The sequence below is a fragment of the Kitasatospora saccharophila genome, assembly GCF_039529925.1.
GTDB lineage: Bacteria > Actinomycetota > Actinomycetes > Streptomycetales > Streptomycetaceae > Kitasatospora > Kitasatospora saccharophila.
On record NZ_BAAANS010000064.1, the window covers coordinates 1 to 42,334 of the forward strand.

Annotated in this window: 42 protein-coding genes and 1 pseudogene; 23 read left to right on the top strand and 20 right to left on the bottom strand. The window is 75.1% G+C overall.

Annotated features, from left to right (window positions below; translation table 11 throughout):
- From ABD345_RS32920 to ABD345_RS32950, 7 genes are all read left to right on the top strand, one after another.
- Positions 1–1,289, top strand: a 1,289-nt coding sequence (locus ABD345_RS32920; RefSeq protein WP_344557558.1) for a non-ribosomal peptide synthetase, incomplete at its 5' end; no start/stop codon positions are given.
- 42 nt (positions 1,290–1,331) lie between these two features.
- Positions 1,332–1,544 (top strand): MbtH family protein, encoded by a 213-nt coding sequence (locus ABD345_RS32925; RefSeq protein WP_344557559.1) that lies wholly within the window; start codon positions 1,332–1,334, stop codon positions 1,542–1,544.
- Between the two features lie 79 nt (positions 1,545–1,623).
- Positions 1,624–3,552, top strand: a complete 1,929-nt coding sequence (locus ABD345_RS32930) for an ABC transporter ATP-binding protein (RefSeq protein WP_344557560.1) — start codon at positions 1,624–1,626, stop codon at positions 3,550–3,552.
- Positions 3,545–5,278 (top strand): ABC transporter ATP-binding protein, encoded by a 1,734-nt coding sequence (locus tag ABD345_RS32935; protein ID WP_344557561.1) that lies wholly within the window; start codon positions 3,545–3,547, stop codon positions 5,276–5,278. Before ABD345_RS32930 ends, ABD345_RS32935 begins: the two co-directional genes overlap by 8 nt.
- Positions 5,279–5,371: 93 nt before the next feature.
- Positions 5,372–6,247 (top strand): siderophore-interacting protein, encoded by an 876-nt coding sequence (locus tag ABD345_RS32940; protein WP_344557562.1) that lies wholly within the window; start codon positions 5,372–5,374, stop codon positions 6,245–6,247.
- On the top strand, positions 6,244–7,299 hold the full coding sequence (locus tag ABD345_RS32945; protein WP_344557563.1) for a FecCD family ABC transporter permease: 1,056 nt from the start codon (positions 6,244–6,246) through the stop codon (positions 7,297–7,299). Before ABD345_RS32940 ends, ABD345_RS32945 begins: the two co-directional genes overlap by 4 nt.
- Complete coding sequence (locus ABD345_RS32950) at positions 7,296–8,393, top strand: FecCD family ABC transporter permease (protein WP_344557565.1); 1,098 nt, start codon at positions 7,296–7,298, stop codon at positions 8,391–8,393. The genes ABD345_RS32945 and ABD345_RS32950 overlap by 4 nt, the downstream gene beginning before the upstream one ends.
- Positions 8,394–8,400: 7 nt before the next feature.
- Here the strand turns inward: ABD345_RS32950 and ABD345_RS32955 are convergent, their stop codons facing one another.
- Together ABD345_RS32955 and ABD345_RS32960 are read right to left on the bottom strand one after the other, a co-directional pair.
- The gene (locus ABD345_RS32955; RefSeq protein WP_344557566.1) at positions 8,401–9,228 is read right to left on the bottom strand and encodes an alpha/beta hydrolase fold domain-containing protein; all 828 of its coding nucleotides are present in this window, start codon (positions 9,226–9,228) and stop codon (positions 8,401–8,403) included.
- Between the two features lie 88 nt (positions 9,229–9,316).
- Positions 9,317–9,712 (bottom strand): winged helix-turn-helix transcriptional regulator, encoded by a 396-nt coding sequence (locus tag ABD345_RS32960; RefSeq protein ID WP_344557567.1) that lies wholly within the window; start codon positions 9,710–9,712, stop codon positions 9,317–9,319.
- Positions 9,713–9,832: 120 nt separating this feature from the next.
- Between ABD345_RS32960 and ABD345_RS32965 the strand changes: the two genes are divergently transcribed.
- On the top strand, positions 9,833–10,660 hold the full coding sequence (locus tag ABD345_RS32965; RefSeq protein WP_344557568.1) for an enoyl-CoA hydratase/isomerase family protein: 828 nt from the start codon (positions 9,833–9,835) through the stop codon (positions 10,658–10,660).
- A 148-nt stretch (positions 10,661–10,808) separates the two neighbouring features.
- Here ABD345_RS32965 and ABD345_RS32970 read toward each other — a convergent pair whose 3' ends face one another.
- From ABD345_RS32970 to dhbA, 7 genes are all read right to left on the bottom strand, one after another.
- Positions 10,809–11,687 (bottom strand): glycosyltransferase family 2 protein, encoded by an 879-nt coding sequence (locus tag ABD345_RS32970; protein WP_344557569.1) that lies wholly within the window; start codon positions 11,685–11,687, stop codon positions 10,809–10,811.
- A gap of 66 nt (positions 11,688–11,753) precedes the next feature.
- The gene (locus ABD345_RS32975) at positions 11,754–12,227 is read right to left on the bottom strand and encodes a GNAT family N-acetyltransferase (protein WP_344557570.1); all 474 of its coding nucleotides are present in this window, start codon (positions 12,225–12,227) and stop codon (positions 11,754–11,756) included.
- The gene (locus tag ABD345_RS32980) at positions 12,224–12,880 is read right to left on the bottom strand and encodes an isochorismatase family protein (RefSeq protein WP_344557571.1); all 657 of its coding nucleotides are present in this window, start codon (positions 12,878–12,880) and stop codon (positions 12,224–12,226) included. Before ABD345_RS32980 ends, ABD345_RS32975 begins: the two co-directional genes overlap by 4 nt.
- A gap of 53 nt (positions 12,881–12,933) precedes the next feature.
- Positions 12,934–14,535: a (2,3-dihydroxybenzoyl)adenylate synthase gene (locus ABD345_RS32985; protein WP_344557572.1), complete on the bottom strand. Its 1,602-nt coding sequence runs from the start codon at positions 14,533–14,535 to the stop codon at positions 12,934–12,936.
- Positions 14,532–14,720 carry a hypothetical protein gene (locus ABD345_RS32990; protein WP_344557573.1) on the bottom strand — a complete coding sequence of 63 codons (189 nt, stop codon included), beginning with the start codon at positions 14,718–14,720 and terminating at the stop codon, positions 14,532–14,534. The genes ABD345_RS32985 and ABD345_RS32990 overlap by 4 nt, the downstream gene beginning before the upstream one ends.
- The gene (locus ABD345_RS32995) at positions 14,717–15,967 is read right to left on the bottom strand and encodes an isochorismate synthase (RefSeq protein ID WP_344557574.1); all 1,251 of its coding nucleotides are present in this window, start codon (positions 15,965–15,967) and stop codon (positions 14,717–14,719) included. The genes ABD345_RS32990 and ABD345_RS32995 overlap by 4 nt, the downstream gene beginning before the upstream one ends.
- A 166-nt stretch (positions 15,968–16,133) precedes the next feature.
- Positions 16,134–16,934 (bottom strand): 2,3-dihydro-2,3-dihydroxybenzoate dehydrogenase, encoded by an 801-nt coding sequence (gene dhbA / locus ABD345_RS33000; RefSeq protein WP_344557576.1) that lies wholly within the window; start codon positions 16,932–16,934, stop codon positions 16,134–16,136.
- 294 nt (positions 16,935–17,228) lie between these two features.
- Between dhbA and ABD345_RS33005 the strand changes: the two genes are divergently transcribed.
- The 6 genes from ABD345_RS33005 (at position 17,229) to ABD345_RS33030 (ending at position 24,893) form a co-directional block, all read left to right on the top strand.
- A complete protein-coding gene (locus ABD345_RS33005) occupies positions 17,229–17,531 on the top strand; it encodes a hypothetical protein (RefSeq protein WP_344557577.1) in 303 nt (100 codons plus the stop codon).
- A gap of 97 nt (positions 17,532–17,628) precedes the next feature.
- Positions 17,629–19,272, top strand: a complete 1,644-nt coding sequence (locus ABD345_RS33010; protein WP_344557579.1) for an AMP-binding protein — start codon at positions 17,629–17,631, stop codon at positions 19,270–19,272.
- Positions 19,273–19,504: 232 nt separating this feature from the next.
- Positions 19,505–21,343 (top strand): hypothetical protein, encoded by a 1,839-nt coding sequence (locus tag ABD345_RS33015; RefSeq protein WP_344557581.1) that lies wholly within the window; start codon positions 19,505–19,507, stop codon positions 21,341–21,343.
- A 206-nt stretch (positions 21,344–21,549) separates the two neighbouring features.
- Positions 21,550–22,785, top strand: coding sequence for a hypothetical protein (locus ABD345_RS33020; protein WP_344557583.1), 1,236 nt, complete (start codon positions 21,550–21,552; stop codon positions 22,783–22,785).
- Between the two features lie 144 nt (positions 22,786–22,929).
- Positions 22,930–23,790, top strand: a complete 861-nt coding sequence (locus ABD345_RS33025) for a DMT family transporter (protein WP_344557585.1) — start codon at positions 22,930–22,932, stop codon at positions 23,788–23,790.
- A gap of 104 nt (positions 23,791–23,894) precedes the next feature.
- Entirely contained in the window at positions 23,895–24,893 is a 999-nt protein-coding gene (locus tag ABD345_RS33030; protein ID WP_344557587.1) for an endonuclease/exonuclease/phosphatase family protein, read from the top strand.
- A 90-nt stretch (positions 24,894–24,983) separates the two neighbouring features.
- Here the strand turns inward: ABD345_RS33030 and ABD345_RS33035 are convergent, their stop codons facing one another.
- Together ABD345_RS33035 and ABD345_RS33040 are read right to left on the bottom strand one after the other, a co-directional pair.
- On the bottom strand, positions 24,984–25,757 hold the full coding sequence (locus ABD345_RS33035) for a ribosome hibernation promotion factor (protein WP_344557589.1): 774 nt from the start codon (positions 25,755–25,757) through the stop codon (positions 24,984–24,986).
- An 87-nt stretch (positions 25,758–25,844) separates the two neighbouring features.
- Positions 25,845–26,525 carry a DedA family protein gene (locus tag ABD345_RS33040; protein ID WP_344557591.1) on the bottom strand — a complete coding sequence of 227 codons (681 nt, stop codon included), beginning with the start codon at positions 26,523–26,525 and terminating at the stop codon, positions 25,845–25,847.
- Between the two features lie 102 nt (positions 26,526–26,627).
- Between ABD345_RS33040 and ABD345_RS33045 the strand changes: the two genes are divergently transcribed.
- From ABD345_RS33045 to ABD345_RS33055, 3 genes are all read left to right on the top strand, one after another.
- Positions 26,628–27,959 (top strand): vWA domain-containing protein, encoded by a 1,332-nt coding sequence (locus ABD345_RS33045; RefSeq protein WP_344557593.1) that lies wholly within the window; start codon positions 26,628–26,630, stop codon positions 27,957–27,959.
- A 55-nt stretch (positions 27,960–28,014) separates the two neighbouring features.
- A complete protein-coding gene (locus ABD345_RS33050; RefSeq protein WP_344557595.1) occupies positions 28,015–29,208 on the top strand; it encodes a low temperature requirement protein A in 1,194 nt (397 codons plus the stop codon).
- A 118-nt stretch (positions 29,209–29,326) separates the two neighbouring features.
- Entirely contained in the window at positions 29,327–30,919 is a 1,593-nt protein-coding gene (locus ABD345_RS33055) for a M4 family metallopeptidase (RefSeq protein ID WP_344557597.1), read from the top strand.
- Between the two features lie 18 nt (positions 30,920–30,937).
- On the opposite strand, the gene ABD345_RS33060 is transcribed toward ABD345_RS33055, so the two are convergent.
- Together ABD345_RS33060 and ABD345_RS33065 are read right to left on the bottom strand one after the other, a co-directional pair.
- Complete coding sequence (locus ABD345_RS33060) at positions 30,938–31,948, bottom strand: phosphotransferase family protein (protein ID WP_344557598.1); 1,011 nt, start codon at positions 31,946–31,948, stop codon at positions 30,938–30,940.
- A 77-nt stretch (positions 31,949–32,025) separates the two neighbouring features.
- On the bottom strand, positions 32,026–32,610 hold the full coding sequence (locus tag ABD345_RS33065; RefSeq protein ID WP_344557599.1) for a TMEM165/GDT1 family protein: 585 nt from the start codon (positions 32,608–32,610) through the stop codon (positions 32,026–32,028).
- Positions 32,611–32,948: 338 nt separating this feature from the next.
- Between ABD345_RS33065 and ABD345_RS33070 the strand changes: the two genes are divergently transcribed.
- The 4 genes from ABD345_RS33070 (at position 32,949) to ABD345_RS33085 (ending at position 35,631) form a co-directional block, all read left to right on the top strand.
- A complete protein-coding gene (locus ABD345_RS33070; RefSeq protein ID WP_344557600.1) occupies positions 32,949–33,257 on the top strand; it encodes a hypothetical protein in 309 nt (102 codons plus the stop codon).
- A gap of 299 nt (positions 33,258–33,556) precedes the next feature.
- Complete coding sequence (locus tag ABD345_RS33075; protein ID WP_344557601.1) at positions 33,557–34,747, top strand: cytochrome P450; 1,191 nt, start codon at positions 33,557–33,559, stop codon at positions 34,745–34,747.
- 26 nt (positions 34,748–34,773) lie between these two features.
- The gene (locus ABD345_RS33080; protein ID WP_344557602.1) at positions 34,774–34,980 is read left to right on the top strand and encodes a ferredoxin; all 207 of its coding nucleotides are present in this window, start codon (positions 34,774–34,776) and stop codon (positions 34,978–34,980) included.
- A 39-nt stretch (positions 34,981–35,019) separates the two neighbouring features.
- Complete coding sequence (locus ABD345_RS33085; RefSeq protein WP_344557603.1) at positions 35,020–35,631, top strand: AAA family ATPase; 612 nt, start codon at positions 35,020–35,022, stop codon at positions 35,629–35,631.
- Between the two features lie 7 nt (positions 35,632–35,638).
- Here ABD345_RS33085 and ABD345_RS33090 read toward each other — a convergent pair whose 3' ends face one another.
- From ABD345_RS33090 to ABD345_RS40380, 3 genes are all read right to left on the bottom strand, one after another.
- Entirely contained in the window at positions 35,639–36,271 is a 633-nt protein-coding gene (locus tag ABD345_RS33090; protein ID WP_344557605.1) for an MBL fold metallo-hydrolase, read from the bottom strand.
- Positions 36,271–37,356, bottom strand: coding sequence for an S-(hydroxymethyl)mycothiol dehydrogenase (locus ABD345_RS33095; protein ID WP_344557607.1), 1,086 nt, complete (start codon positions 37,354–37,356; stop codon positions 36,271–36,273). Before ABD345_RS33095 ends, ABD345_RS33090 begins: the two co-directional genes overlap by 1 nt.
- 284 nt (positions 37,357–37,640) lie before the next feature.
- Positions 37,641–39,131, bottom strand: coding sequence for an SMI1/KNR4 family protein (locus ABD345_RS40380; RefSeq protein WP_425556919.1), 1,491 nt, complete (start codon positions 39,129–39,131; stop codon positions 37,641–37,643).
- Positions 39,132–39,342: 211 nt separating this feature from the next.
- Between ABD345_RS40380 and ABD345_RS33105 the strand changes: the two genes are divergently transcribed.
- Positions 39,343–39,750: an SsgA family sporulation/cell division regulator gene (locus tag ABD345_RS33105; RefSeq protein ID WP_344557609.1), complete on the top strand. Its 408-nt coding sequence runs from the start codon at positions 39,343–39,345 to the stop codon at positions 39,748–39,750.
- Positions 39,751–39,766: 16 nt separating this feature from the next.
- Here the strand turns inward: ABD345_RS33105 and ABD345_RS33110 are convergent, their stop codons facing one another.
- On the bottom strand, positions 39,767–40,099 hold the full coding sequence (locus ABD345_RS33110; RefSeq protein WP_344557611.1) for a PCC domain-containing protein: 333 nt from the start codon (positions 40,097–40,099) through the stop codon (positions 39,767–39,769).
- Between the two features lie 403 nt (positions 40,100–40,502).
- Positions 40,503–40,808, bottom strand: coding sequence for a hypothetical protein (locus tag ABD345_RS33115; protein ID WP_344557613.1), 306 nt, complete (start codon positions 40,806–40,808; stop codon positions 40,503–40,505).
- 284 nt (positions 40,809–41,092) lie between these two features.
- Between ABD345_RS33115 and ABD345_RS33120 the strand changes: the two genes are divergently transcribed.
- A complete protein-coding gene (locus ABD345_RS33120) occupies positions 41,093–41,299 on the top strand; it encodes a hypothetical protein (protein ID WP_344557615.1) in 207 nt (68 codons plus the stop codon).
- A 107-nt stretch (positions 41,300–41,406) separates the two neighbouring features.
- On the opposite strand, the gene ABD345_RS33125 is transcribed toward ABD345_RS33120, so the two are convergent.
- Together ABD345_RS33125 and ABD345_RS33130 are read right to left on the bottom strand one after the other, a co-directional pair.
- On the bottom strand, positions 41,407–42,051 hold the full coding sequence (locus tag ABD345_RS33125) for a fasciclin domain-containing protein (protein ID WP_344557617.1): 645 nt from the start codon (positions 42,049–42,051) through the stop codon (positions 41,407–41,409).
- A gap of 51 nt (positions 42,052–42,102) precedes the next feature.
- A pseudogene (locus ABD345_RS33130) lies at positions 42,103–42,334 on the bottom strand (molybdopterin-binding oxidoreductase); the annotation flags it as partial.

The following is a 42,334-nucleotide window of genomic DNA, read 5'->3' on the forward strand; positions in this document are numbered from 1 at the left end:
TGAACCACCGGGAGGCGATCTTCGACCCGGTGGTGGCCTCGGCCGGCGGCCGTCGGCTGCGGATCGCGCACACCGTCTCGTTCTCCTTCGACATGTCCTGGGAGGAGCTGCTCTGGCTGGTCGAGGGCCACGAGGTGCACCTCCTGGACGAAGCCCTGCGGCGCGACGCGGAAGCGCTCTCCGCGTACTGCGCCGCACACGCGGTGGACGTCATCAACGTGACGCCCTCCTACGCCCAAGCCCTGGTCGACCGGGGCCTGTTGGACGAGGGGCGGCACCGTCCGGTGCTGGTGCTGCTGGGCGGTGAGGCGGTCGCCGAGACGCTGTGGACGAAGCTGCGGGACACCCCCGGGGTGTTGGGTTACAACCTGTACGGGCCGACCGAGTACACCATCAACACGCTGGGCGGCGGCACGCTGGACTCGGCGACGGCCACGGTCGGCCGGCCGATCTGGAACACGGTGGCGCACGTGCTGGACGGCCACCTGCGGCCGGTGCCGGTGGGCGTGGCCGGCGAGTTGTACGTGTCGGGCGTCGGGTTGGCGCGCGGCTACCTGAACCGTCCGGGCCTGACGGCCGAGCGCTTCGTCGCGGACCCGTTCGGCGCGCCCGGTGCGCGGATGTACCGCACCGGTGACGTGGTGCGTTGGCGGCCGGACGGCCTGCTGGACTTCCTGGGCCGGGCCGACGACCAGGTCAAGATCCGCGGCTACCGGATCGAACCCGGCGAGATCGAGGACGCGCTGAGCACGGATCAGGACGTCGCCCAGGCTGCCGTGGTGGTCCGCGAGGACACCCCGGGCGTCAAGCGCCTGGTCGCCTACCTGGTGCCAAGTGAGGGTACCCTTATCTCGGCCGCTGCGATCCGTCGCACGCTGGCCGCCCGGCTGCCCGAGTACATGGTGCCCTCGGCCTTCGTGGTCCTGGACGCCCTGCCGCTGACCGTCAACGGCAAGCTCGACCGGCCCGCCCTGCCCGCGCCCCGGGCCGAGCACTTCACCACCGGCGCCGAACGGCGCGCCCCGCGCCACCCGAGCGAGCGGGCGGTGCACGAGGCGTTCGCCGAGGTGCTCGGACTGCCCGAGGTCGGCATCGACGAGAACTTCTTCGACCTGGGCGGCCACTCGCTGCTGGCGATGGAGCTGCTCCAGCGCCTGCGCACCGACTTCGAGGGGGACCTCCGCCTGCCCGACCTGCTCGCCCGGCCCACCGTCTCGGCCCTCGCCGAGTTCCTGGTCGACCGGCTGGTCGACGCCGCCCTCGGCGACACCCCGCCCTGCACCGCCTGACCCCGCCCCCTGCCCGACCCCCCCCAAGAGGAGAACACCCCGATGGCTGCCACCAACCCGTTCGAGGACGACGACGCCCGCTACCTGGTGCTCGTCAACGACGAGAACCAGCACTCGCTGTGGCCCGCCTTCGCCGAGGTCCCGGCCGGCTGGCGCACCGTCCACGGCGAGGACACCCGGGAGGGCGCCACCGCGTACGTCGACGCGCACTGGACCGACCTGCGCCCCGCCAGCCTGATCGCCCGCACCGCCTGACCCCGCCCGCACGAGCAGGGGCGGCCCGCCACCGGGGCCGCCCCCGCGTCCCGCCGCTACCCGACGGATGGCCAACGCCGTGAGCACCCACCAGCCAGCCCCCGCCGCCGAGGCCCCCGCCACCGGAGCCCCCGCCGCTGAGGCACCCGGCCCGGACGAGGCCCCCGCCGAGACCGGTCCCGACCCCGCCGACGCCGGTCCCGACCTCGCCGACGAGGACCTCGCCCCCGCCGCCCTCCCCGCCGAGCGCCGCCGCCGCGCCAAGGCCCTGCTGCGCGCCGCGCTGCGCCCGCACCGGGCCACCGTGGCCGCCGCGATGGCCGCCGCCGCGATCCGGCAGCTCGCCCTGCTCGCCGTCCCCTGGTGCGTGCAGAAGGCGCTGGACGACGGGCTGCAGCGGCACGACGGCGGCGCCCTGCTGGGCTGGGCGGCCGCCACCGCGCTGGCCGCCCTCGTCCAGTTCGCCGGGCTGTACGGCTGGCAGTACTGGGCCGGGTACGCGGACGCCAAGGTCGGGGCCGACCTGCGCGGACGGCTGCTGCGCCACCTGGCCGGGCTGGACCGGGCCGCGCTGGCCGCGCGCGGCCACGGCGACCTGGCGATGCGGGCCACCCGGGACACCGACCTGGTGCGCGAGTGGGTGCACGGCCTGGCGATCTGGGTGGTGCTCGGGACGACCTTCCTGACCGTGCTGCCCGCGATCGGCGCCCTCGACCCCGGCCTGCTGCTGGTCACCCTGGCCACCCTGCCGTTCCTGGTCTGGGTCAACCTGCACTACCCGCGCCGCTTCGCCGCCGCCTCCGCCGACCTCGCCGCCGCGCACGGCCGCCGCGCCGACGCCGTCGCCGACCTGCTGCAGCTCGGCACCGGCCTGCGCGGCACCGGCGGGCACCGCCCGCTGGTCGACCGGCACCACACCGCCAGCGCCGAGGTCACCGCCCGCACCCTGACCGCCGCCCGGATCGAGGCCGGCTGGGCCGCCGTCGCCCCGCTCGTCCCCCGGCTGGCCGTCGCCGCGGGCGTCGGCCTCGGCGGCCTGGCCGTGCTGGACGGGCGCCTCACCGTCGGCGGGCTGGTCGCCTTCACCTCCTGGATGGCCGTCGTCACCCTGGCCACCCGCGTCCTGGTCGACCGGCTGCTGGAACGCGGCCAGGCCGACGTCGCCGCCGCCCGGATCGACGAGGTGCTGTCCCTCGCCCCGACCGTCGCCGACCCGCCCGACCCCGTCGCGCTGCCGGCGACGGGCCCGCTGGAGTTCACCGGCGTACTGGCCCGGCGGGACGGCAAGGCCGTCCTCGGACCCGTCGAACTGACCGTCGAAGCGGGCGAGTTCGTCGCCCTGCACGGCGCCACCGGCGCGGGCAAGAGCACCCTGCTGCGGCTCGGCGTCCGCCTCGACGACCCCGACGCGGGCACCGTCCGCTACGGCGGCACCGAGCTGCGCGCCGCCCGCCTGGACGAGGTCCGCTCCCGGATCGCGTACGTCGCCCAGCGGCCCGTGCTGCTCTCCGGCACCGTCGCCGACAACCTCCGGCTGGGCCGCGACCTCCCGCAGGCCGCCCTGGAGGACGCCTGCCGCACCGCCGGGCTGCACGAGCAACTGGCCGCGATGCCCGACGGCTACGCCACCGAACTCGGCGAGGGCGGCACCGCGCTCTCCGGCGGCCAGGTCCAACGCCTGGCGATCGCCCGCGCCCTGCTCGGCGACCCCGCCGTCCTGCTGCTCGACGACGCCACCTCCGCCCTGGACACCACCACCGAGGCCCTCGTCCTGGACCGCCTGCGCGGCTGGGCCGCCGGCCACCGCACCCTGCTGTTCGCCACCCACCGCGCCGCCGTCCTGGCCGCCGCCGACCGGACGGCCGAACTCCGGTCCCCCGCAGCGCCGTTCGAAGCACCGCCCGCAGGCGAAGCGCCCGCAGGAGAAGTGCCTGCAGGAGAAGCGTCCACGGGAGAAGCGTCCGCACCGTCCGCCCGCCCCGAACACGTGGAGGCCCGCCGTGGCTGAACAGCCGCTCCTGCGCGAGGAGGCCGACGAGCGCGGCGTGCTGCGCCGGGCCCTGCCGCACCTGCGCCCGCACCGGGCCCGGCTCGCGGTCGCGCTCGGCGTGGCGCTGGCCGACTCCGCCGCGTTGGTGGCCGTCGCCCCGCTGGTCGGCCTGGCCACCGACGCGCTGCTGGACGCCGACCGGGGCCGCCTCGTCCTGGCCGTCGTCCTGCTGGCCGGGCTGGCGGCCGCCCAGCTGGTGCTGGCCCGGGTCGGCGAGCTGCTGCTGATCCGCAGCGGCGAGGAGGTGGTGCGCGCCCTGCGCGAGCAGGCCGTGGAGAACCTGGCCACCGCGCCGCTGCGCTTCCTGGAGACCCACCGCGGCGGCGACCTGCTGCGCCGGGCCACCGGCGAGGTGGCCGAGCTGGCCGCGTTCGTCCGGCTGCACCTGCGCAACCTGGTCTCGGCGCTGGCCGTCCTCGGCTTCACCCTCGCCGTGCTGGCCGGGTACTCCTGGCCGCTGCTGCTGGTCCAGCTGGTGGTGTTCCTGCCGCCGACGCTGCTGGTCACCCGCTGGTTCCAGCGCGACGCGGCGGCCGCGTTCGGCGGCAAGGCGAGCGCCGAGGCGACCGTCGCGGCGACCTTCACCGAGACGCTGACCGCCCGGGAGGCGCTGCAGACCTCGCGCGGCCTGCCCGGCTGGACCCGGCGCTTCGACGCGGAGAACCGGCACGCGGTGCGCGCCGCCCGGCGCGCCCTGCGGGTGGAGAACCGGATCGACCTGGTCAGCCTGATCGAGGGCCTGGCGCTGGTCGCGCTGCTCGGCGCCGGCGGCTGGCTGGTCACCCGGGACGCGGTGGGCGTCGCCACCGTCGTGGTGTTCGTGGTCGCGAGCCGCAACCTGTTCGACGCCTGCACCGACCTCTCGCAGCTGGTCGGCGAGGTCGCCACCGCCCGCACCGGCCTGGCCCGGCTGCTCGACCTGCTCGCCGCGACCACCGCCGCGGCGCCCGCCGCGGACGTCGACGACCTGCCCGGACGCGGCGAACTGCGCTGCGCGGCCGTCGACTTCGGCTACCGCGCGGACGGCCGGGCGCTGCACGGCGTCACCCTGGCGTTCCCGGCGGGCAGCCGCACCGGCGTGGTCGGCGAGACCGGCTCCGGCAAGACCACCCTGGCCAAGCTGCTGTGCGGCCTGTACGCCCCCGACGCGGGCCGGGTCCTCTTCGCCGGCACCCCGCTGACCGCGCTGCCCGAGCGGCAGCTGCGCCGCCGGATCGTGCTCGTCCCGCAGGAGGTGCGCCTGGTCACCGGCACCGTCGCGGAGAACCTGGCGCTGGTGGGCAGCGCCCCCGACCGGGCGGCGGTCGAACGGGCGGTGGCCGGGCTCGGCCTGACGGGCTGGCTGGACGCCCTGGGCGGGCTGGACGCCGAGGTCGGGCAGCGCGGCGCGCGGCTGTCGGCGGGGGAGCGGCAGATCCTCGGCGTGGTGCGCGCGGTGCTGGCGGACCCGGCGGTGCTGGTGCTGGACGAGGCCACCGCCGACATCGACCCGGCCACCGCGGCCCGGCTGGAGCACGCCCTGGACGAGCTGCACGCCGACTGCACGCTGATCGTGATCGCGCACCGCCCCGCCACCATCGCCCGGCTGCCCCGGGTGGTGCGGCTGGCCGGCGGGCGGGTGGTCGCTGACGAGGGGTCAGGGACGGGCCGGTCTTTGCGCGAAGAAAAGGTTAGGCTAGCCTAAGCTTCAGTGTCGGTGAGGTGCCGCCCGCCCGGGGTCCGGACGGACGGCACCCCGCCGCCCGTCCCGGCCACCACCGATCGAATGGGCTGACCGATGACCACCACCCCGCCCGCGCCGCCGCGGATGCGGATCGTCCGCCACCCGCTCAAGTACCGCCTGCTGGACGTCAAGCAGGTCCGGCGGATCACCCCCGGCACGGTCAGGGTCACCTTCGCCGGTGACGCCCTGGAGGGCTTCTGCGAACAGGCCCCCACCGACCACGTGAAACTCTGCTTCGCCGCACCCGGCCGCGACCTGCCGACCGAGCCCGTCGTCCAGGACGACACCTGGATGGACGCCCCCGAGGAGCCCATCACCCGCGACTACACGATCCGCCACTACCGGCGCGAGGCCCGCGAACTCGACATCGACATGGTCCTGCACGACGGCGGCATCGGCTCCGACTGGGCGGCCGCCGCCGAACCCGGCATGAAACTCGGCGTGTTCGGTCCGCGCGGCTCCGAGGAGATCGACCTCGTCCACGACTGGTACCTGCTCGGCGCCGACGAGACCGCGCTGCCCGCGCTCGCCCGCTGGCTGGAGAAGCTCCCGGTCGGCGTCCGGGTGCTCGCCTTCGCCGAGGTCGCCGGCCCCGCCGACGAGCAGCACCTGCCCACCGCCGCCGACGCCACCCTCGTCTGGCTGCACCGCGGCGCCGCCGCCCCCGGCACCACCGACCACCTCGAACGCGCCGTCCGCGCCGCCGAACTGCCCCCCGGCATGGGCTTCGCCTGGATCGCCGGCGAGGCGCACACGCTCCGCCCGATCCGCCGCCACCTGCGCACCGAACGCGGCCTGACCCGCGACCAGGTCGACGTCGACGGCTACTGGAAGCGCGGCACCGCCAACCACGACCACCACGAGGACGAGCACACCGCCGGCCGGCCCGGCCACGACCACCACGAGGACGAGCACACCCCGCACTCATGAGCACGCACGCCCAGGCCCGCCCGGCGGCCCCCGCGCCCGTCCGCCGCACCACCGCCACCACCGCCCGCCGCACCGCCTGGCTGTTCGGCGCCCTCGCCCTGCTCGCCGTCCTCGCCGTCCTCTCGCTCGGCGTCGGCGCCCGCTCCATCGCCCCCGGGCAGGTGCTGCACGTCCTGCTGCACCGCGACCCCACCGGCGAGGACTGGATCGCGGTGCACCACTCGCGGATCCCGCGCACCCTGCTCAGCATCACCGTCGGCGCCGCCCTCGGCGTCTCCGGCGCGATGATGCAGGCCCTCACCCGCAACCCGCTCGCCGACCCCGGACTGCTCGGCATCAACGGCGGCGCCGCGGCCGCCGTCGCCGCCGGGACCGCCCTGTTCGACCTGCGGACCTTCCACGCCTTCGTCTGGTTCGCACTGCTCGGCGCGGCCGTCGCCGCGTTCGTCGTGCAACTCCTCGGCAGCGGACGCGGCCCCGCCACCCCCGCCCGGCTCGCCCTGGCCGGCACCGCCGTCACCGCCGTCCTCACCGCCTTCGTCAACGGCCTGGTCCTGCTCGACCCGCTCACCCTGAACCGCTTCCGCTACTGGCAGATCGGCACCTTCGCGGGCGTCGACGCCGCCGCCGTCGGCCAGGTCCTCCCGTTCCTGCTGGCCGGCGGCGCGCTCGCCCTGCTGCTCGGCCGCCCGCTGAACGCCCTCGCGCTCGGCGACGACACCGGCCGCGCGCTCGGCGCCCACCCCGGCCGCACCCGCGTCCTCAGCCTGCTCGCCATCACCCTGCTCTGCGGGGCCGCCACCGCCGCCGTCGGCCCGATCGCCTTCGTCGGCCTCGCCGTCCCGCACCTCGCCCGCCACCTGTGCGGCCCCGACCAGCGCTGGATCATGCTGCTCTCCGCCGCGCTCGCCCCCGTCCTGCTGCTCGCCTCCGACATCCTCGGCCGGCTGCTGCTGCGCCCCGCCGAACTCCAGGTCGGCGTGGTCACCGCCTTCCTCGGCGCCCCGCTCTTCATCGCGCTGGTGCGCGGCCGGAGGATCGCCCGCCTGTGAACGCCGTGAACCCCGTGAACGCCGTGAACGCCACCCCCGCCCTCGACGCGCCGCCGGCCGGGCTCCCGATCCGCGCCCTGCCGCTGCCCGGCGGCCGCTCGCTGCGCTGGCACCCGCGCGCCGCCCTGGTCACCGGCCTGCTGCTGCTCGCCCTGCTCGGCACCGCCGCCTGGACCCTCACCGCCGGCGACTACCCGCTGCCCGTCCGGGACGTGCTCGACGTCCTCGGCGGCGGCGGACGGCGCGCCGACCGCTACATCGTCATGGAGGTGCGGCTGCCCCGGCTGCTCACCGCCCTGCTGGTCGGCGCGGCGCTCGGCCTCGCCGGGGCGCTCTTCCAGACCCTCGCCCGCAACCCGCTCGGCAGCCCCGACGTCATCGGCTTCACCGTCGGCTCCGCCACCGGCGCGCTCACCGTCATCCTGCTGATCGGCGGCGGCGCGGCCGCCGTCGCCGGCGGCGCGGTGCTCGGCGGACTGCTCACCTCGCTGCTGGTCTACCTGCTGGCCCGGCGCGGCGGCACCCAGGGCTACCGGCTGGTCCTGGTCGGCATCGGCCTCTCCTCGCTGCTGTCCTCGCTGAACGCCTACCTGATCGCCCGGGCCTCGTTCAGCGACGCGCAGAGCGCCGCCGTCTGGCTCACCGGCAGCCTCAACGCCCGCGGCTGGGAGCACTGCACGCCGATGGCCCTGGCCCTGCTGGTGCTGCTCCCCGCCGCGCTGCTGCTCGGCCGCCCGCTGCGGATGCTGGAACTCGGGGACGAGACCGCCGCCGCGCTCGGCGTGCGCACCGAGGCCGTCCAACTGCGGCTGGTGCTGACCGGCGTGGCCCTCACCGCCGCCGCGACCGCCGCCGCCGGCCCCGTCCCCTTCGTCGCCCTGATCGCCCCGCAGGCCGTCCGCCGCCTCACCCGCACCACCGGCCCCAACCTCCCCGGCTCCGCCCTGCTCGGCGCCCTGCTGCTCGCCCTCTCCGACCTCGCCGCCCAGCGCCTGCTCGCCCCCACCCAGCTGCCGGTCGGCATCCTCACCGGCGTGGTCGGCGGCGGCTACCTGCTCTGGCTGATCACCCGCCAGTGGCGGCGCACCGCCTGACGGTCCGTCAGCCGGCCCGGCCCGCGCGGGGGGAGAGTTCGGCGGCCAGGAACGCCACCGCGTCGGCGATCAGGCCCGGCACGTCCGGGTACTCGCCGAAGCAGTGCCCGGCCCCCTCCACCGGCACCAGGACGGAGCGGCCGCCCGCCGCCAGCAGGCGCTCGTGCAGGGCCTCGGACTGGGACAGCGGCACCAGGTCGTCCCGCACGCCGTGCACCAGCAGGAACGGCGGCGCGGCGGACGTGACCCGGTGGACCGGGCTGGCCCCGTCGGCCTCCGCGACGAGCTCGGACGAGCAGCCGCCCAGCAGTTGGGTGACCGGGGAGTCCGGCCCGTGGTGGCCGAGGGCGGCCAGGTCGGTGGGCGGGTACCAGCAGACGGCGGCGGTCACCGCGTCGGTGGTCAGCGCCGCGAGCGCGGCCAGCGTCCCGCCCGCGGACTCGCCCCACACCCCGAGCCGGTCGGCGTCCAGCCCCAACTCCCCGGCGTACTCCCGCAGGTAGCGCAGCGCGGCGGTCACGTCGTCCAACTGGGCCGGGTAGCGGGCCTCGCCGGACAGCCGGTAGTCCACCGTCGCGACCGCGAGGCCCGCCGCCACCAGCGCCTCGAACACCGAGCCGGGCCGCATCGTGTTCGGCAGGTAGCGCCGGTCGCCCTCCCGGAACGCCCCGCCGTGCAGCCACACCACCACCGGGAACGGCCCCTCCCCGGCCGGCACGTGCAGGTCCAGCAGCAGCGGACGGAAACCGGTGCGCAGCGCGTAGCTGACACCGTGCCGGCTCAGCCCGCCGTACGGCGAGGGAACGGGGGCGACCGGAGGCAACGAGAGATCCATGCAGCCCCCGAGCGCCCCCGCCCCGCCGTTCATTCCCACCCGGCCCGGCGTCTCACGGGCCGAACGGCCCGGCCGCACGGTCGTGGTGTCAGCGCGGGGCCCGCCGGTCGTAGTCGCGCTGGTGCGCGCGGATCTCGGAGGCGTTCGCGACGGTCCAGTCGTAGAGGTGGGCGAAGGGCTCGCGCAGGGACTCACCGAGGGGGGTCAGCGAGTACTCGACGCCGACCGGCGAGGTCGGCAGGACGCGGCGCCTGACCATCCCGTTGCGTTCGAGCCGGCGCAGGGTCTGCGTGAGGACGCGTTGCGTGACGCCGTCGAGGCGGCGCTTGATCTCGTTGAACCGGCGCGGTTCGGCCAGCACCGCCATCACCATCATCGACCACTTGTCGGCTATCTGATCGAGGATGGGCCGGCTCGGACAGTCGGACCGGAACACCGCGTCCTGTTCGGCGACGGCTCGGTAGACGACCTCGGAAGTGGCCACGGCGGTATCCTCCACGATCCCTAGGGTGCCCGGAGTGCGTTATTGACGCAGGTCAAAGACGGTTTCACGGTAGGTGTGCAACAGGAACCAGAATCCTGTCAGACACCCGGGAGAAGAGCCATGGGCCACGACGCCTACCAGACCCTGCGGGTCAGCCGGCGGAACGCAGTCGCACACGTCGTGATCGACAACCCGCCGGTCAACGTCCTCGGCGTCGCGGTCATGGCCGACCTGCGGCGCCTGCTCGACACGCTGGCCGGCGACGACACCGTACGCGTGATCGTGTTCGCCAGCGCCGACCCGGACTTCTTCCTCGCCCACGTCGACATGACCGCCACCCCGGACACCCTCGCCGGGCTCGCGGCCGACCTGCCGAACGGCGTCAACGTCTTCCAGGCCGTCGGGGAGCAGCTGCGCCGCCAGCCCCAGGTGACCATCGTCAAGCTCGCCGGCAAGGCGCGCGGCGGCGGAGCCGAGTTCGTCGCCGCCGCGGACATGGCGTTCGCGGCGATCGGCAAGGCCGGGCTCGGCCAGGTCGAAGCCCTCATGGGCATCGTTCCCGGCGGCGGCGCCACGCAGTACCTCACCGAACGCGTCGGCCGTCACCGCGCCCTGGAGATCGTGCTCGGCGCCGACCTGATGGACGCCGAGACCGCCGAGCGGTACGGCTGGGTCAACCGGGCCGTCCCCGCCGACCGGCTCGACGAGTTCGTCGACCGCCTCGCCGGCAACATCGCCGCGCTGCCCGACGGCGTCGTCGCGGCCGCCAAGCACGCCATCGTCCCCCGCGACCACTCCGACGGCCTGGCCCGGGAGAACGACGCCTGGGCCGGGCTCGTGTTCCGGCCCGCCACCGCCCGGCTCATGGGCGCCGGGCTGGCCAACGGCGCCCAGACCCGGGACGGCGAAGAGGATCTGGAAGGTCTGTTCCGCGACCTCGCCGGATAACGGAACCCGCCGCCTCCGCCGCCTCCGCCGCCTCCGCCGCCTCACCGGCCTCCGTCCTGCGGGTCGTCAACGGCCCGGACGAGAACCGGATCGAACGCGGCCCGGCCGACGCGCAGTACCTCGACCGCTCGCGCCGACCGGGGGCCGGTCACAGCACCGGCGGCCGCCCCAGGCGGGTCATCCGGGCCACGGTGCGCCAGCGCATCGGGCGGCGGGGCGGGCAGGGGGTGCGCAGGCCCTCGGCGAAGCCGGCGGTCCAGGCGCGGAGGGCCGCGCGGGGCGGGCGGCGCAGGACGGTGACGGCGGTCCAGGCGGCGAGGTGGAGCGGGACGAGCGGGGCGGGCAGGTGGCGCTTGGCGAGCCAGACCCGGTTGCGGGCGGTGCGGCGGTAGTAGGTGGCGTGCCGGGCCGGGTCGGTGCGGGGGTGCTGGAGCAGCAGGTCGGCGCGGTAGTCGATCCGCCAGCCGGCGTCCAGGGCGCGCCAGGCGAAGTCGGTCTCCTCGTGGGCGTAGAAGAACTCGGCCGGGAACAGGCCCACCTGGTCGATCACGGACATCCGGATGGCGTGGCCCCCGCCGAGGAAGGTGGTGACCGGGCCGGAGCGCATCGGGTCGGCGTTGCCCAGCCGGGGCACGTGGCGGCGCTGGGTGAACCCGGTCTCGTCGGCGATCCGGAACGCCAGCACGCCCAGCCCCGGGTCGGCGGCGAACGCCTCGCGCACCAGCCGGAAGGTGTCGGTGCGCGGCAGCAGCCCGTCGTCGTCGAGCACCACCAGCACGTCCGTGCCGCCGAGTTCGCGCAACCGCTCGATGCCCGCGTTGCGCCCGCCGGGGATGCCCAGGTTCTCCGGCAGCTCGACCACGTCCACCCAGTCGGGCTGCGGCGGCAGCGCGGCGCCCTGCCCCAGCAGCACCGTCCGCACCCCGTGCTCCGCGCCCTGCTGGGCGGCCACCGAGGCCAGCAGGGCGGCGAGTTCGGCCGGCCGGTCACCCATGGTGAGCACCACCACGCCGAGTGTCGGTTCCATCCGCCCGTTCCCTTCGCCTGCCCGTCGGTCAGTCACACCGTACCGGTCACCGGCCGCCCCGGCGGGTCACAGCAGGCACCGGAAGACCCGGGAGCCGCGGGCGGGGTCCAGTGCGGCGGCCCAGGACGGCGGGGCGGCCGCGGCCGGGACCTCGGCGAAGCCGTGCCGGGCGAACAGCGCGCCGTCCCCGGTGGTCGCGGTGACCACGGCGGACAGCGCGGCCCGCCGGGCGTGCGCCAGCGCGGCGGCCACCAGCAGGCCGCCCAGCCCGCGGCCCTGCCGCTCGGCCCGCACGCACAGGTTGTGCAGCACGCCGGTCGGCGGGTGCCCGGGCTCGGACGGCAGGACGCGCAGCGCCGCGCAGGCGTCCGGGGCGCCGTCCGGGCCGCGGACCACCAGGAAGGTGTCCGCGGCCCGCCGGTAGTCGGCCGGGGTGCGGGCGCGCAGCGCGCCGGTGCGCAGGAACGGCAGCGACAGTTCGTACAGCGCGCGGGCGTCGCGGAAGTCGGTGCGGACGGCGACGGCCGTGGCGAGCGTCATCCGAGGGCGTCCCCGTGCGCGGAGAGCCGTTCCAGCACCCGGGCGGTCTCCAGGACGACCCCGCACTTCCCGGCCGTCCAGCGCAGCGCCTCGTGGTGCTGCTCGGCGGAGAAGTCGGCGACGGCGTCGGCGACCACGAACGCCTGCAGGTCGCGCTGCCAGGCGTCGGCGGCGGTCATCTGAACCCCGATGTGGGCGTAGACCCCGGCGATCACCAGCTGGTCGCGGCCGAGCGCGGCGAGCTGCTCGGCGAGGTCGGTGCGGACGAAGGCGCTGTACTTCCACTTCAGCACCAGCCGGTCCCCGGGCGCGGGCGCGACGGCGGCGGGCATCGCCTGGGCGTGCTCGTCGGCGGGCAGCCCCGGGCCCCAGAAGTCCAGCTGCAGGCCGCGCTGTTCGGGGCTCTGCCCGCCGCGCTGGTGCGAGTGGAACACCGGGACCCCGGCGGCCCGGGCGGCGGCCAGCAGGCGGGCGGTGTTCGCCAGGACGGGTTCCAGCGGCGGCCCGGCGGGCGGGAACGCGGACAGGAAGTAGTGCTGCAGGTCGTGCACCAGCAGGGCGGCCCGGGCCGGGTCGACCTGCCAGGGGACGCGGCGCGGCGGCAGCTCGGCGGGCAGCGGCAGCGGGTAGGGGGCGATGGCGGGGAGTGCCACGGACGACGGCCTTTCTGGGGAGGGGGACGGTCGGGGCGGTGGGGGCCGGCGGGTCAGTCCCGGCGGGCGCGCAGGCCCTGCTTGCTGACCTTGCCGATGCCGGTGGACGGGAAGGACTCGACGAACTCCACCAGGTCCGGCACCTTGTACCCGGCCAGCCCGGCGGCCCGGACGAACGACTTCAGCTCGACCGGCCGGGGCCGGTCCGCGCCCGGGCGCAGCACCACGTACGCGCAGGAGCGCTCGCCGAGGAACTCGTCCGGCACCGCGACCACCGACACGTCGTGCACCGCCGGGTGCGCCAGCAGCACGTTCTCCACCTCCTCGGCGGCCACCTTCTCGCCGCCCCGGTTGATCTGGTCCTTCGCCCGCCCCTCCACCACCAGGTGCCCGGTGGCGGTGCGCCGGACGATGTCGCCGGTGCGGTAGAACCCGTCCGGGGTGAACGCGCGGGCGTTGTGCCCGGGTGCCCGCCAGTAGCCGCGGACGGTGTACGGGCCGCGGGTCAGCAGGTGGCCGGGGGTGCCGTCGGGCAGGTCGCGGTCCTGGTCGTCGACCACCCGGACCTCGTCGTCGGGCGAGATCGGACGGCCCTGGGTGGTGAGCACGGTGTGCTCGTCGTCCTCGGGGCGGGTGTAGTTGACCAGGCCCTCGGCCATCCCGAACACCTGCTGGAGCCGGCAGCCGAGCGCCGGTCCGAGCCGCCGGGCGGCCTCCTCGCTCAGCTTGGCCCCGCCGACCTGCAGCAGCTCCAGGCTGGACAGGTCGGGTCCGCCCGCCCCGGCCGCCTCGGCCGCCGCCGCCCAGGCCAGCGCGAGCGGCGGCACCACCCCGGTCAGGGTGACCCGCTCGAGGGCGATCAGGCCCAGCGCGGTGGCCGGGCTCGGGTCGGGGGCCAGCACGACCCGGCCGCCCGCGAAGAACGTGCCGAGCGTGCCCGGGGAGGACAGCGGGAAGTTGTGCGCGGCCGGGAGCGCGCACAGGTACACCGAGTCCCGGGTGAGTCCGCAGATCTCGGCGGACGCCCGGACGCTGTACAGGTAGTCGTCGTGGCAGCGCGGGATCAGCTTCGGCAGGCCGGTCGAGCCGCCGGACAGCTGGAGGAACGCCAGGTCACCGGAGTCGGCCGGCTCCGGTACCAACGCCCCTTCGGGGGCGCGCAGTTCGGCCAGCGAATCGAACGGCCCCGGCTCCCCGACCACGAACACCTCCGGCGGCTGCGGCACCGCCGCCCGCACCTCGGCCGCCAACTCGCGGTGGTCGAAGCCCTCGTGGCGGTCCGGGACGAACAGCGCCCTCGCCCCGGCGAACTCGCAGAAGTACGAGATCTCGGCCCGCCGGTGCGCGGGCAGCGCCATCACCGGCACCACCCCGGCCCGCAGCGCGCCGAAGAACACCTCGAAGAACTCGGCCACGTTGGGCAGTTGCAGCACCACCCGGTCGCCCCGCTGCAACCCGCGCGCCGCCATCCCGGCCGCCAACCGGTCGGCCCGGGCGTCCAGTTCGGCGTAACTCCACTGCCGGGAACGGTCGGTGACCGCGATCCGGTCCGGCGCGGCGGCCGCGTGCCGCCGGATCATCGCGTCCAGCAGCTCGCCGGTCCAGTACCCGGCGGCGCGGTGGCGGGCGGCGGCCTCGGGCGGGTACAGGTTCATCGGGCGTCCTCCGGAGGGCAACTCGGCTGGGCGGAAGGGAAGTCGGCGGGGTGCGGCGGTTCGGTGTCGGTGCCGGTGCCGTGCTGGCGCAGCCCGGCGTCCAGCAGGCGCCCGCTCCAGTGCCGGGTGACGGCGGCCTCCGGGTCCGGGTCCACCGGGTGCGGGCTCACCGGGTCCGGGCTCACCGGGCGTCCGCCAGGCCCACCGCGTGCAGGAAGGTGCGGAACTTGGCCGCGGTCTCGGCGAGTTCGAGCTCCGGGTCGGAGGCGGCGACCACGCCCGCACCCGCGAACAGGCGCAGCAGGTCCCCGTCCGCCTCGGCGCAGCGCAGGGTCACCACCCACTCGCCGTCGCCGGAGGCGTCGCCCCAGCCGACCACCCCGGTGTACAGACCCCGGTCGAAGGGCTCCAGCTCGCCGATCGCCGCCCGGGCCTGCGCGGTCGGGGTGCCGCAGACCGCCGGGGTCGGGTGCAGGGCGAGGGCCAGCTCCAGCGCACTGGTGGCCGGGTCGCGCAGCACGCCGGTGACGGTGGACGACAGGTGCCACATCGCGGCGGTGCGCAGCAGCACCGGCCGTGCGGGGACGGCCAGTTCGGCGCAGAACGGGGACAGTGCGGCCCGGACCGCGTCGACCACGAAGGCGTGCTCGGCGAGGTCCTTCGCGGACTCCAGCAGCGCCTCGGCCCGCCGCCGGTCCTCCACCGGGTCGGCGCTGCGGGCGGCCGAGCCCGCCAGCGGGTTGGACACCACCCGGGTGCCGCGCCGCGACACCAGCAGCTCCGGGCTGGCCCCGATCAGCGTCGCCGTGCCGCCCGCGGGCACCGCGAAGGTGTAGCCGTGCGGGTCGCGCCGCACCAGCCGGGCCGCCATCGCCGCCAGGTCGCTCCCGCCGGGCGCGGTCAGCTCCAGGGTGCGGGCCAGCACCACCTTCTCCAGCGGCGAGTCACCGGCCAGCCGGCGCACCGCCTCCGCGACCGCCGCCCGGTAGCCGTCCGGCTCCGGCACCGGCCGGCTGCGCCAGCCCCCGTCCCCCGCCGGGGCGCCGGGTGCCGGTTCCCCGTCCAGGGCCGCCACCGGCCCGGCCCGGCGGACCCGCTGGGGGACGAACAGCCGGGCGGGCGCGCCCGGATCGAACGGGATCGCCCCGACCACCAGCCGTTCCCCGCCGCCCCCGCCGGCCCCGTCGACTCCGTCGGCCCCCGCGCCGAGCAGCGACCCGACCGCCGCCGGGTCCTCGACCGTCCGGTGCACGCCCTCGGCGAGCAGGGTGCGGGTCGGCGTGGCGAGCAGCGCCCGGGCGGGACCCGGCCGGTACGCCGCCAGCAACCCGGCGGCGGTGTCGGTCGCGCCGGCGCCGGCGGCGGCCGCGGCAGCGGTGTCGGCGGTGTCGGTCGGGGTCGCGGGCGTTCGAAGTGCGGAAGCGGTGGTCATGCTGCTCCGTTCCGCCGATGCGCGGACGCGCGTCGGCACGGCGAGGCGGGAGAGGTGGCGGGAGCGGGGCAGGGGCGGGGACGGGGGCGGGCGTGGCGGAGCGGCCGGGGGCGGAAGCGGTCGCCGCCCCGGGCACGGGGGTCGCGGCGGGAGGCGGCGGCGGGCGTCAGGCCCGCAGGGTCGCGCCGCCGTCGACGTACAGGTCGTGCATGGTGATGTGCCGGGCCCGGTCGCCGGCCAGGAAGGCGACCGCCTCGGCGATGTCGGCGGGGTCGGCGATCCGGCCGAGCGGGATGCCGACCCGGTAGCTGGCCGGGTCGCCCTCCAGGACGCGGCGTTCGGCGTCGGGGTCGGTCCACAGCGAGCGCTGCATCGCGGTGTCGGTGGAGCCGGGCGAGACCAGGTTGCAGCGCACCCCGGCGGCGGCGAGTTCCAGCCCCAGGCAGCGCACGTACATGGCGGTGGCGGCCTTGGACGCGGCGTACGCGGCCATGCCGGTGCGCGGGACCCCGGCGGCGTTGGAGCCGACGGTGACGACGGAGCCCCGGCCGCGCGCGGCCATCCGGCGTCCGACCGCGCGGCAGGTGTGGAACACGCCGGTGGTGTTGACCTCGAAGGAGTGCCGCCAGTCGGCGTCCGTCAGTTCCAGCGCGGGTGCCACCCGCAGCACTCCGGCGACGTTCACCAGCACGTCCACCGGCCCGAGTTCGCGTTCGACGCGCTCGACCAGGGCCTCGACGGCCGCGCCGTCGGTGACGTCCAGCTCCCGGACGCCGTCCGCCCCGCCGTCCGGGTCGCCGCGCAGGTCGCAGCCGACCACCCGGGCGCCGCGGGCGGCCAGCAGGGCGGCCACGGCCGCGCCGATGCCCTGGGCCGCCCCGGTGACCAGGGCGATCCGGCCCCCGAAGTCGTCCCCGGCGGTGGCGGCGGGGAGGGCGGGCGCGGGTATGCGGGTGGTGAAGGGCATGGGGGTGCTCCGGGGTGTGCGGACGCGGCGGGCCGGAGGACCCCGACCCACTGAGGTTAGGTTAGCCTAATCTTCCTTCCCGGGGTGCCCCGCGACCACCCGCCCCCACCGCCGTCCTGACCCCCCGTCACCCGCGCCGCACCCGCCACGGCCGGACCGCACCCGGACCCCGCGCCCACCCGCACCCGCCCGCTCCCGGCCCCCGCGCCGCCCCGCATTGCGCCCCGTCCGCCCCACGAGGACGCTGGACCCCAGCGGGTGGGCGCCCGCCCGCGTGAGCCGAGGAGGCCACCGGTGAGATTCATCCAGATCATCGAGTACCGGACCGGGCGGATCGACGAGTTCGACGAGCTGCTGGACGAATGGGTCGCCAAGAACGAGGGCCACCGCCTCGCCGTGCGCGCCCTGCAGACCAGGGACCGGGACGGCACCGACACCTACCTGAACATCGTGGAGTTCCCCTCGTACGAGGTGGCGATGGAGAACTCGCAGCGCCCCGAGACCGCCGAGTTCGCGGCCCGGGCCGCCGCACTCTGCGACGGCCCGCCGACCTTCCGCAACCTGGACGTGATCGGCGACCGCACCCTGTCGGACTGAGCGCCGGACCGAATCCCGGAAAGGGGCTGGTCAAGCGGGCGGCGGCTGCGCAGCATGGGTACCCGCCGGTAGTACCACCCGCTCCCAGGAGGCCCCCTTGTCCCGTGAACCGCTCAGCCACTGCACCGGCCCGACCGGCACGCCGCTGCTCGACGACACCGTCGGCGCCAACCTCGACCGGGCGGTGCGCGCCTTCCCGGAGCGGGAGGCGCTGGTGGAGTGCGCCACCGGCCGGCGCTGGACGTACGCCGAGTTCGCCGCCGACGTGGACGCGGTGGCGCTCGGCCTGCGCGCCCGGGGCGTCGGCAAGGGCGACCGGGTCGGCATCTGGGCGCCGAACCGGGCCGAGTGGACGCTCGCCCAGTACGCCACCGCCCGGCTCGGCGCGATCCTGGTGACGATCAACCCGGCGTACCGGGCGCACGAGTTGGAGTACGTGCTCGGCCAGGCGGGGGTGCGGCTGCTGGTGGCCGCCGAGCGGTTCAAGACCTCCGACTACGCGGCGATGATCGCCGAGGTGCGCCCGCGCTGCCCCGGTCTGGCGGACGTGGTGCTGCTGGACGGCCCGGACTGGCCCGCGCTGCTGGCCGCCGGCCGGGCCGGGGACCGGGCGGAACTCGCGTCCATCGCCGAGGAGTTGAGTGCCGACGACCCGATCAACATCCAGTACACCTCGGGCACCACCGGCTTCCCCAAGGGCGCCACGCTCTCGCACCGCAACATCCTGAACAACGGCTACTTCGTCGGCGAGCTGTGCGGCTACACCGAGCGGGACCGGATCTGCCTGCCGGTGCCCTTCTACCACTGCTTCGGCATGGTGATGGGCAACCTCGCGGCCACCTCGCACGGCGCCTGCACGGTGATCCCGGCCCCGGCCTTCGACGCCGCCGCCACCCTGGCGGCGGTGGCCGCCGAGCGCTGCACCTCGCTGTACGGGGTGCCCACCATGTTCATCGCCGAGCTGGCCGACCCGGGGTTCGACGGGTACGACCTGTCCGGCCTGCGCACCGGCATCATGGCGGGCGCGCCGTGCCCGACCGAGGTGATGAAGGGCGTGATGGAGCGGATGGGCATGGCGGAGGTGTCGATCTGCTACGGCATGACGGAGACCTCCCCGGTCTCCACCCAGACCCGGGTGGACGACTCGGTGGAGCGCCGGGTCTCCACCGTCGGCCGGGTCGGCCCGCACCTGGAGGTCAAGGTGGTCGACCCGGAGACCGGCCGCACCGTGCCGCGCGGCGAGCCCGGCGAACTGTGCACCCGCGGCTACTCGGTGATGCTCGGCTACTGGGGCGAGCCGGAGCGGACCGCCGAGGCGGTCGACCCGGAGGGCTGGATGCACACCGGCGACCTGGCGGTGATGGACCCGGACGGCTACCTGTCGATCACCGGCCGGATCAAGGACATGGTGATCCGCGGCGGCGAGAACGTGTACCCGCGCGAGATCGAGGAGTTCCTGTACGCCCACCCGGACGTGCTCGACGTCCAGGTGATCGGGGTGCCCGACGCCAAGTACGGCGAGGAGCTGATGGCCTGGGTGCGGATGCGCGAGGGCGCGCGGCCGCTCACGGCGGAGGCGGTGCGCGCATTCTGCACCGGCCGGCTCGCCCACTTCAAGATCCCGCGCTACGTGCACGTGGTCGAGGAGTTCCCGATGACCGTCACCGGCAAGGTCCGCAAGGTCGAGATGCGCGAGGTGGCGGCCGCCCTGCTGGCGGGGGAGCGGGACGCCGCGCACTGACGCGCGTCGACCGGTGCTGACCAGCGGGTTCACCGGGGCCGGACCTAGCCGGGGGTCCGGCCCCGGTGCGTTCCGTCCGGCATCGAAGCTGTCACGGGTCTTGACGCCCACTTTTCTCATACGTTAAATCTCGGCGTGAAGTAAGCGGCCGGGGTCCGCGACTGACGTGCGGTCACGCGCGACGCCCCCCGGCCGCCGTCCCCCGGATCCCACCAGACGGGTGTGCACCCCCATGAACCGAGCTCCCCGGTCCCGCCGCTACGGCCTCGCGGCGGCCGCCGCCACCGCCCTGGTCGCGACCCTCGTCGCCCCCACCACCCAGGCCGCCGCGGCCCCCGTGCCGCCCGGCGGCGGCAGCCTCGGCGCGAACGTGATCGTCCTCGACCCGGGCATGCCCAAGGCCGAGATCCAGGACCGCCTGAACGCCCTCGCCCAGGCCCAGGCCGGCAACGAGTTCGGCCCGCAGCGCTACGCGATCCTGTTCGAGCCCGGCAGCTACGGCACCGCGGCCGACCCGCTGGTCTTCCCGGTCGGCTTCTACGAGAGCGTCGCGGGCCTCGGCAGGAACCCCGGCGACGTGGTGATCAACGGCTCCGTCAACGTGTACAACCAGTGCGTCGGCGGCGACCAGTCGCAGTGCTACGCCACCACCAACTTCTGGCGCTCGCTGAGCAACCTGACGGTCAACGTCGCGGGCCAGAGCGGCTGTTACGGCAACACCGACTTCTGGGCGGTCTCCCAGGCCGCACCGCTGCGCCGGGTCCAGATGAACGGCAACGTGACGCTGATGGACTACTGCACCGGCTCGCCCTCCTGGGCCAGCGGCGGCTTCATCGCCGACTCCAAGTTCACCGCCGCCACCGTGGTCAACGGCTCCCAGCAGCAGTTCTTCACCCGCAACAGCAACCTGGACGGCTGGAGCAACGGCGTCTGGAACCAGGTGTTCTGCGGCACCGAGGGCGCCCCCGCCCAGTCCTTCTCCACCGAGCAGGGCGCCTCCCCGTACACCACCCTGGACACCTGCCCGGTCACCCGCGAAGCCCCCTACCTGTACCTGGACGACCAGGGCCGGTACCGGGTCTTCGTCCCCGCCACCCAGCGCGACTCCCGCGGCACCAGCTGGGAGGACGGCGCCACCCCGGGCCGCTCGGTCTCCCTGGACGACTTCTACGTGGTCCGCCCCGGCGCCGACGTCAAGCAGATCAACGCCGCCCTCAAGGCCGGCCGCGACCTGCTGCTCACCCCGGGCGTGTACGAGCTGCCCGAGGCGATCAAGGTCACCCGCCCCGGCACCCAGGTGATCGGCCTCGGCTTCGCCACCCTCGTCCCGACCAAGGGCAACGCCGCGATCAAGGTCGACGACGTGGACGGCGTCAACGTCTCCGGCCTGATCGTCGACGCCGGCGAGAAGAACTCGCAGGTGCTGGTGCAGGTCGGCAACCGGGGCGCCCACGACGCGCACCGCAACGACCCGATCGCACTGTCCGACGTGTTCTTCCGGGTCGGCGGCGCGCTGAACGGCGCGGCCGACACCGCGCTGGAGGTCAACAGCGACGACACCCTGATCGACGACGCCTGGATCTGGCGCGCCGACCACGGCACCGGCGGCGGCAGCTGGACCAGCGCCCGCAGCGACACCGGACTGGTCGTCAACGGCGACCGGGTCACCGCCACCGGCCTGGCCGTCGAGCACTTCCAGAAGACCGAGGTCGAGTGGAACGGCGAGCACGGCCAGGTGGTGTTCTTCCAGAACGAGAACCCCTACGACGTGCCGAACCAGGCCGCGTGGATGGCGAGCAAGCAGCAGAAGGGCTACCCGGCGTTCGCGGTCGGCCCGAAGGTGAAGACCTTCGAGGGCTGGGGCATGGGCAGCTACTCCTACTTCAACCAGGGCGTCGACATCCGCAACTCGACGGCCTTCCAGGCGCCCGTCACCCCCGGCGTCAAGTTCCACGACCTGCTGACCGTCTTCCTGAACGGCTCCGGCGGCATCGACTCGGTGATCAACGGCACCGGCCGCGCCGTCGACCCCTCCTTCGGCGGCCCCAGCAACGTCGTCTCCTACCCGTGACGACCGCCTGAGGCCACCCGGCCCCACGGACACGGCCCGCCGCGCGCTCCGGCCCGAGCGCGCGGCGGGCCGAACGGCGCAATTCTCAGGAAATACTCAGGAATGCCGTCGTTCGGCCCAATACCCCGATCCCGTGCCTGACGGATGGTCAGGTGGTAATGCCGCCCCAACAGGGCGTTTGACCACCCGTCAGAGGAGCTCCCCCCTTGTCCCGTCCCCGCCCCACTCGGCGTACCCTGACCGCCACCGCCGCCTTCGTCGCCGCCGCGAGCGCACTGGCCGTCCCCGCCGCGTACTCCACCGACAGCCACCCCACCGCCCCGCACAACCGGGTCACCGCCGCGACCACCGTCACCGAGAACCGGCTGCCCTTCACCACCCGCTTCGAGGGCGACTTCCACGGCGGCATCACCCACATCGGCAACACCCTGATGACCTGCGACGAGACCCAGCCCCCGGTCGACCCGGCGCAGGCCCCCTGCGCGCAGGCCCGCAACGGCGACGGGCCCCGCCCGATCAACAACAACTTCCAGATGAAGTACATCAACATCGACGGCCCCGGCCACGTCGGCCCGCTCGGCGACCCGATCTACTCCTCCAGCTCCGCCGACCTGCAGATCCCCGAGGGCGCCACCGTCAAGTTCGCCCGCCTCTACTGGGGCGGCACCCGCGGCATCGGCGACACCGTGCTGCCCGAGAGCCAGATCGACGAGATCTACTTCAAGTTCGCCGGCGACGCCCAGTACACCAACATCGCCAACCAGCAGCCCTCCATCGGCTACATCACCACCGACGAGGAGAGCAGCTACCAGGCCTCCGCCGACATCACCGAGCAGGTCCGCAACCACGGCTCCGGCACCTACGAGGCCGCCGACATGGACTCCGTCGTCAAGCCGCACAGCTGGGGCGGCTGGACCGTCGTCGTCGCCTACGAGCGCGACTGCGAACCGCTGCGCCACCTGCACGTCTGGGACGGCTTCCAGCCCGAGCTCCCCAACAGCCCCGCCCTCACCGGCGTGCTGAGCGGCATCAAGACCCCCGCCACCGGCCCCGTCACCGGCCACCTCGGCTGGGTCGTCTACGACGGCGACCACAAGTGGACCGGCGACACCATGGACCTGAAGTCCACCAACGGCCCGCTCACCCGCTTCAGCGACGCCCTGCACCCCGCCAACGACGCCTTCACCTCCAACCTCGACAACGCCGACCCGGCCCAGCGCTTCAACCGCAACCCCGCCTACCCCAACACCTTCGGCTACGACGCCAACCGCTGGGACGTCTCCCCGTACCTGCGCAACGGCGACACCGACATCAGCGTCACCGTCAACACCCAGGGCGACGGCTACAACCTCGGCGTCTTCTACGCGGACGTCGACATCGACCCGGCCACCCTCCGCGGCGTGAAGGCCCAGCCGCGCTCCTCCTGGAGCGGCCAGCAGTAACCGCTCCACTCCCGTCCGGCCCGCCGCAGCCCCCGACCCGCGGCGGGCCGGACGCGTTCCCGGCCCGGGGCCCGGGCCGAGCGAGGACTCGGCCGTTCGGGGGAGGCGGGGGTTCGCGGCCGGGGGCGGGGGAACCGATGGCGGGTGGACGTGCTCGCTGTGGTGTTCGCCGTGTTCGGGGCCGCCTCCAACGCGGCCGGGACCGCCTTCCAGCGGAAGGCGGCGGCCCGGGTCGACCGGGGCGGGGGACTGCGGTTCCTCCTGGTGCTGGCCCGCGACCCGGCCTGGGTCGCGGGCATCGCCGGGGTGGCCGGGGCCGCGCTGTTCCAGGCGCTCGCGCTCGCGTTCGGGCCGCTCGCCCTGGTGCAGCCGGTGTTCGTGCTGGAACTGCCGTTCGCCCTGCTGATCGCCGCGCCGCTGCTGCACCGCCGGATGCCCGCCGCCGGCTGGGCCGGCGTCGCGGCGGTGGTCGGCGGCCTGGCCCTGTTCCTCGGCTGCGCCGCCCCCTCCGGCGCCGAGGACCAGGCGCCGATGAGCCGCTGGACGCCCGTCCTGATCGGCTGCCTCGGCGTGATGGCGCTGTGCGTCGCCGCCGCCCGCGGCCGCCACCGCGGGCCGGTGTTCCGGGCGGGGGCGCTCGGCACCGCCGCCGCGGTCGGCAACGCGCTCACCGCCGCCCTGCTGAAGTCCGCCACCGGCACCTTCTCCGACCACGGCCCGTCCGGGTTCCTCACCGCCTGGCAGACGTACGGCTTCGCGCTCACCGGCATCGCCGCCGTCCTGCTGCTGGAGAACGCCCTCCAGGCCGGCCCGCTGGTCGCCTCCCAGCCCGCGCTGACCATCGGCGACGCCGCCGTCAGCCTGCTGCTCGGCGTGGTGCTCTTCGACGAGACGGTCCGCACCGGCTGGCTGCTGATCCCCGAGGCGCTCGCCGTCGCCCTGGTGGTCGGCGGCGTCGTCACCCTGGTCCGGGCCGTCCCGAACATCCGCGAGACCGCGCACTGACGGAACCGCCCCGCCGGTCCGGGCGTCCGTCCTTCACGACGGCGGCCGGGTGATCATGGCCGCCGGTCGGGGTTCTGACGTTCTGACGGTCGGGGAGGAGCGCCGTGGCGGACGGTACGCCGGAGGAGACGGTGGAGGGCGGGGCGGCCCCGGACGGGCGGCGGTGGTGGCGCACCGCCGGGCCGGTCGGCTGCGGGGTGCTGCTGGCGGGCCCGGCCGTGCTCACCGCGGTGCGGCTGTTCGGGTGGGACGACGGCACGCTCTGGGCCCTGCCGATGTCCTTCCTGCCGTACGCGGCGCTGCTCACCGTCCTGCTGCTGCCCGTGGTCGCGCTGCTGCGCGCGAAGTGGCTGACCGGGGTCGCGGCCGCGCTGGTGCTGCTGCAGCTGTGGTGGCTGGTGCCCCGGTTCCTGCCGGACGGCGCGGACGTCCCGGCCGGCGCGCCCCGGCTGCGGGTGGCCACCAGCAACAACTTCATGGGCCAGGTCTCGCCCCGGGCCCTGGTCGACCTGGTGCGCGAACAGCGGATCGACGTGCTCGCCGTCGAGGAGCAGAGCGACTCCGCCGCCGCGGCACTGGACGCGGCCGGCATCCGCGCGCTGCTCCCGCACCGCGAACGCCCGGCCGGCAGCGACAGCGCGCTCTACACCCGGCTGCCCGTCAGCTCCGCCGCCGACCCGGCCTGGCCCTACGCCAACCTGACCGTCGAACTCGGCGGCCACCCGGTGCACCTGGTCGCCGTGCACACCTACTACCCGCTGGGCGACGTCCGCCGCTGGGCCGAAGGGCTGCACGCGCTGACCGCCGCCGCACCCGGGCGCACCCGCGACGCCGTCCTGCTGGGCGACTTCAACGCGACCCTCGACCACAAGCCGATGCGCGACCTGCTCGGCACCGGGCTGACCGACACCCACGAGGAGCTCGGCGCGGGCCTCTTCCCGACCTGGCCGGAGAACCACCCGGACTACCACGGCGTCCCGCCGCTGATCCAGATCGACCACGTCCTGCACGGCTCCGCGCTGACCGCCGTCGACGTCTCCGAGCACGCCCTGGCGCGCAGCGACCACCGCGCCGTGGTCGCCGAACTCGCCGTCACCCCGTAGCGGAGGAGGGCCGGGGACGGCCCCACACCGTCCCCGGCCCCTCCGCCCCCGCTCCCGGCCGGACCCCCACGGCCGCCGGGAAGCGGCCCGCTACCCGGCCGCTGGCGTGATGAGCCCGTAGTGCCCGTCGTAGCGGTGGTACAGGACGTTGCCGCGCCCGGTCGCGGCATCGGTGAAGAAGACGAACGGCAGGCCGGTCAGGTCCAGCCGCTCCCGGGCCAGCTCCGGCGACAGCACCGGCACGCCCAGCCGACTGGCCACCAGCCCCGGCACCGGGAGCGGCGGCGCGCCGGCCGAAGCCAGCCGGTAGCCGCCCGCCGTGCCCCGGTACACCACGCTCTCCCGGCCGCTGGCCGCGTCCGTGAACAGGTGGAAGTCGTAGTCCATCGCCTCCAGTTCGTGCACCGCCGCGAGCGGCGCGCAGCGCGCCAGACCGTAGCTCTTGTGCCGCACCACCCGCCGCTCCTCCGGCGGGCGCACCCGCCGCTCCGGCCGGTGCTCGGCGCCGCCGCCGACCGGGCGGCCCAGCGGCTCGCGCAGGTGCCGCGGGTGCCGGCGCAGCCGGGCCAGCCGGGAGACCAGCCGGTCCTGCAACAGGTCGACGGCCTCGCGCGCGGTCGCCGCCGCGACGTGCGCCCGCACCGGCCGGCCGTTCAGGTCGACCACGACCTGGGCCAGCGACGGCCGCGCCACCGCCCGGTCGGCCTCCTGCACCAGCCGCACCCGCACCGCGAGCACCGGCTCCGCCAGCCGCTCCAGCACGGCCCCGACCTTCTCCCGGGCGTACCGCGGCGCACCCGCCGACACCGCGCCCCGGGTCTCCACCAGCACCTCGGCCCTGGGACGGGTCTGCAAACCGCTCATCAGATCTCCTCTTCCCGACGTCCCGATGCCCCCACTCTGCTCCGGGCCGGCGGGCGGGCCGAGGGCCGAACGGTCCCGTCCGGTGGGTCAGTCGTCCCCGTGCTGCCGTTCGTGCTCCCGCGCGTCCCCGTGCTCCCGCTCGTCCCCGTGCTCCCGCTCCTCGCGGCGCTCCTTGCGGCGGCCGCGGAAGTGATGCACCAGCAGGGCCGCCAGCACCAGGCAGGCCACCGCCACGGCCACCGACTTGCCGACGGTGCCCTCGACCTTCGAGTAGGCCGCGCCCGCGAAGTAGCCGAGCAGCACGCAGCCCACGCCCCACAGCAGGCCGCCGAGCGCGTTGAACAGCAGGAACCGGCGGTAGGGCATCCTCGACACGCCCGCCAGGGCGGGCATCAGGGCCCGGAAGAAGGCCACGAACCGGCCCAGCAGGACGGCCACCGGGCCCCGGCGGCGCATCAACTCCTGCGCCCGGCCGATCCGTTCCGCGTGCCGGCGCATCGATTTGGTCTCCAGCACCCGCGGTCCCAGCCGCAGCCCCACCTCGTAGCCGACCGTGTCGCCCAGCACCGCCGCGCCCACCACCGCCACCAGCATCCAGCCCAGCGAGACGCTCCCCTGGTGGGCCAGCACGCCGCCGAGCACCGCCGCCGTCTCGCCCGGCAGCACGAACCCGAAGAACAGCGCGTCCTCGGCGAACACCAGCCCCGCCACCACCGCGTACACCACGGGCCCGGACAGCCCGCCCAGCCAGTCGGTCACCGCGCCCACCGGACCACCTCGCTCCCGTCCGTGCTCCCGTCCGTCCCACCGTAACGCCGGGGCCCGGACCCGACCGGCCCGGCAACGGCCCGGGGCGGGCAGACTGGGGGCGTGACAGCCACTCCACTCGCCAAGGGCGCGAACCTGCCGATCGACGCCCCCGCCGTCCGGGCCCGCCTAGGCCGGTCCGCCGCGCCGGGCGCGCCCGGGCCGGACGTCGCCGTGCTGCTGCTCGGCGCGGAGGGCGGCCCGCGACTGCTCCGCGGCGCGGAACGGGCCCCCGGCGTGGCGCTCGGGCCGGACGGGATCGACGTCGACCTGGCCGCGCTGCCGCCCGGCGTCCAGCGGGTGCTGCTGCTGGCCGTCACCGAAGGGCGCGGCCTCGGGGCCGTCCCCGGCCTGTCGCTGCGGCTCGACGACGCCCGGACCGGGGCCGCGCTGGCCCGCTTCGACCCCGCCGCGGGCGCGGAGAGCGCGCTGGTCTGCGGCGAGCTCTACCTGCGCCAGGGCCGCTGGAAGTTCCGCGCCGTCGGCCAGGGCTGGACGGACGGCCTGGCCGGCCTCGCCGTCGCGCACGGATTCACCCTCCGGGAGCCCGAGCCGCCCGTGCCGGTGCCGGTCGCGCCGCCGGTGCCGCCCGCGCCGCCCGCACCGGCGCCGGAGCCCGTCGAGGTGGTGGAGCACGAGCAGGAGCGGGCGCTGCCCGTCGAGATGCGCAAGCGGCTCAGCCTGCGCAAGCAGCAGGTCGCCGTCAGCCTGCGCAAGCACGGCGCCCAGCGGCTCACCGCCCGGGTGGTCCTGGTGCTGGACGCCTCCGGCTCGATGACCGCCCTCTACCGCCGGGGCGTGGTCGCCGACGTGGTCGAACGGATGGCCGCCGTCGCCGCCCAGCTCGACGAGGACCGCACCATGCAGGCGTGGACCTTCGCCACCTGGCCCGCCCGGCTGCCCGACCTGCGGCTGGCCGACCTCCCCGAGTGGCTGCGCCTGCACGTCCGGGTCGGCGAGGCGACGCTGTTCGGCCGCCGCAAGGTCCGCCCGCCGCTGCCGGACGGCCGGGTGGACATGCGGGCGATCGGCATCCAGAACGACGAACCGAAGGTGATCGCCCAGGTCCGGGCCCACGTGCGGGAGAACCCGACGCCCGAACCGACCCTGGTGCTGTTCTTCTCCGACGGCGGCGTCCACCGCAACAGCGAGATCGAGCGCGAGCTGCGGGCCGCCGTCGAGGAGCCGCTGTTCTGGCAGTTCGTCGGTCTCGGCCGCGGCGACTACGGCGTCCTCGAACGCTTCGACGCCCTCCCCGGCCGCCGGGTCGACAACGTCGGCTTCTTCGCGGTCGACGACATCAGCACCCTCCCGGACCCGGAGCTCTACGACCGCCTGCTCTCCGAGTTCCCGCAGTGGGTGGCGGCCGCCCGGCAGGCGGGGATCCTGCGCTGAGGCGGGCGCGGCGCGCCGGGGCGGTGCCGGGGGCGGGGCTGCCGATCATGGGGTGGTGGACGACGCACCGGACGGGACGGGCCCCGCGGCCGAGCGGCACGCGGGCTGGAACGAGCTGTTCTTCGACCTGATCGCGGTGGCGGGGGTCGGGCAGTTGGCGCACCTGCTGCACTCGGGGCCGGACTGGGGCGCGGCGGGGCTGTACGGGCTGCTGTTCGGGGCGTTCTGGCTGAGCTGGGCGTGCTTCACCGTGTACGGGGACGTGGTCGCGGAGCGGACCAGCTCGGCCGCGCTGTTCGTGGCGATGGCCGGGATGGCGGTGATGGCGGCGGCCGTCGAGGGCGTGCACGAGCAGGCCCGGGCGAACGCCTTCGCGCTGACGTACGTGCTGCTGCGCTGGTACGCGGGGCGGCTGTGGCGGCAGGGGCGGAGCCTGCTGGTGGTGCCGGACTGGCCGGTCGCCCAGTACGGCGCGGGGGCGCTGCCGTGGCTGGTGTCGACCGTCGCGCCGGAGTCCTGGCGGTACTGGCTGTGGGGCGCGGGCCTGCTGGTGGACGCGCTGCTGCTGCTCGCGGCGCGGGAGGACCGGGAACGGGTGGCCTCGCGCTGGGCGGCGCGCCGCGAGCGGCACCGGGGCGGGCCGGGCGCGGACCGGCCGCTGCCGGAGCTGCGCGAGGCGGGGGTGGACGCCGCGCACCTGGGGGAGCGGCTGGGCCTGTTCATGGTGATCGTGCTGGGCGAGGGCGTGGTGCAGGTGATCCGGGCCGCCTCCGACCAGGAGCACTGGGACGTCCGGCTGGCCTGGACCGGTCTGGCCGCGATGACGCTGCTGGCCTCGCTGTCGGTGCTGAGCGTGCGGCGCGGCGCGGCCGCGTTCCCGCAGCTGGTCGCGGGCGGGCGGCCGCGCCGGGTGATGCTCTGCCACGCGGCGGGCTCGGCCGCGCTCGCGGCGCTGGCGGCGGGGCTGGGCCGGGCGGTCGAGCACGCCCACGGCACCCTCCCGGACGACACCCGGCGGCTGCTGTGCGCCTCGCTGGCCTGCTACTTCGCGGTGGTGCTGGTGGCGGTGCCGCCGACGCTGGCCGACCGCGGGCGGCTGCGCGGCTTCCTGGCGCACACCGTCCCGGCGGTGCTGCTGCCGCTGCTGCTGGCCGTGCTGCCGGTGTCGATGGCGGCCGGGGCGGTGGTGCCGCTGCTGCTGGTGGCCACCCTGTGGGCGCGCGGCTACCGGACGGGGCGGGCCGGGTAGCGACGGGGACGGAACGCAACGAAAGGGTCACGTTCCGTTCTGTTAAATAGAACTGTTTGTCTGTTCACGGACAGGATCTCGGTCGGCTACCCCTCAGCTACCCCGACTGGAGTCCCGCGTGAGCCCCTCCTCCGCGCGCCGCCGCGCCCTCGGCGCGGCCGCCCTCGCCGCCACCGCCGCCCTCCTGCTCGGCGCCGTCACCACCGGCAGCGCCGCCGCCGCGACCGGCCGGGACGCGGCCGTCGCCCGGGCCAGGGCCAACGTCGCCCGGCACGCCGACCTGTTCGGCTACGGCCCCGGTCAGCAACTCGTCCTCAAGGACGTCGTCCTCGACCCGGACGGCACCCAGCACGTCCGCTTCGACCGCGACTACCAGGGGCTGCCGGTGGTCGGCGGCGACCTGGTGGTGCACCAGGACGCGCGCGGCCGGCTCGCCGACTCCTCCCGCGCCGCGGGCCACGACCCGGCGGTGCCCACCACCCGCCCGGCCGTCCCGGCCCAGCGCGGCGCCGCCGAGGCGCTGCGGCAGGCCCCGGGCATATCCGGGGCCGTCTCGACCCCCGAACTGGTGGTCTGGGCCGCCGACGGCACCGCCCGCCTCGCCTGGCGCACCACCGTCAGCGGCACCGGCAAGCAGGGCCAGCCCGCCGGCCGGGTGGTGGTCACCGACGCCACCACCGGCGCGGCCATCGACAGCTACGACGCCGAGCACTCCGCCACCGGCACCGGCCACTCCGAGTACACCGGCGACGTCGCCCTCGCCACCACCCAGCAGGCGGACGGCGGTTACGCGCTGATCGACCCCGTCCGCGGCCACACCACCAGGGACGCGCACAACCTCTCCGCCAACAGCGTCAAGGCCGGCTCGGGCACGCTCTACACCGACGCCGACGACGTGTGGGGCGACGGCCGGAAGTTCTCCACCGACCGGGCCACCGCCGCCGTCGACGCGCACGCCAACACCGCCTGGACGTACGACTACTACAAGAACACCTTCGGCCGCAGCGGCATCAAGAACGACGGCAAGGGCGCCACCGTCTTCGTCCACGTCGGCACCGACTGGGACAACGCCCAGTGGTCGGACGCCTGCTTCTGCATGATGACCGGCGACGGCAACGGCGGCACCGACCCCGAGCAGGTCGACCTCGACACCATGGGCCACGAGATGACCCACGGCGTCACCAGCGCCACCGCCAACCTCCGCTACAGCGGCGAGTCCGGCGGCCTGAACGAGTCCACCAGCGACATCTTCGGCACCATGGTCGAGTGGTACGCGAACAACGCGGTCGACAAGGGCGACTACCTGTTCAGCGACCAGTCCACCCCGCCGTGGCTGCGCCGCTTCGACCGGCCCTCGCTGGACGGCGGCTCGGCGGACTGCTGGAGCAAGAAGGTCGCCCGCCTCGACGTGCACTACTCCTCCGGCGTCGGCAACCACTGGTTCTACCTGGTCAGCGAGGGCAGCGGCGCCAAGACCGTCAACGGCGTCGCCTACGACTCGCCGACCTGCAACGGCTCGACCGTCACCGGCATCGGCAACCAGAAGGCCGCCGCGATCTGGTACCGGGCGCTGACCGTCTACATGACCTCCACCACCGACTACAAGGGCGCCCGGGCCGCCTCGCTGAACGCCGCCCGGGACCTGTACGGCGCGGGCTCCGCCGAGTACGCGGCGGTGGGCGCCGCCTGGAGCGCGGTCTCCGTCTCCTGACCCGCCGCCGACCCGGCGTCAGGCCCGGTACGCCAGGGCCCGGCGCAGGTGGTGGTCGGCGACGTCCAGCATCCACTGCCGGTCGGGGAAGTCACCGGCGGCGATCCGCAGCGGGCCGCCGACCAGGTCCAGGTGCATGGCGTACCGGTAGAAGGCGAGCCGGCGCGGGTCGAGGGCGGGGTCGCGCAGCGCCTCGTAGTGCGGGCCGAAGCGCATCCCCGTCCAGCAGTGCTCGATCTCGGGGTCGGCGTACAGCAGGCCCTCGACGTCGATCAGCACGGGTTCGCCGGCCGGCCCGATCAGGACGTGCTCGGGGCCCAACTCGCCGTGCACCACGCCGAGTTGGGCGCGCGGCTCGACCCCGGCGTACAGGACGTGCAGCTTCCCGGCCAGTTCGGACTCGGCGTCGGCGGCGCGCGGGTCGTGGGCGACGGCGGTGGCGAGGTTCACCAGCGCCCGGTCCCGGTAGGCCCGTTCGCAGCTGCCGCCGGTCGGGGCGCCGCCGGCGTCGAGCCACGCCACCCGGCCGAAGGCGGGGGCGCGGTGGGCGTGCATCCGGCGCAGCACCGCGGCCAGTTCGGCCAGGGCGCGCCGTCCGGCGGCCGGGTCGCGCTCCAGCAGGGACTCCAGGGTGCCGCCCCGGACGTCCTCGGCGACGGCGAGATCGGCCGGGTGGAGCCGGCCGGTGCGGTCGGTGAACAGCAGGCGCGGGGCGCGGGCGCCGACGGCCGCCAGGCGGCGGGTGGCGGCCTCCAGCGGGTCGAGGCCGGAGGCGTGCGAGAACGGGTGCGCCGGGTCGTCGTGGCCGTCCGGGAGCAGGCCGCTCCAGTAGTCCTCGTCGGCGCTCCACAGGTAGACGACCGCGCTGGTGCCGTCGTCCAGGGCGACCCGGTAGACGCCCTTCCTGGTGCCGCCGCGCAGCCGGTCGACGGCGGTGATCCGGCGGTCGGTGCCGAAGACCTCCCGGACGACGGGGGCCAGCGAGCGGGCGTCGGCGAACGAGCGGTGCGGCGGGTGCGCGGTGTCCATCGGCGCAGTCTCCCACCGGGCGGGCGCGCGGCCGGAACGGTTTTCCCGGCTCCGTCCGCGCCCCGCCCGGTGCGGGGTCAGCCGGTGAACGCCTCGACCAGCGTCCAGGTGGCCAGCACGGCCATGCACAGGCCGCCGACCCGCTGCACGGTGCGCAGCGGGACGCGCTTGGCGATGAAGCGGCCGACCAGCAGGGCCAGCGCGGAGACGGACATCAGGGCGGCGGCGGAGCCGATCGCGGTGGGCAGCCAGCCGTTGGTGGCGGCCAGGTTGGCGGTGGTGATCTGGGTCAGGTCGCCCCACTCGCCGATGAACACCGTCATGAAGGCGGTGCCCCAGACCGGCCAGAAGCCGGTGACGGTCCGCGCGCCGCCCTCCTCGTCGTCATCGTCGCCGCTGGAGCGCAGCAGCACGAAGGCGCCGAAGCCGAACAGTGCGGCGGAGACCAGCTTGACCGCGACGCCGGGCAGCAGGCTCAGCAGGCTGCCCGCGCCGACCGCGAGGGCGACGTGCACGAGGAAGGCCGCCGAGGTGCCGAACCAGACGTACAGCGGGCGCATCCGGGTGCCCATCGCCAGTGAGGCGAACATCGTCTTGTCGGGGAGTTCGGCGAGGAAGATCAGCCCGAAGGCGGTGAGCATCGCCAGGGGGTCGAAGGACATCGGAGTGCTTTCTGCAGGGGCCGGGCCGCGAGCTCGAACGGCACCGGGCGGGCGACGGGCGAACCTCTCGGCCCGGCACGACGAGACCTCCCGCACGGTGGGTGCGGCAGGGTCATGCACGGGGCCGAAGGTCTCGTCCGTCGCGGCAGCGGCCTGCCGCGACCCACGGGCCGGGACGGGCGAGCCGTCCAGTGTGTCGACCGGTGGTGTTTCGGGACTACTCCCCTTCGCTCCGGCGAGTCTAGGGGATCGGCAAAGCGCGGGTAAAGCCGCCCCCGTCCCGGTGTGGACCGCCGGGCCCTGGGCACGCGCGGGGCCGGACCGAAGGGAGCGAGGAGATGGACGAGATGCCGCAGGGCGGTGCGGGCGGCGTGCCCCACGGGCCCGACTACGCGGGCGACGACTACCGGGCGGAGGGCCGTCCGCCGACCGTCCGCCACGACCGGCGCAGCGAGGGCTGGCGCTTCGAGCGCGACGCCGAGCGGAGCGCCGACGAGGACCGGGACGCCGGCCGGGAGCACGAGACGGCGCAGGAGGACGGGCCCGAGGAGGGCCGGCCGGAGAGCGAGCAGGGGAACGCCACCACCGCCGAACCCGGCCGGGCCCGCCGGATCCACCCGGAGGAGGAGGTGCGCCCCGAGGACTGACGGCGGGACGGCGCCGGACCGGTGGCCCGTTCTCGACCGTGTGGGCGGGCGGCGGCGGCCGGTGGCGGCATGGACATGCCTGGTGGCGGGCGGTGCGGCGACCTGCCGGGCGGGCCGGGATCCGGACAGAATGCGGCCCGGCGGCCCGGCGTCCTTCTCCTGGGTACGGAACGCGAGTTAGCGTGACGGTGAGTTAGTTGCCCGAGGCACTCAATTGCCGGGCCCGCCCGCCGCACCCCCGACCCCGCACCCGGGACCGGGCCCGCGCGCCGACCGGGCCCCCGGGAAGGGAACCCACCATGGCCACCGCCGTCCCCACCACCCACCCCGCCCCGCGCGGCACCTGCCCGTTCGCACCGCCGCCCGCCTACCAGCAGGCCCGGCAGGACGAGCCGGTCAGCCGCGTCGCCCTCTGGGACGGCAGCCCGTCCTGGCTGGTCACCCGCCACCAGGACGCCCGCGACCTGCTCGCCGACCCCCGGCTCAGCGCCGACGCCACCCGCCCCGGCTTCCCCTTCCTCAGCGCCGCCGCCCGCCACATCGGCGCCGGCAAGGCGTCCTTCATCCGGATGGACGACCCCGAGCACCACCGGCTGCGCCGGATGCTCACCGGCGACTTCACCATCCGCCGGACCGCCGCCCTGCGCCCCGCGATCCAGCAGGTCGCCGACGACCTCTTCACCACCATGACCACCGGCCGCACCGGCGCCGACCTGGTCGCCGAGTTCGCCCTCCCGCTGCCCTCCCTGGTGATCTGCCTGCTGCTCGGCGTCCCCTACCGGGACCACGAGTTCTTCCAGCGCTGCAGCCGCACCCTGCTGCGCCGGGACAGTCCGATCGAACAGGTGGTCACCGCCCAGCAGGAACTCACCGACTACCTCGACGCCCTCACCGACCGCAAGCGCACCGAACCCGACGACGCCATCCTCAGCCGCCTGGTCGCCCGCGGCGAACTCACCACCGAGGAGATCGGCGCGATGGGCCGCCTGCTGCTCATCGCCGGCCACGAGACCACCGCCAACATGACCGCGCTCTCCGTCCTCGCCCTGCTCCAGCACCCCGACCAGCTCGCCCACCTGCGCGCCCACCCCGAAGCCACCCCCGCCGCCGTCGAGGAACTGCTGCGCTGGCTCAGCATCGTGCAGAGCGGCGTCACCCGGGTCGCCGTCGAGGACATCGAGATCGGCGGCGTCCTGATCCGGGCCGGCGAGGGCGTGATCTGCCAGCTCAACACCGCCAACCGCGACGAGGACCGCTACCCCGACGGCGACGCCCTCGACCTCACCCGCGACACCCGCCGCCACCTCGCCTTCGGCTTCGGCGTCCACCAGTGCCTCGGCCAGCCGCTGGCCCGGCTGGAACTGGAGATCGCCCTCGACACCGTGCTGCGCCGCCTGCCCGGACTGCGACTGGCCGTGCCCTTCGAGGAGATCCGCTTCCGCCACGAGATGACCGTCTACGGCATCGACTCCCTGCCCGTCACCTGGTGACCCCCGCCCCGAAAGGTAGGCCCCCCGTGCTCGTCCACGTCGACCCCGACCGGTGCTGCGGCGCCGGACAGTGCGTCCTCGCCGCCCCCGAGGTGTTCGACCAGCGCGAGGACGACGGCACCGTCCTGCTGCTCGACGCCAACCCGCCCGCCGCCCTCGTCCGGGAGGTCGCCGACGCCGTCGCCGCCTGCCCCGGAGGGGCGATCCGACTGGAGGAGGACCCGCCCCGGTAGGCTGCCCAGCCGGCACCGCAGCGAGTACGGGGAGAGCACGTGCAGGACACCGGGTCCGTCCCGCACGGGGTCGCCGACCTGCGCGGCCGGGCGGGCGGACCGCTGGTGCTCCACTACGGACCGCGCGCCGTGGTCGTGGTCGGCGGCGTGCCCGGCAGCGGCAAGTCCACCCTGCTGCGCCGCTGGGACGCCCCCGCCACCCTGATCGACCCCCGCACCACCCGGCTCGCCTGCCAGGCCAGGGTGCCCGCCGCCGTCCCCTACTCCCTCTACCGGCCCGCCGTGCGCCTGCTGCACCTGCTGCGCACCCGCGCCGCGTTCCGCCGCCCCGGCCCGCTGCTGGTGCACGACTGCGGCAGCCGCTGGTGGATGCGCCGGGCCCTCGCGCACTGGGCCCGGCGCGGCGGACGCGAACTGCACGTCGTGCTGCTCGCCGTCCGCCCCGCCGAAGCCCTCGCCGGACAGCACGCCCGGGCCCGCGCCGCCGCGCCGCGCACCTTCCGGCTGCACGTGCGGCGCACCGCCCGGCTGCTGGCCGGACTGGAACGGCGCGGGCGGGCGGCGTTCCCCGGCGCCCGGACGGTGCTGCTCGCCGACGCCGTCTCGCGCGAACGGCTGACCGGCGTCCGGTTCGGGAGCGCCGGAGACTGACCCCCCGTCAGTGACCGCGGGCGATCCACTCCGCCAGGTGCGGGGCCTCCGCGCCGACGGTGGTCGAATCGCCGTGCCCGGTGCGCACCACCGTCTCCGGGGGCAGCGTCAGCAGCCGCTCCCGGATCGAGGCGACGATGGTCGGGAAGTCCGAGAACGACCGGCCGGTGGCGCCCGGGCCGCCCGCGAACAGGGTGTCACCGGTGAAGACCGTGCCCAGCTCCGGCGCGTACAGGCTGACCGCGCCCGGGCTGTGCCCCGGCGTGTGCAGCACCGTCAGCACCGTGCCCGCCACCGGGATCTCCTGACCGTCCGCCAGCGCGGCGTCCGGCTCGCGGTCCGGGTGGGTCTGCCGCCACAGCACCTGGTCCGAGGGGTGCAGCAGCACCGGGGCGCCGCCGTTCAGTGCCGACAGCGCCGGGGCCGCGTCCACGTGGTCGTTGTGCGCGTGGGTGGAGACCACCGCCAGCAGCCGCCGACCGCCCAGCGCCGCGTGGATCGCCGCCGCGTCGTGCGCCGCGTCGATCACCACCGCCTCGCTGTCGTCACCGACGATCCACACGTTGTTGTCGACCTGCCAGGTGCCGCCGTCCAGGCTGAACTCGCCCGAGGTGACCAGCTGTTCGATCCGCGCCGCCATCAGAACACCACCACCGAGCGCAGCACCTCGCCGCGCTCCATCCGGGCGAACGCCTCCTCCACGCCGTCCAGCGGGATCGTCTCGCTGACGAACGCGTCCAGGTCCAACCGCCCCTGCAGGTACAGGTCGATCAGCATCGGGAAGTCCCGCTCCGGCAGGCAGTCCCCGTACCAGGACGACTTCAGCGCGCCGCCCCGCCCGAACACGTCCAGCAGCGGCAGCTCCAGCTTCATCTCCGGCGTCGGCACGCCCACCAGCACCACCGTGCCCGCCAGGTCACGGGCGTAGAACGCCTGCTCGTACGTCTCCGGGCGGCCCACCGCGTCGATCACCACGTCGGCGCCGTGGCCGCCGGTCAGGCTGCGGATCGTCTCCACCGCGTCCACCGCACGGGAGTTGACGGTGTGGGTGGCGCCCAGGCGCTGCGCCGTGGCCAGCTTGCGGTCGTCCACGTCCACCGCGATGATCGTGCCCGCCCCCGCCAGCCGGGAACCCACCACCGCCGCGTTGCCCACGCCGCCGCAGCCGATCACCGCGACGCTGTCGCCCCGGCCCACCTGCCCGGTGTTGATCGCCGCGCCCAGGCCCGCCATCACCCCGCAGCCCAGCAGACCGGCCGCCGCCGGCGACGCCGCCGGGTCGACCTTGGTGCACTGGCCCGCCGCGACCAGCGTCTTCTCCGCGAAGGAGCCGATGCCCAGCGCCGCGGACAGCTCGGTGCCGTCCTCCAACGTCATCTTCTGCTTCGCGTTGTGGGTGGCGAAGCAGTACCACGGCCGGCCGCGCTTGCACGCCCGACAACGACCGCACACCGCACGCCAGTTCAGGATCACGTAGTCACCCGGCGAGAGGTCCTCGACGCCCTCGCCGACCGACTCCACCACGCCCGCCGCCTCGTGCCCCAGCAGGAACGGGAACTCGTCGTTGATCCCGCCCTCCCGGTAGTGCAGGTCCGTGTGGCACACCCCGCACGCCTGCACCTTCACCACCGCCTCACCCGGCCCCGGATCCGGCACCACGACGGGCACCACCTCCACCGGCGCCCCCTTCGCACGCGCGATCACACCCCGGACAACCTGAGCCATCTTCGGTACCCGTCCTCACTCGATCAACGGCGGCGCCCGGCACTGGACGCCGCCCAGCAGCGAACTTACGCCCTTTCAGCAGGGAAGTCGCCCGATCGGACCTGCGGCACGCGTGCTGCCTCCGGCGGGGAGGCGGGGACGCCGGGAAGGGGACGCCGGGAAGGGGGTGGTGAGGGTGTAGCTGCGCCGGGCCTTGGGGGTGGTGGCGGCGAAGTCGCCCGATCGGACCTGCGGCGCGCGCGACGCCCCCGGCGGGGAGGCGCCACGCGCGCCGGGCGGGGCGGTCAGCCCCGGGGGAGGGACAGCAGCGCCCGGGCCCGCTCGGGGGTGATCAGCTCGGCCAGCAGCGGATCGGCCAGCAGCGAGACCGGCGCCAGGTGGTCCGGGCCCGCCGGGTGCCACAGCGGCAGCGCCGCCAGCAGCTCGGACCAGGCCCGCTCGGCGACCTCCGGCGCGATCTCCGGCCCGGGCCGGCCGTAGTGGGGGCCGGGGCCCAGCGGGGCGGGCTCGTCCCCGGCCCGCCGTTCGGAGCGCGGCCCCCCGGCCGACCGGGCCGCCAACAGCTCGTCCCCGGCCGGGCCGATGGTCCCCGGGGCGACCTCGGCCCAGGACCCGCTGTACCGGAGGGTGGAGTTCGACGGCACGATGAAGTGCATGGTCGTCACCTCGGAGCGGACCTCCCCGCCCGGCCGGGCCGCCCGCTCGGACGCCGCCCGCTGCTCCTCCAGGTGGGCGGCGAGCCCGTCGACCACCGCGTGCACGGCTGCGTCGAACTCCGGCGGCCCGTAGCGGAACCGGAAACCGGGCGCGGTCATCGCCTCGTACTCGGCGAGCGCCGCGCGCAGCACCCGCGGGCCGTTCTCGCGGAGCTTGTCCAGGGTGTACGGCTCGTGCCCGTCCGCCTCCCGGACCAGCCGGACCAGCAGCGGCAGGAAGCCCTCGGACAGCAGCGGCTCGGCCAGGAACACCTTGGCGTCCCGCAGGCTCCACGGGATGCCGTTCTTCCCGGTCCGCCAGCCGTCCAGCAGCAACCGCAACTGCAACAGCAGCAGGCGGGCCCGCGGCCGGCCGAACTCCTTGGCCTGACCGAACAGGTCCAGCGCGAGGTCGAGTTCGCCCGCGAGCGCCGCCCGGCGGCCGCGCTCCACCTCGGCGTCCCAGTGGTCCCGGGTCGGCCCGGCGGGCTGGGCGAGCGCGTGCATGGTGCGCCACTGGGCGCGGACCAGCTCGGCGAAGGACGCGTGGCGCTGCAATCCCTCGCCCGACCAGGAGGCCAGCCAGTAGCCCGCCCACTCGCCGTCCGCGTCCACGTCCTCCGGGTCGAGCAGCAGCACCGCGGCGTCACCGGCCAGGGACAGCCGCAGCGAACGGGCCAGGATCCGGGCCTCGGCGACCGCGACCTCGTCGTACTCGTCCTCCTCGTCCTCTTCGCCCTCGGACAGGCCGGCCAGTTCCTCCCAGATGCCGATCCAGTGGCGTTCCGGGGTGTCCCGCAGCCAGTCCAACCCGGTGGTGCCGGCCAGCTCCTCGATGAACGGGCCGGTCTCCCGCCAGCCGTCGGTGACCAGCAGGAACTCGCGCAGCGAGGGCGGCAGCGGGCGGCCGAGGCGGGCCTCGGCGGCGGCGACCTCCGGCTCGGTGGCGGGGGAGAAGCCGAGCCAGCCGTCCCGGAGCACCTCGGGGTCGACCGGGCCCTCCTCGGGGTCGGCCTGCTTCGCGGTGATCCACTCGGTGCTCCACAGCTCCAGGAACTCCCGCCACTGCACCCGGTCCATGCCCACTTCGGTCCTCTCCTCCGCCATGATCGACGGACCCCACTCCAGCACGTCCCACCGTCACCGGGCTGGGCCGTTCGTGTGGTGAGCGCACGGTATCGGTGAAGGTTCTGCGTCGATGCGCGGATCCCCGGGCCCGGCGGGTAGTCGGGCTCGTGCCGTCAGCTTTTCGGCACCGCCGCCGTCGCCGCCCGGAAGGAAGCCACCCCGCATGGCCGTCGCCACCTGCTGGTCCACCGCCGTCACCCTCCCGCACAGCCCGCACCCCGACCTGGCGGTGGAGGCCGGGCTGCACTTCGACACCTCGCTGCCCTACGCCGTCCGGCTGGTCTTCCCACCGGTGGGCCGGATCGACGCCGTGGAGTGGGTCTTCGGCCGCGACCTGCTCAACGAGGGCCGCCTCGCCCCCGCCGGACACGGTGACGTGACCGTTCGCCCCGGCGCCGCCGGCGAGGTCCTGGTCACCCTGCACGGCGGCACCGGAGAGGCAGTGGTCAGCGTCCCGGCCGAGATCGTCACCGGCTTCCTGGTCGAGTGCTACGCCCTCGTCCCGTCCGGCCACGAGGGCGACCACCTGGACGTGGACGGCCTGATCGCCCGGGTGCTGGAAGCCTCTTGAAGTCCCTCGGAGCGCCTCAGAGTCGCTGAAGGTACACGTGCAGGCTGTACGGGCCACCGACCTCCGCCGCCTCCAGGTGTCCCGCTACCGCCTGACCGCCTTCCAGACCGCACGTCACATGGATGTTCGGAACACCGTCGCGGATCTCACCGTTTCCGGCGACCTCCGCAAGACGGCCGGAGGTGTGCACGGCTTCCCGAGGGTTGTCGGCCCTCATGTTGGAGACCGTGAACGACCGTGCCGCCCCGACGCAGGAGACCACCGCCGCGTTCGTGATGCCCCGCTCCTTGACGATCTCAGCCAACGCCGCCATCGCGTCGCCCCTGTCCCCGAGGATGATCAGTTCCACGGCCGTTCTCCGTTCAGTCCCAAGCCGATCGCCCGCACGGTCTCCCTGCTGGGCTCCGTACGAAGAGCCCCCACCAGAAGGGCTCTTGCTGCGGCTGAGCCGCCCCGACAGCCTCTCCCAGGAAGACCGCCGCGCACCAGCGGTTCGAAACGTCGTGGGGGTCGTGCAGCAGTTGGCCGAGACTGCGGAGCTCGGCGGCCGGGGCCGCCACCGCCGTGTAGCGCGAGGCATCAGGCCAGGAGAGACCGAAGGTCCGCCGGGTGAAGCAGCGCATGCAGCGCCGGCGGGTCTCCGCATCGTGCCGCATGGACTGCTCGGCCCGCTCGATCAGATCGGGGTGGCGGGTCTTGAACAGGGTGCCCTGCGCATTGCCGCGCAGCAGGGAGGTGGATCCGCCCTCCAGCTAACGGACCAGGCGGCGTTTGGTTCCCTGGTCCCTGTCGGCGAGGTTCGCCAGGGCGATCGAGAGATCGTACGGACCGATGTTCCGAGACAGGTACGACTCGTCACCCCCGGCCACCGCAGCAAGCATGTCCAGCAACTCCGCCCTGCGCGGACCGGAGACGGCAACGCCGTGGGCGGCGCGGCGCTCTGCTCGGGTGGCCCGGGCTTCCTGTTCGAGGTCGGTACCGGGGACCCCGAGTGCCAGGGCCAGCAGCCCGACCCAGTAGTCGCCCGGGACGACCTTCCCGGTCTCCCAGCGTTTCAACGGACGGTGAGCCCCTGACCTTCTACAGCTTCACCGCCGCCGTCCAGTGGGCGAACGCCCGTGACTGAGCAGTGGGAGCCCCAAGAAGGGCGCCCGGCCTACGACCAGTGCTCGGGCCGAATGGTGAGGATCATCTCCGTGCACGCCTTCGGCGCCTTCGTCCGCCCCCTCCGGGGTGGGCGGGAAGCCCTCGCGAAGCTGCCGGACCTGGTCTCCCCGGAGGACCGTGCAGATTTCACCGACGACCCCATGGGCGGCACGAGTTGATTCAGTGGGACGCTGCCGTGGCGCTGGCGGTCCGCCTCACCGAGGCCACCGGTTCCGAAACCCGGATCCTCCGAACGCCTCAAGGCGGATACCGGCTCGAAACCGTCTCGTCCGACTTCGATCCAGTGGTGGTGGACGCGGTCCTGGCCGATCTGGTCAGTGGTGCCCTGGAGCCGTGGGGACTGCCGGGGGTCCGTCCGGAAGTCACCTGGGTGGGCGGGTGAGGCGGTGGTAGCAGTGGCGGCCTGATGTGCTGACAGCCGCGCTGTCAGCACGTCAGGCCGGGGCCGGCACCCGCTGCCCGGCTTGAGGGCCCGGGGCCGGGTGGGGGTCAGGAGGTGGGCATCAGGACGGTGTCGACGATGTAGACGGTGGCGTTGGCGGTCTGGACGTTGCCGCACAGGACCTTGGCGCCGTTGTTGACGGTGAAGTCCTGGCCCGAGCCGTTGACGGTCAGGTCGGTGCCCTCCAGGGAGGGGTGCTTGCCGGGGAGGGCGGTGGGGGAGAGGCGGTCGGGGGCGACGTGGTAGGTCAGCAGCTTGGTGAGCTTGGCCTTGTCGGCCAGGACGGCGTCCAGGTCGGCCTTGGGGAGCTTGGCGAAGGCGTCGTTGGTGGGGGCGAAGACGGTGATGTTCTGTGCGGAGTTGAGGGTGTCGACCAGGCCGGCCTGCTTGACGGCGGTCACCAGGGTGGAGAGCAGCGGGTTGTTGGAGGCGGCGGTGGCGACCGGGTCCTTGGCCATGCCGGTGAAGGAGCCGGCGCCGTCCTTGGGCACGGCGGCGCAGGCCGCGCCGAACGGTCCGTCGGCGACCGTGGCGGGAGACGCGGCGGCGGGGGAGGACACGGCGGAGGACGCGGCCGGGGTCGCGCTGTCGGTGGCGGAACCCGAGCTGCTGCACGCGCCGAGGGTGAGGGCCAGGGACCCGGCGGCGAGCAGGGCGGCGAACGGGCGGGAGCGGAGCAGCGAAACGCGCATGGAAGTGCCTTTTCTGGGAGGTGGGTCGCGAAACGAAGGGGTGAAGCGGTCTCAGTGCACGGTGACGACGGTGCTGTGCCAGCCCGTCGCTCCGGCGGGGAAGGGGGCGGCGCGCCGTTCGGGTTGCACGGCGCCGGTGGCGTCGGTGGCGCGGACCTCGATGCGGTGGGTGCCGGGGGTCGCGTTCGTCCAGGCGTAGGACCACTGCCGCCACAGGTCGGGTCCGGCGTCGGCGGCCAACTCGGCTTGCTGCCACGGGCCTTCGTCGATGCGGAGTTCGACG

Coding starts and splice junctions, on each gene's coding strand:
- ABD345_RS33060 (WP_344557598.1), bottom strand. CDS start 31,948: ATGGACACCGCGCACCCGCCGCACCGCTCGTTCGCCGACGCCCGCTCG.
- ABD345_RS32970 (WP_344557569.1), bottom strand. CDS start 11,687: ATGGAACCGACACTCGGCGTGGTGGTGCTCACCATGGGTGACCGGCCG.
- ABD345_RS33035 (WP_344557589.1), bottom strand. CDS start 25,757: ATGAGCGGTTTGCAGACCCGTCCCAGGGCCGAGGTGCTGGTGGAGACC.
- ABD345_RS33095 (WP_344557607.1), bottom strand. CDS start 37,356: ATGGCTCAGGTTGTCCGGGGTGTGATCGCGCGTGCGAAGGGGGCGCCG.
- ABD345_RS32975 (WP_344557570.1), bottom strand. CDS start 12,227: ATGACGCTCGCCACGGCCGTCGCCGTCCGCACCGACTTCCGCGACGCC.
- ABD345_RS33075 (WP_344557601.1), top strand. CDS start 33,557: ATGGCCACCGCCGTCCCCACCACCCACCCCGCCCCGCGCGGCACCTGC.
- ABD345_RS33070 (WP_344557600.1), top strand. CDS start 32,949: ATGGACGAGATGCCGCAGGGCGGTGCGGGCGGCGTGCCCCACGGGCCC.
- ABD345_RS40380 (WP_425556919.1), bottom strand. CDS start 39,131: ATGGACCGGGTGCAGTGGCGGGAGTTCCTGGAGCTGTGGAGCACCGAG.
- ABD345_RS33125 (WP_344557617.1), bottom strand. CDS start 42,051: ATGCGCGTTTCGCTGCTCCGCTCCCGCCCGTTCGCCGCCCTGCTCGCC.
- dhbA (WP_344557576.1), bottom strand. CDS start 16,934: ATGCCCTTCACCACCCGCATACCCGCGCCCGCCCTCCCCGCCGCCACC.
- ABD345_RS33090 (WP_344557605.1), bottom strand. CDS start 36,271: ATGGCGGCGCGGATCGAACAGCTGGTCACCTCGGGCGAGTTCAGCCTG.
- ABD345_RS33105 (WP_344557609.1), top strand. CDS start 39,343: ATGGCCGTCGCCACCTGCTGGTCCACCGCCGTCACCCTCCCGCACAGC.
- ABD345_RS32985 (WP_344557572.1), bottom strand. CDS start 14,535: ATGAACCTGTACCCGCCCGAGGCCGCCGCCCGCCACCGCGCCGCCGGG.
- ABD345_RS32940 (WP_344557562.1), top strand. CDS start 5,372: ATGACCACCACCCCGCCCGCGCCGCCGCGGATGCGGATCGTCCGCCAC.
- ABD345_RS33065 (WP_344557599.1), bottom strand. CDS start 32,610: ATGTCCTTCGACCCCCTGGCGATGCTCACCGCCTTCGGGCTGATCTTC.
- ABD345_RS32925 (WP_344557559.1), top strand. CDS start 1,332: ATGGCTGCCACCAACCCGTTCGAGGACGACGACGCCCGCTACCTGGTG.
- ABD345_RS32965 (WP_344557568.1), top strand. CDS start 9,833: ATGGGCCACGACGCCTACCAGACCCTGCGGGTCAGCCGGCGGAACGCA.
- ABD345_RS32955 (WP_344557566.1), bottom strand. CDS start 9,228: ATGGATCTCTCGTTGCCTCCGGTCGCCCCCGTTCCCTCGCCGTACGGC.
- ABD345_RS32995 (WP_344557574.1), bottom strand. CDS start 15,967: ATGACCACCGCTTCCGCACTTCGAACGCCCGCGACCCCGACCGACACC.
- ABD345_RS32945 (WP_344557563.1), top strand. CDS start 6,244: ATGAGCACGCACGCCCAGGCCCGCCCGGCGGCCCCCGCGCCCGTCCGC.
- ABD345_RS33015 (WP_344557581.1), top strand. CDS start 19,505: ATGAACCGAGCTCCCCGGTCCCGCCGCTACGGCCTCGCGGCGGCCGCC.